This window comes from Streptomyces sp. NPDC031479 (genome assembly GCF_055581065.1).
In genome coordinates this window covers 1-56000 of record NZ_JBVIKC010000021.1, presented here as the reverse complement: position 1 = coordinate 56000, position 56000 = coordinate 1, and the positions used below count along the sequence as shown (strand labels likewise).

General features: G+C 71.1%; 49 protein-coding genes, 1 pseudogene and 1 riboswitch (1 of these 51 running past the window's edge). Of the genes and pseudogenes, 32 read left to right on the top strand and 18 right to left on the bottom strand.

Annotation, left to right across the window (positions count from 1 at the left end):
• On the bottom strand, positions 1 to 2418 hold the 5' portion of the coding sequence (locus tag ACZ5D2_RS23155; RefSeq protein WP_371676317.1) for a DNA gyrase/topoisomerase IV subunit A. 39 nt of this gene lie to the left of the window's left edge; 2418 of the gene's 2457 nt are visible here — the first part of the coding sequence; it begins with the start codon at positions 2416 to 2418; its stop codon lies beyond the left edge, outside the window.
• A 239-nt stretch (positions 2419 to 2657) separates the two neighbouring features.
• Between ACZ5D2_RS23155 and ACZ5D2_RS23150 the strand changes: the two genes are divergently transcribed.
• The 4 genes from ACZ5D2_RS23150 (at position 2658) to ACZ5D2_RS23135 (ending at position 7452) form a co-directional block, all read left to right on the top strand.
• Positions 2658 to 4001 carry a M16 family metallopeptidase gene (locus ACZ5D2_RS23150; protein ID WP_371681135.1) on the top strand — a complete coding sequence of 448 codons (1344 nt, stop codon included), beginning with the start codon at positions 2658 to 2660 and terminating at the stop codon, positions 3999 to 4001.
• A gap of 20 nt (positions 4002 to 4021) precedes the next feature.
• Complete coding sequence (locus ACZ5D2_RS23145; RefSeq protein WP_468931671.1) at positions 4022 to 5389, top strand: M16 family metallopeptidase; 1368 nt, start codon at positions 4022 to 4024, stop codon at positions 5387 to 5389.
• Positions 5390 to 5617: 228 nt separating this feature from the next.
• Positions 5618 to 5776: riboswitch (cyclic di-AMP (ydaO/yuaA leader) on the top strand.
• 12 nt (positions 5777 to 5788) lie between these two features.
• The gene (locus ACZ5D2_RS23140; protein WP_371676315.1) at positions 5789 to 6589 is read left to right on the top strand and encodes a M23 family metallopeptidase; all 801 of its coding nucleotides are present in this window, start codon (positions 5789 to 5791) and stop codon (positions 6587 to 6589) included.
• 197 nt (positions 6590 to 6786) lie between these two features.
• Entirely contained in the window at positions 6787 to 7452 is a 666-nt protein-coding gene (locus ACZ5D2_RS23135) for a GntR family transcriptional regulator (RefSeq protein ID WP_468931592.1), read from the top strand.
• A 299-nt stretch (positions 7453 to 7751) separates the two neighbouring features.
• Here the strand turns inward: ACZ5D2_RS23135 and ACZ5D2_RS23130 are convergent, their stop codons facing one another.
• Positions 7752 to 8033, bottom strand: a complete 282-nt coding sequence (locus ACZ5D2_RS23130) for an HPr family phosphocarrier protein (protein WP_266842887.1) — start codon at positions 8031 to 8033, stop codon at positions 7752 to 7754.
• Positions 8034 to 8243: 210 nt separating this feature from the next.
• On the opposite strand from ACZ5D2_RS23130, the gene ACZ5D2_RS23125 reads away from it, so the two are divergent.
• From ACZ5D2_RS23125 to ACZ5D2_RS23085, 9 genes are all read left to right on the top strand, one after another.
• The gene (locus ACZ5D2_RS23125; RefSeq protein WP_468931589.1) at positions 8244 to 11096 is read left to right on the top strand and encodes a bifunctional acetate--CoA ligase family protein/GNAT family N-acetyltransferase; all 2853 of its coding nucleotides are present in this window, start codon (positions 8244 to 8246) and stop codon (positions 11094 to 11096) included.
• Positions 11097 to 11143: 47 nt separating this feature from the next.
• Complete coding sequence (locus ACZ5D2_RS23120; RefSeq protein ID WP_030235262.1) at positions 11144 to 11743, top strand: DUF5998 family protein; 600 nt, start codon at positions 11144 to 11146, stop codon at positions 11741 to 11743.
• Positions 11743 to 12948, top strand: a complete 1206-nt coding sequence (locus ACZ5D2_RS23115) for an alkaline phosphatase family protein (RefSeq protein ID WP_468931586.1) — start codon at positions 11743 to 11745, stop codon at positions 12946 to 12948. The genes ACZ5D2_RS23120 and ACZ5D2_RS23115 overlap by 1 nt, the downstream gene beginning before the upstream one ends.
• Before the next feature lie 199 nt (positions 12949 to 13147).
• Positions 13148 to 13798, top strand: coding sequence for a thymidine kinase (locus tag ACZ5D2_RS23110; RefSeq protein ID WP_468931583.1), 651 nt, complete (start codon positions 13148 to 13150; stop codon positions 13796 to 13798).
• Positions 13799 to 14149: 351 nt separating this feature from the next.
• A complete protein-coding gene (locus ACZ5D2_RS23105; protein WP_468931580.1) occupies positions 14150 to 16198 on the top strand; it encodes a type I restriction-modification system subunit M in 2049 nt (682 codons plus the stop codon).
• Positions 16195 to 17502: a restriction endonuclease subunit S gene (locus ACZ5D2_RS23100; RefSeq protein WP_468931577.1), complete on the top strand. Its 1308-nt coding sequence runs from the start codon at positions 16195 to 16197 to the stop codon at positions 17500 to 17502. The genes ACZ5D2_RS23105 and ACZ5D2_RS23100 overlap by 4 nt, the downstream gene beginning before the upstream one ends.
• 45 nt (positions 17503 to 17547) lie before the next feature.
• The gene (locus ACZ5D2_RS23095) at positions 17548 to 20781 is read left to right on the top strand and encodes a type I restriction endonuclease subunit R (RefSeq protein WP_468931574.1); all 3234 of its coding nucleotides are present in this window, start codon (positions 17548 to 17550) and stop codon (positions 20779 to 20781) included.
• A gap of 72 nt (positions 20782 to 20853) precedes the next feature.
• Positions 20854 to 22467 (top strand): serine/threonine-protein kinase, encoded by a 1614-nt coding sequence (locus tag ACZ5D2_RS23090; protein ID WP_468931572.1) that lies wholly within the window; start codon positions 20854 to 20856, stop codon positions 22465 to 22467.
• Positions 22468 to 22649: 182 nt separating this feature from the next.
• Positions 22650 to 24710 carry an AIPR family protein gene (locus ACZ5D2_RS23085; protein ID WP_468931569.1) on the top strand — a complete coding sequence of 687 codons (2061 nt, stop codon included), beginning with the start codon at positions 22650 to 22652 and terminating at the stop codon, positions 24708 to 24710.
• A gap of 504 nt (positions 24711 to 25214) precedes the next feature.
• Here ACZ5D2_RS23085 and ACZ5D2_RS23080 read toward each other — a convergent pair.
• The 6 genes from ACZ5D2_RS23080 to ACZ5D2_RS23055 form a co-directional block, all read right to left on the bottom strand.
• Complete coding sequence (locus tag ACZ5D2_RS23080) at positions 25215 to 26510, bottom strand: serine hydrolase domain-containing protein (RefSeq protein ID WP_468931566.1); 1296 nt, start codon at positions 26508 to 26510, stop codon at positions 25215 to 25217.
• A complete protein-coding gene (locus ACZ5D2_RS23075) occupies positions 26507 to 27418 on the bottom strand; it encodes an aKG-HExxH-type peptide beta-hydroxylase (protein ID WP_468931563.1) in 912 nt (303 codons plus the stop codon). Before ACZ5D2_RS23075 ends, ACZ5D2_RS23080 begins: the two co-directional genes overlap by 4 nt.
• A gap of 111 nt (positions 27419 to 27529) precedes the next feature.
• Positions 27530 to 27673 (bottom strand): hypothetical protein, encoded by a 144-nt coding sequence (locus ACZ5D2_RS23070; RefSeq protein ID WP_468931561.1) that lies wholly within the window; start codon positions 27671 to 27673, stop codon positions 27530 to 27532.
• Positions 27674 to 27786: 113 nt separating this feature from the next.
• The gene (locus tag ACZ5D2_RS23065; RefSeq protein WP_468931558.1) at positions 27787 to 28638 is read right to left on the bottom strand and encodes a protein kinase domain-containing protein; all 852 of its coding nucleotides are present in this window, start codon (positions 28636 to 28638) and stop codon (positions 27787 to 27789) included.
• A gap of 11 nt (positions 28639 to 28649) precedes the next feature.
• On the bottom strand, positions 28650 to 29297 hold the full coding sequence (locus tag ACZ5D2_RS23060; RefSeq protein ID WP_468931555.1) for a nucleoside/nucleotide kinase family protein: 648 nt from the start codon (positions 29295 to 29297) through the stop codon (positions 28650 to 28652).
• A 4-nt stretch (positions 29298 to 29301) separates the two neighbouring features.
• Positions 29302 to 29745: a hypothetical protein gene (locus ACZ5D2_RS23055; protein ID WP_468931552.1), complete on the bottom strand. Its 444-nt coding sequence runs from the start codon at positions 29743 to 29745 to the stop codon at positions 29302 to 29304.
• Between the two features lie 82 nt (positions 29746 to 29827).
• Here ACZ5D2_RS23055 and ACZ5D2_RS23050 point away from each other — a divergent pair.
• Both ACZ5D2_RS23050 and ACZ5D2_RS23045 read left to right on the top strand, forming a co-directional pair.
• Positions 29828 to 30199: pseudogene (locus ACZ5D2_RS23050) on the top strand (thymidine kinase); the annotation flags it as partial.
• Between the two features lie 77 nt (positions 30200 to 30276).
• Positions 30277 to 31035 carry a DUF6928 family protein gene (locus ACZ5D2_RS23045; RefSeq protein ID WP_371676308.1) on the top strand — a complete coding sequence of 253 codons (759 nt, stop codon included), beginning with the start codon at positions 30277 to 30279 and terminating at the stop codon, positions 31033 to 31035.
• Between the two features lie 35 nt (positions 31036 to 31070).
• On the opposite strand, the gene ACZ5D2_RS23040 is transcribed toward ACZ5D2_RS23045, so the two are convergent.
• The 4 genes from ACZ5D2_RS23040 to ACZ5D2_RS23025 form a co-directional block, all read right to left on the bottom strand.
• The gene (locus ACZ5D2_RS23040) at positions 31071 to 32375 is read right to left on the bottom strand and encodes a serine hydrolase domain-containing protein (protein WP_468931548.1); all 1305 of its coding nucleotides are present in this window, start codon (positions 32373 to 32375) and stop codon (positions 31071 to 31073) included.
• A gap of 161 nt (positions 32376 to 32536) precedes the next feature.
• A complete protein-coding gene (locus tag ACZ5D2_RS23035) occupies positions 32537 to 32890 on the bottom strand; it encodes a winged helix-turn-helix domain-containing protein (protein ID WP_371676307.1) in 354 nt (117 codons plus the stop codon).
• Entirely contained in the window at positions 32887 to 33303 is a 417-nt protein-coding gene (locus tag ACZ5D2_RS23030) for a hypothetical protein (RefSeq protein WP_371676306.1), read from the bottom strand. Before ACZ5D2_RS23030 ends, ACZ5D2_RS23035 begins: the two co-directional genes overlap by 4 nt.
• Positions 33304 to 33424: 121 nt before the next feature.
• Positions 33425 to 33865, bottom strand: a complete 441-nt coding sequence (locus tag ACZ5D2_RS23025) for a nuclear transport factor 2 family protein (RefSeq protein WP_371676305.1) — start codon at positions 33863 to 33865, stop codon at positions 33425 to 33427.
• A 115-nt stretch (positions 33866 to 33980) separates the two neighbouring features.
• Between ACZ5D2_RS23025 and ACZ5D2_RS23020 the strand changes: the two genes are divergently transcribed.
• Both ACZ5D2_RS23020 and ACZ5D2_RS23015 read left to right on the top strand, forming a co-directional pair.
• Complete coding sequence (locus tag ACZ5D2_RS23020) at positions 33981 to 34550, top strand: PadR family transcriptional regulator (RefSeq protein WP_371676304.1); 570 nt, start codon at positions 33981 to 33983, stop codon at positions 34548 to 34550.
• Positions 34537 to 35322: an SGNH/GDSL hydrolase family protein gene (locus tag ACZ5D2_RS23015; RefSeq protein WP_371676303.1), complete on the top strand. Its 786-nt coding sequence runs from the start codon at positions 34537 to 34539 to the stop codon at positions 35320 to 35322. The genes ACZ5D2_RS23020 and ACZ5D2_RS23015 overlap by 14 nt, the downstream gene beginning before the upstream one ends.
• A 157-nt stretch (positions 35323 to 35479) precedes the next feature.
• Here ACZ5D2_RS23015 and ACZ5D2_RS23010 read toward each other — a convergent pair whose 3' ends face one another.
• Positions 35480 to 36274: a VOC family protein gene (locus ACZ5D2_RS23010; protein WP_371676302.1), complete on the bottom strand. Its 795-nt coding sequence runs from the start codon at positions 36272 to 36274 to the stop codon at positions 35480 to 35482.
• Between the two features lie 175 nt (positions 36275 to 36449).
• On the opposite strand from ACZ5D2_RS23010, the gene ACZ5D2_RS23005 reads away from it, so the two are divergent.
• Entirely contained in the window at positions 36450 to 37283 is an 834-nt protein-coding gene (locus ACZ5D2_RS23005; RefSeq protein WP_468931541.1) for a sulfurtransferase, read from the top strand.
• A 45-nt stretch (positions 37284 to 37328) separates the two neighbouring features.
• Here ACZ5D2_RS23005 and sepH read toward each other — a convergent pair whose 3' ends face one another.
• On the bottom strand, positions 37329 to 38414 hold the full coding sequence (gene sepH / locus ACZ5D2_RS23000) for a septation protein SepH (protein ID WP_468931538.1): 1086 nt from the start codon (positions 38412 to 38414) through the stop codon (positions 37329 to 37331).
• Between the two features lie 532 nt (positions 38415 to 38946).
• On the opposite strand from sepH, the gene ACZ5D2_RS22995 reads away from it, so the two are divergent.
• The gene (locus ACZ5D2_RS22995; protein ID WP_371676299.1) at positions 38947 to 39798 is read left to right on the top strand and encodes a hypothetical protein; all 852 of its coding nucleotides are present in this window, start codon (positions 38947 to 38949) and stop codon (positions 39796 to 39798) included.
• Between the two features lie 20 nt (positions 39799 to 39818).
• Here ACZ5D2_RS22995 and ACZ5D2_RS22990 read toward each other — a convergent pair whose 3' ends face one another.
• Together ACZ5D2_RS22990 and ACZ5D2_RS22985 are read right to left on the bottom strand one after the other, a co-directional pair.
• Complete coding sequence (locus ACZ5D2_RS22990) at positions 39819 to 41147, bottom strand: D-arabinono-1,4-lactone oxidase (protein ID WP_468931535.1); 1329 nt, start codon at positions 41145 to 41147, stop codon at positions 39819 to 39821.
• Positions 41098 to 42354: an MFS transporter gene (locus ACZ5D2_RS22985; RefSeq protein ID WP_468931532.1), complete on the bottom strand. Its 1257-nt coding sequence runs from the start codon at positions 42352 to 42354 to the stop codon at positions 41098 to 41100. Before ACZ5D2_RS22985 ends, ACZ5D2_RS22990 begins: the two co-directional genes overlap by 50 nt.
• Positions 42355 to 42538: 184 nt before the next feature.
• On the opposite strand from ACZ5D2_RS22985, the gene ACZ5D2_RS22980 reads away from it, so the two are divergent.
• A complete protein-coding gene (locus tag ACZ5D2_RS22980; protein ID WP_371676296.1) occupies positions 42539 to 43699 on the top strand; it encodes a ferrochelatase in 1161 nt (386 codons plus the stop codon).
• Between the two features lie 12 nt (positions 43700 to 43711).
• Positions 43712 to 44515 carry an inositol monophosphatase family protein gene (locus ACZ5D2_RS22975; protein ID WP_371676295.1) on the top strand — a complete coding sequence of 268 codons (804 nt, stop codon included), beginning with the start codon at positions 43712 to 43714 and terminating at the stop codon, positions 44513 to 44515.
• Positions 44516 to 44590: 75 nt separating this feature from the next.
• On the opposite strand, the gene ACZ5D2_RS22970 is transcribed toward ACZ5D2_RS22975, so the two are convergent.
• Positions 44591 to 44758 (bottom strand): hypothetical protein, encoded by a 168-nt coding sequence (locus tag ACZ5D2_RS22970; RefSeq protein WP_371676294.1) that lies wholly within the window; start codon positions 44756 to 44758, stop codon positions 44591 to 44593.
• Positions 44759 to 45041: 283 nt separating this feature from the next.
• On the opposite strand from ACZ5D2_RS22970, the gene ACZ5D2_RS22965 reads away from it, so the two are divergent.
• From ACZ5D2_RS22965 to ACZ5D2_RS22950, 4 genes are all read left to right on the top strand, one after another.
• A complete protein-coding gene (locus tag ACZ5D2_RS22965; RefSeq protein WP_030235203.1) occupies positions 45042 to 45695 on the top strand; it encodes a response regulator transcription factor in 654 nt (217 codons plus the stop codon).
• 5 nt (positions 45696 to 45700) lie between these two features.
• Positions 45701 to 46945, top strand: a complete 1245-nt coding sequence (locus tag ACZ5D2_RS22960; protein ID WP_266842925.1) for a sensor histidine kinase — start codon at positions 45701 to 45703, stop codon at positions 46943 to 46945.
• A 384-nt stretch (positions 46946 to 47329) separates the two neighbouring features.
• The gene (locus ACZ5D2_RS22955) at positions 47330 to 47626 is read left to right on the top strand and encodes a DUF4193 domain-containing protein (protein WP_030235196.1); all 297 of its coding nucleotides are present in this window, start codon (positions 47330 to 47332) and stop codon (positions 47624 to 47626) included.
• Positions 47627 to 47635: 9 nt separating this feature from the next.
• Positions 47636 to 48568: a hypothetical protein gene (locus ACZ5D2_RS22950; RefSeq protein WP_371676293.1), complete on the top strand. Its 933-nt coding sequence runs from the start codon at positions 47636 to 47638 to the stop codon at positions 48566 to 48568.
• A gap of 78 nt (positions 48569 to 48646) precedes the next feature.
• On the opposite strand, the gene ACZ5D2_RS22945 is transcribed toward ACZ5D2_RS22950, so the two are convergent.
• Positions 48647 to 49120 carry a DUF3093 domain-containing protein gene (locus ACZ5D2_RS22945; RefSeq protein WP_371676292.1) on the bottom strand — a complete coding sequence of 158 codons (474 nt, stop codon included), beginning with the start codon at positions 49118 to 49120 and terminating at the stop codon, positions 48647 to 48649.
• 58 nt (positions 49121 to 49178) lie between these two features.
• Here ACZ5D2_RS22945 and ACZ5D2_RS22940 point away from each other — a divergent pair, with 58 nt between their 5' ends.
• The 7 genes from ACZ5D2_RS22940 to ACZ5D2_RS22910 all read left to right on the top strand — a co-directional run bounded on the left by ACZ5D2_RS22940 (position 49179) and on the right by ACZ5D2_RS22910 (position 55820).
• On the top strand, positions 49179 to 49763 hold the full coding sequence (locus ACZ5D2_RS22940; RefSeq protein ID WP_371676291.1) for a PaaI family thioesterase: 585 nt from the start codon (positions 49179 to 49181) through the stop codon (positions 49761 to 49763).
• A complete protein-coding gene (gene dut, locus ACZ5D2_RS22935; protein ID WP_371676290.1) occupies positions 49763 to 50308 on the top strand; it encodes a dUTP diphosphatase in 546 nt (181 codons plus the stop codon). The genes ACZ5D2_RS22940 and dut overlap by 1 nt, the downstream gene beginning before the upstream one ends.
• 1 nt (position 50309) lies before the next feature.
• Positions 50310 to 51086, top strand: a complete 777-nt coding sequence (locus ACZ5D2_RS22930) for a DUF3710 domain-containing protein (RefSeq protein ID WP_371676289.1) — start codon at positions 50310 to 50312, stop codon at positions 51084 to 51086.
• Between the two features lie 235 nt (positions 51087 to 51321).
• A complete protein-coding gene (locus ACZ5D2_RS22925; RefSeq protein ID WP_371676288.1) occupies positions 51322 to 53952 on the top strand; it encodes a DUF4118 domain-containing protein in 2631 nt (876 codons plus the stop codon).
• Positions 53949 to 54635, top strand: a complete 687-nt coding sequence (locus ACZ5D2_RS22920) for a response regulator (protein ID WP_371676287.1) — start codon at positions 53949 to 53951, stop codon at positions 54633 to 54635. The genes ACZ5D2_RS22925 and ACZ5D2_RS22920 overlap by 4 nt, the downstream gene beginning before the upstream one ends.
• Before the next feature lie 24 nt (positions 54636 to 54659).
• The gene (locus tag ACZ5D2_RS22915) at positions 54660 to 55079 is read left to right on the top strand and encodes an OB-fold nucleic acid binding domain-containing protein (RefSeq protein WP_078950496.1); all 420 of its coding nucleotides are present in this window, start codon (positions 54660 to 54662) and stop codon (positions 55077 to 55079) included.
• A 3-nt stretch (positions 55080 to 55082) separates the two neighbouring features.
• Positions 55083 to 55820, top strand: coding sequence for a DUF3159 domain-containing protein (locus tag ACZ5D2_RS22910; RefSeq protein ID WP_468931522.1), 738 nt, complete (start codon positions 55083 to 55085; stop codon positions 55818 to 55820).
• The last annotated feature ends 180 nt before the right edge of the window (positions 55821 to 56000 follow it).

Below are 56000 nucleotides of genomic sequence, written 5' to 3'. Positions count from 1 at the left end.
CAGCGCGGCGCCCGAGCCGTCGCGACGCGGGTCCACCGCCGGCAGCGCGGCCGGAGTGCCGTTCGCCGAGGCGGCGCGGACCGGGGCGTTGCCCGCCCAGGCCAGCACCAGCAGGTCCTCGCCCTTCAGGAACCGCTGGCAGCGCACACCACCCGTGGCGCGCCCCTTGCGCGGGTACTGGTCGAACGGGGTGAGCTTGCCGGAGCGCACCGAGTCGTCCAGGGTGCCGTGCGAGCCCGCCACGCTGAACACCACGGCGTCCCGCGCCGGGTCCACCGCCGAGAAGTGGATCACCTTGGCGTTCTCGGAGAGCTTGATGCCCGCCATACCGCCCGCCGGGCGGCCCTGCGGGCGCACCTGACCCGCCGGGTAGCGCAGCAGCTGGGCGTCGTCGGTGATGAAGACCAGGTCCTCCTCGCCGGTGCGCAGTTCGACCGCGCCGACGATCCGGTCGCCGTCCTTGAGGGTGATGACCTCCAGCTCGTCCTTGTTGGCCGGGTAGTCCGGCACGACCCGCTTGACCACGCCCTGCTCGGTGCCCAGGGCCAGGCCCTGCGAGGACTCGTCCAGCGAGGTCAGGCAGATCACCGTCTCGTCGGCCTCCAGCCCGGAGACGAACTCCGCGACCGGGGCGCCGCCCGCCAGGTTCGGCGCGGCGTGGGTGTCCGGGAGCTGCGGCAGGTCGATCACCGACAGCCGCAGCAGGCGCCCGTAGGAGGTCACCACGCCCACGTCGGCCCGCGCGGTGGCGGCCACCTGCGAGACGATCAGGTCGTGCTTGGCGCGGGAGCCGCCCTCCTCCTCGGGCAGCGGGTCGGCGTTGGCGGTACGGGCCAGCAGACCGGTGGACGACAGCAGCACCCGGCAGGGGTCGTCGGCGACCTCCAGCGGGACCGCGGCGACCGCAGTGCCCGCCGACTCCAGCAGCACGGTGCGGCGCTCGGTTCCGAACTTCTTCGCGACGGCGGCGAGTTCACTGGAGACCAGCTTGCGCAGCTCGCTGTCCGAGTCGAGGATCCCGGTCAGTTCGTCGATCTCGCCCGTCAGCCGGTCGCGCTCGGACTCCAGCTCGATCCGGTCGAAGCGGGTGAGGCGGCGCAGCGGGGTGTCGAGGATGTACTGGGTCTGGATCTCGCTCAGGGAGAAGCGCTCCATCAGGCGCTCCTTGGCCTGCGCGGAGTTGTCGCTGTCCCGGATGATCCGGATGACCTCGTCGATGTCGACCAGGGCCACCAGCAGGCCCTCGACCAGGTGCAGGCGGTCGCGCCGCTTGCCGCGGCGGAACTCGCTGCGGCGCCGCACGACCTCGAAGCGGTGGTCGAGGTAGACCTCCAGCAGCTCCTTGAGGCCCAGCGTCAGCGGCTGGCCGTCGACCAGGGCGACGTTGTTGATGCCGAAGGACTCCTCCATCGGCGTCAGCTTGTACAGCTGCTCCAGTACGGCCTCCGGGTGGAAGCCGTTCTTGATCTCGATGACCAGGCGCAGGCCGTGCGAGCGGTCGGTGAGGTCCTTGACGTCGGCGATGCCCTGGAGCTTCTTCGAGCCGACCAGGTCCTTGATCTTCGCGATGACCTTCTCGGGGCCGACCGTGAAGGGCAGTTCGGTGACGACCAGGCCCTTGCGGCGCGGGGTCACGTCCTCCACGGCCACGGTGGCGCGGATCTTGAACGTGCCGCGACCGTTCTCGTAGGCGTCCTTGATCCCGGACAGACCCACGATCCGTCCGCCCGTGGGCAGGTCGGGGCCCGGAACGAAGCGCATCAGCGCCTCCAGGTCGGCCTCCGGGTAGCGGATCAGGTGGCGGGCGGCCGCGATGACCTCGCCCAGGTTGTGCGGGGCCATGTTGGTGGCCATGCCGACGGCGATCCCGGAGGCGCCGTTGACCAGCAGGTTCGGGTAGGCGGCGGGGAGGGCGACGGGCTCGCGCTCCTGGCCGTCGTAGTTGGCGGTGAAGTCGACGGTGTCCTCGTCGATCGACTCCGTCATCAGCGACGTCGCGTCGGCCATCTTGCACTCGGTGTAACGCATCGCGGCCGGCGGGTCGTCGTTGCCGAGCGAGCCGAAGTTGCCGTGGCCGTCGACCAGCGGCAGCCGCATCGAGAAGGGCTGGGCCATGCGCACGAGGGCGTCGTAGATCGAGGCGTCACCGTGCGGGTGCAGCTTGCCCATGACCTCGCCGACGACACGGGCGCACTTCACGTACCCGCGGTCGGGGCGCAGGCCCATCTCGTTCATCTGGTAGACGATGCGCCGGTGCACCGGCTTCATGCCGTCCCGGGCGTCGGGCAGGGCCCGGGAGTAGATCACGGAGTACGCGTACTCAAGGAAGGAGCCCTGCATCTCATCGACGACGTCGATGTCGAGGATCTTCTCCTCGAAGTCCTCCGGCGGCGGGGTCTTCGTGCTGCGGCGGGCCATCGCTGCGCGGCTCCTTAACCAAGGTTCGGGGTGTACGGGTGCCGGACGGGTCCGTCCGGGCGGGTGTCGACGCGGACCATTGTGGCCCGAGGCACCGACAACGCCGACTCCGACCCCGGGGACACCCCGGACGGAGTCCGGGGGCGGGACCCGGGAACTTCTCCGGTGGCCGACGCGCTTGCATACAGTGGCAGGTCTGACAGAAATCTCTGCATCGCGATCGAAGGGACCACATGCCCATGGGTCACACGGCCACAGCTCAGGCCGGCTCCGGCGGCCTGACAGCGACCGAGCACCGGCTGGCCAACGGCCTGCGCGTGGTGCTGTCCGAGGACCACCTCACCCCGGTCGCCGCCGTCTGCCTCTGGTACGACGTCGGCTCGCGCCACGAAGTCAAGGGCCGGACCGGTCTGGCTCACCTCTTCGAGCACCTGATGTTCCAGGGCTCGGCGAGCGTGGCGGGCAACGGGCACTTCGAGCTGGTCCAGGGCGCCGGCGGCTCCCTGAACGGCACCACCAGCTTCGAGCGCACCAACTACTTCGAGACGATGCCGGCCCACCAGCTGGAGCTCGCCCTGTGGCTGGAGGCGGACCGCATGGGTTCGCTGCTGGCCGCCCTGGACGAGGAGTCCATGGAGAACCAGCGCGACGTCGTCAAGAACGAACGCCGCCAGCGCTACGACAACGTGCCGTACGGCACCGCCTTCGAGAAGCTGACCGCCCTCGCCTACCCCGAGGGCCACCCGTACCACCACACCCCGATCGGCTCGATGGCCGACCTGGACGCCGCGTCCCTGGAGGACGCGCGCAACTTCTTCCGTACGTACTACGCGCCCAACAACGCCGTCCTGTCGGTCGTGGGCGACATCGACCCCGAGACGACGCTCGCGTGGGTCGAGAAGTACTTCGGCACCATCCCGGCGCACGACGGCAAGCAGCCGCCGCGCGACGGCTCGCTCCCCGAGGTCATGGGCGGGCAGCTCCGTGAGGAGATCGTCGAGGAGGTCCCGGCCCGCGCGCTGATGGCCGCCTACCGGCTGCCGCACGACGGCACCCGTGAGTGCGACGCCGCCGACGTGGCGCTGACCGTACTGGGCGGCGGCGAGTCCTCCCGCCTGCACAACCGCCTGGTCCGCCGTGACCAGAGCGCCGTGGCGGCCGGTTTCGGCCTGCTGCGCCTGGCCGGCGCGCCCTCACTGGGCTGGCTCGACGTCAAGACCTCCAGCGGCGTCGAGGTGCCCGCCATCGAGGCGGCCGTCGACGAGGAGCTCGCGCGGTTCGCCGCGGAGGGCCCCACGGCCGAGGAGATGGAGCGTGCCCAGGCACAGCTGGAGCGGGAGTGGCTGGACCGGCTGAGCACGGTGGCCGGCCGGGCCGACGAACTGTGCCGCTTCGCGGTGCTGTTCGGCGACCCGCAGCTGGCGCTGACCGCCGTCCGGCGGGTCCTGGACATCACCGCCGAGGAGGTGCAGGCCGTGGCCGCGGCCCGGCTGCGCCCCGACAACCGCGCGGTGCTGGTCTACGAGCCGCTGCCCGGTTCCGACGAGTCCGACGAGAACGAGAACGAGGGGGCGGAGCAGTGAGCGACACCGCAGCCGTCACGATGACCGTCCACCCGCGCCCGCAGGCCGGCGAGGCCAAGCCCTGGGCCTTCCCGGCCCCCGTGCGCGGCACCCTCGCCAACGGCCTGACCCTGCTGCGCTGCCACCGCCCGGGCCAGCAGGTCGTCGCGGTCGAGGTCAACCTCGCCGCCCCGCTGGACGCCGAGCCCCAGGGCCTCGACGGGGTGGCCACCATCATGGCCCGCGCCCTGTCGGAGGGCACCGACAAGCACACCGCGGAGGAGTTCGCCGCCGAGCTGGAGCGCTGCGGCGCCACGCTCGACGCGCACGCCGACCACCCCGGCCTGCGGGTCTCGCTGGAGGTGCCCGCCTCCCGCCTGCACAAGGCCCTCGGCCTGCTCGCCGAGGCGCTGCGCGCGCCCGCCTTCGCCGACAACGAGGTCGACCGCCTGGTGCGCAACCGGCTCGACGAGATCCCGCACGAGCTGGCCAACCCGCAGCGCCGTGCCGCCAAGCAGCTCTCCAAGGAGCTCTTTCCGGCCACGCTGCGCATGTCCCGCCCCCGCCAGGGCACCGAGGAGACCGTCGCGCGGATCGACTCCGCGGCCGTACGCGCCTTCTACGAGGCCCACGTGCGCCCCGCCACCGCCACCGCGGTGGTCGTCGGCGACCTGACCGGCATCGATCTGGACGCCGTGCTGGCCGACACCCTGGGCACCTGGACGGGGAACTCCGCCGAACCGCTGCCGGTTCCGCCCGTGACGGCCGACGACACCGGCCGCGTGGTCATCGTGGACCGGCCCGGAGCGGTCCAGACGCAGCTGCTGATCGGCCGGATCGGTCCCGACCGGCACGACATCGTCTGGGCGCCCCAGGTGCTCGGCACGTACTGCCTCGGCGGCACCCTCACCTCCCGCCTGGACAAGGTGCTGCGCGAGGAGAAGGGCTACACCTACGGGGTGCGCGCCTTCGGCCAGGTGCTGCGCTCCACCGCCGACGGCAAGGGCGCCTCGATGCTCGCCATCAGCGGGTCCGTGGACACCCCCAACACCGGCCCGGCGCTGGAGGACCTCTGGAAGGTGCTGCGCACGCTCGCCGCGGAGGGCCTGACCGACGCCGAACGCGACGTGGCCGTGCAGAACCTGGTGGGCGTGGCCCCGCTGAAGTTCGAGACGGCGGCGTCCGTCGCGGGCACCCTCGCCGACCAGGTGGAGCAGGAGCTGCCGGACGACTACCAGGCGCGGTTGTACGCCCGGCTGGCCGAAACCGGTACGGCGGAGGCCACTTCGGCGGTCGTGAGCGCCTTCCCGGTGGACCGGCTCGTCACGGTCCTGGTGGGTGACGCCGCGCAGATCGAGGAGCCCGTGCGGGCGCTCGGCATCGGCGAGGTCACCGTCGTCACCAACTGACGTCCGTGGCGTCGGTGTTCGGGCTTCGGGGCCGCTCCGGCACCGGGGTGTGACAGGGGTCCCGGCGGTGTCACCGCCGGGACCCCTTTTTGTCCGCTTTCAGCCATGGTTGCGGTTATGCGGTGTGGCGTACGCAACAAAAGCGCTCGTCTGTTTGGCGATCGACTGATGATCCGCCTAGCGTCGCCCTTGCTGTCCGTCAGTTGTGCGCGCCGCACTCGCGGCACCGGACAGCGATCGCCGAGTCCCCGTCAGGCGCGAGCCTGGGGAGCCGGGGACCCACATGTGTCCCTGGGGTGAATCGGGCCACCTCGCAAGAGGGGCCCGTAGGAGACCTTCCTGCTCCGAACCCGTCAGCTAACCCGGTAGGCGAGAGGGAAGGAAAGGACCAGCCCCTTCATGGCGTTTGGCAGTCGTACCGCCGCTCCCGGCAAGCACCGTGGTTCCAGCCGTCTGAGCCGCAAGACCGCCGGCTACGCCGGCATAGCCGCCCTCGCCACCACGGGTGTGGTCGCCGCCGTCGCAGCCCCGGCCTTCGCCGCGGACAACAGCGCGCCTTCCGTCGAGGACACCGGCCAGAACGCGGTCGTCGTCGCCGACGGCCTCCAGGACGACATCGAGGTCCAGGCCGAGTCCCAGCAGGTCGCCGCCGAGGCCGTCGCCGCCCAGGCGCAGGCCGAGGCCGAGGCCAAGCAGCGCGCCTCCGAGGCCAAGCGGGCCGCCGAGGCCAAGGAGAAGTCCGAGCGCGAGGCCGCCGAGCGCGCCGCCCGCGAGGAGGCCCGCAAGCGCCTCAACACCTTCGTGGCTCCCGTCGACGGCTCCTACGTCAGCACCCAGTACGGCGCGGGTGGCGGCATGTGGTCCTCCGGCAGCCACACGGGCATCGACTTCCACGCGGACGAGGGCACCTCGGTCCACGCCGTGGGCGCGGGCACCATCGTCGAGGCGGGCTGGGGCGGCGCGTACGGCAACAACATCGTCATCAAGCACAACGACGGTACGTACACCCAGTACGGGCACCTGCTCTCGCTGAACGTCTCCGTCGGCGAGAGCGTCACCGCGGGCCAGCAGATCGGCCTGTCGGGCTCCACGGGCAACTCCAGCGGCCCGCACCTGCACTTCGAGGCCCGCACCGGCGCCACGTACGGCACGGACATCAACCCGCTGGCGTACCTGCGCCAGCACGGCGTCGGCATCTGACCCGCACGCACCGCGCACCTGCGCAGTACGAAGAAGGCCCCGGCTCTCCGAGCCGGGGCCTTCTTCGCGTCCCCCGCCGCAGTGAAATGTTTCGGATATCGGGCCGTCATCGGAAATTATCGTGTGCTGCAATAGAGTCGCAGCACGGCCAAGAATCCGGCGACGGCGCCGGCGGTGAATCCAGCGGAGGTCCGGCCTTGCGTATTCCTGCGCACGCGGTATGCACAGCGATCCGCGACGACATCGTCTCCGGTTTCTTCGGGCCGGGGGGCCGGCTGACCGAGGAAGTGCTCGCCCGCCGCTACGGCGTCTCCCGGGTCCCCGTCCGCGAGGCGCTGCGCACCCTGGAGTCCGAGGGCTTCGTCACCACCCGGCGCCACGCCGGCGCCTGCGTGGCCGAGCCGACCGCCCAGGAGGCCGCCGATCTCCTGGAGCTGCGGATGCTGCTGGAGCCGCTGGCCGCCTCACGGGCCGCCCGCCGGCGCACCGAGGCCCACCTGAAGGTCCTGCGCGGGCTGGTCAGGCTGGGCCGGGAGCGGGCCCGCAAGGCGCAGGGGGAGGACCTGCGGGCCCTGGGGGGCTGGTTCCACGAAACCCTGGCCCAGGCCTCCGAGAGCCCCGGGCTGATCGCCCTGCTGACCCAGACCCGGCACAAGATCGCCTGGATGTACGTGGTGGAGCCCCCGGCGCGGCCCGTGGACTCCTGGGCGGAGCACGGGGCGATCGTCGACGCGGTGGCGCGCGGGGACGCGGAGCGGGCCGCGGCCCTCACGGCGCTGCACGCGGAACGGGCGGCCGCGGCGCACCGGCCGCGGGTGAGGACTTCGCAACCTGCCGTACACACGGCGAGCGGCCGGCATTAACAAACGCCCCGTATACAAAAGGGTATGCCGGGCGGGCGAATTCGGTGCGCCCGCTCTTCCCGCCGTGCGCAATTCCGCCGGCCGTCGCGCTGTCCGGAAATTCCTCCGCCGCGCCCTGTCGAATTCCTGTGGCCGAATTCCTGCCGGCCGAATTCCTGCGGCCGGAATTCCGGCGATCGGACGCGTGTGATCGGATGCGTGCGGCCGGCCCGGCCTGGGACGGGACGGGACGGGAAACAGTGAAGCCGCAGTCCCCGGGGTGGGGGGACTGCGGCTTCACGGGCACCGGACCCGAAGGGTCAGACGGTCTCCGGGAGCTCCTCGAGGCCCTCGGCGACCAGCTTCGCGAGGCGGTCCAGGGCCGCCTCCGCGCCGTCGGCCTCGGAAGCGAGCACGATCTCCTCGCCGCCCTGGGCGCCCAGGCCCAGGACCGCCAGCATGGAAGCGGCGTTGACGGGGTCGCCGCCCGCCTTCGCGATGGTCACCGGGACGCCGGAAGCGGTCGTCGCGCGGACGAAGATCGAGGCGGGACGAGCGTGCAGGCCCTCGGCCCAGCCGACGTTGACGCGGCGCTCTGCCATGGTGATGCCCTTCAGGTTCTTACGGTTGTCTAGACCAGTCTCTCACGACGCCCGGACTGCTCGGACCGACTTTCGGCCCGGATCCACCGCCGTTCGACCCTCCCCAGCTTGCACTGGTTCGTCCTGGTGCGTCGGATTCGCCGCGCGCATGCGGTCCCACCCGTCGGGCACGCCCGTCCACCGGGGCGCATCGCCCCTTAGGGTGGCCCCATGACCACCGCGTCGGACCCCTCGTACCCGGCCCACTGGGAAGCGGACGTCGTGCTGCGCGACGGCGGCACCGCCCGGATCCGCCCCATCACCACCGAGGACGCGGGCCGGCTGGTCAGCTTCTACGAGCAGGTCTCGGACGAGTCGAAGTACTACCGGTTCTTCGCCCCCCACCCCCGCCTCTCCGACCGCGACGTGCACCGCTTCACGCACCACGACTACGTCGACCGCGTCGGCCTCGCCGCGACCATCGGCGGGGAGTTCATCGCCACCGTCCGCTACGACCGCATCGGCCCCGACGGCCGTCCCGCCTCCGCGCCCGCCGACGAGGCCGAGGTGGCCTTCCTCGTGCAGGACGCCCACCAGGGCCGCGGGGTGGCCTCCGCCCTGCTGGAGCACATCGGCGCCGTGGCCCGCGAACGCGGCATCCGCCGGTTCGCCGCCGAGGTGCTGCCCGCCAACACCAAGATGATCAAGGTCTTCACGGACGTCGGCTACCAGCAGAAGCGCAGCTTCGAGGACGGTTCCGTCCACCTCACCCTCGACCTCGAACCCACCGCCGAGTCCCTCGCCGTCCAGCGGGCCCGCGAGCAGCGGGCCGAGGCCCGTTCCGTCCAGCGCCTGCTGGCCCCCGGCTCCGTCGCGGTGGTCGGCGTCAGCCGCTCCGGATCCGGCGTGGGCTCCGCCGCCCTGCGCAACCTGCGCGACGGCGGCTTCCACGGACACCTCTACGCCGTCAACGAGGCCCGCGCCCCCGGCATGGAGGGGGACCTGCTGGACGGCGTGCGGGCCTACCGCACCGTCTCCGACATCAACGCCCCCGTCGACCTCGCCGTGATCGCCGTCCCCGCGGAGCGGGTCCCCGACGCGGTGGCCGCCTGCGGGGAGCACGGCGTACAGGGACTGGTGGTGCTGTCGGCCGGGTACGGGGAGAGCGGTCCGGACGGGCTGGCCCGCCAGCGAGAACTGGTGCGCCAGGTCCGCTCCTACGGGATGCGCCTGATCGGACCCAACGCCTTCGGGGTGATCAACACCGCCCCCGCCGTGGAACTCAACGCCTCCCTGGCCCCGGCCCCCGCCACCGCCCGCGGACGGATCGGCCTGTTCACCCAGTCCGGAGCCATCGGGATCGCCCTGCTGTCCGGCCTGCTGCGGCGCGGCGAGGGCCTGTCGTCCTTCGTCTCCGCCGGGAACCGGGCGGACGTCTCCGGCAACGACATCCTCCAGTACTGGTACGACGACGAGGCCACCGATGTGGCCCTCATGTACCTGGAGACCCTGGGGAACCCGCGCAAGTTCACCCGCCTCGCCCGCCGCACGGCCGCCGTCAAGCCGGTGGTCGTCGCCCGCGGAGGCCGGCACACCCCCGCCGGACACCTCGTCCCCGGCACCCGGCTCCCCGACACCACCGTCTCCGACCTGCTCCGGCAGGCCGGCGTCATCCGCGTCGACACCGTCACCGAGCTCGTGGACGTCGGCCTGCTGCTGGCCGGACAGCCTCTTCCGGCGGGCCCCCGCGTGGCGATCCTCGGCAACTCCGAGTCCCTCGGCGTGCTCACGTACGACGCCTGCCTGACCGAGGGGCTGCGCCCGCTGGCCCCGCTCGACCTGACCACCGCCGCCTCCCCGGCCGACTTCCGCGCCGCCCTGTCCGCCGCCCTGGCCTCGGACGACTGCGACACCGTCGTCGTCAACGCCATCCCGTGGGTGAGCGAGCGCGCGCTCGCCGACGACCTCGCGGAGGCGCTGCGGCAGGCCGCGGCCGAGGTGCCCGGCAAGCCCGTGGCGGTGGTGCACGTGGAACTGGCCGAGCTGGTCGCGGCCCTGTCCGCCGTCCGGGCCGCGACCCCCGCCCCGCCCGCTCCCGCCGAGCCGGACCCGACGACCGCCTCGGCCCCCGCCCCGCTCGCCACCCCGGCCGCCACCGCCCCGGGGCGGGCGCAGGCCGCCGCGCCCGCCCCGGAGCCCACCGCGGAAGCCGCCCGCCGGATCCCGGCCTACCCCGCCGCGGAGCGGGCCGTGAAGGCCGTCGCCGAGGCCGTCCGGTACGCCGAGTGGCGCCGGGCCAACGCCGAGGCCGGACAGGTTCCCGAGTACGAGGACATCGACGAGAGCGGCGCCGCCGCCCGCCTCGCCACCCTGCTGGCCGGCGTCCCCGGGGGAACCGTCCTGACCCTGGACGAGACCGACGCCCGCGACCTGCTCGGCCGCTACGGGATCCCCGTCAGGCCGGTCCTGCCCGCCCCGAGCCCCGACGCCGCCGTCCGCGCGGCCCGGATCCTCGGCTACCCGGTGGCCCTCAAGACCACCGCCCCGCACCTGCGCCACCGCGCGGACCTGGGAGGCGTACGTCTCGACCTGACCACCGAGACCGAGCTGCGGCGCTCCTACGAGGAGCTCACCGAGGCCCTCGGCAAGCCCGGCGAGCTGCTCCCCGTCGTCCAGGCGATGGCCCCGCGCGGAGTGGACACCGTCGTCCGCGCCGTCGTCGACCCCGCGGCCGGCACCGTCCTCTCCTTCGGGCTCGCCGGGGTCGCCTCCGAGCTCCTCGGCGACACCGCGCACGGCCTGGTACCCGCCACCGACCGCGACGTGGCCGCCCTGATCCGTTCCATCCGCACCGCTCCGCTCCTTTTCGGCTGGCGCGGCAGCGACCCCGTGGACACCCCCGCCCTGGAGGAACTGCTGCTGCGCCTGTCCCGGCTCGTCGACGACCACCCCGAGGTGACCGGGGTCGCCCTGGAGCCGGTCGTCGTCGCCGCGGAAGGCCTCTCCGTGCTCAGTGCCACCGTCCGCGTGGCCCACCCGCCCGCCCGGACCGACCTCGGCCCGCGCACCCTGCCCAGCTACTGAGCGCCGGGCAGGTAGGGGGACGCCGTACGGGCCTTAGGATGGACCTCATGGCGAAATCCGGTACGACGACCCAGGGGCTGCTCCGCGCGGCGATCGAGCGCAGCGGCTACTACCCGGCCCTCGTGGCCGAGGCGGTGGAGGCCGCCGTCGGCGGCGAGCCGATCTCGTCGTACCTGGTCCACCAGGAGACCACCTTCGACTCCAACGAGGTGCGCCGGCACGTCACCGTGCTGGTCCTGACCGGCAACCGCTTCATCGTCAGCCACACCGACGAGCAGGCCGCCGACGCCGGGTCCCCGTCCCCGTACGCGACGACCTCCACCGAGTCGGTCAAGCTGTCCAGCATCTCCTCCGTGGTCCTCAGCCGCGTCGTGGCCAACCCGGAGTCCTACACCCCGGGCCAGCTGCCGCGCGAGGTCGTGCTGACCATCGGCTGGGGCGCGGTCTCGCGCATCGACCTGGAGCCCGCCGCCTGCGGCGACCCGAACTGCGACTCCGACCACGGCTACACCGGCAACTCCACGGCCGACGACCTCAGCCTGCGGGTCAGCGAGGCGGGCGACGGCCCCGAGACGGTCCGCCAGACGCTCGTCTTCGCCCAGGCGCTCTCGGAAGCCACGGCGGCGACCGCCACCCCCGCCCGCTGATGTCGTACTCCGCGCCGCCGAACTGGCAGGACGACCCGGAAATCCTCGACCTCGCCGGCGCCCCGGTCCCGCACTACGGGACCGGCTCGCTCGCCGACCTGCTGCCGACCCTGGCGGCCGGCCAGGGCGTGCCCGGTCTCGCCGCGGGGATCACCGAGCTGGCCCCGGCCGACCGGAACTGCGTGTTCCTGGTCGACGGCATGGGCTGGGAGCAGATCAAGGCCCACCCGGAGTACGCCCCCTTCCTCACCTCCCTCCTCGCGAGCTCGCGCGGCGGCACCGGCCGTCCGATCACCGCCGGCTTCCCGGCGACCACCGCCACCTCGCTGGCCTCCGTCGGCACCGGCCTGCCCCCCGCCCGGCACGGCCTGCCCGGCTACGCCGTGCGCAACCCGGCCTCCGGCGATCTGATGAACCAGCTCCGCTGGCAGCCGTGGACGCAGCCCAAGCCCTGGCAGCCGTACCCGACGGTGTTCCAGCTCGCCGACGCGGCGGGGGTGCACACCGCCCAGGTGTCCGCCCCGAACTTCAAGAGCACCCCGCTCACCCAGATCGCCCTCAGCGGCGGCACCTTCCACGGCCGGATGACCGGCGAGGAGCGGATGGACCTCGCGGCGATCCAGCTCGCCGCCGGGGAACGCTCGCTCGTGTACACGTACTACAGCGAGCTCGACGGGGCCGGCCACCGGCACGGCGTGGACTCGGACGCCTGGCGCGGCCAGCTCATGTACGTCGACCGGCTCGTACAGCGGCTCGCGGAGCAGCTGCCGCCGCGCACCGCCCTGTACGTGACCGCCGACCACGGCATGGTGGACGTCCCCTTCGACGAGGACTCCCGGATCGACTTCGACGAGGACTGGGAGCTCGGCGCGGGCGTGGCCCTGCTCGGCGGTGAGGGCCGGGCCCGGCACGTCTACGCGGTACCGGGTGCCGAGGCCGACGTCCTGACCGTGTGGCGCGAGGTGCTCGGCGACCGCTTCTGGGTCGCGAGCCGCGAAGAGGCCCTGGACCGGGGCTGGTTCGGGGCGCCGGGGGAGTGCGACGAGCGGGTGCTCGGACGGATCGGCGACGTGATCGCCGCGGCCCAGGCCGACGTCGCGATCACCGCGTCCCGCAAGGAGCCCAACGAGTCGGCCCTCGCCGGCATGCACGGCTCCATGACAGCGGCCGAACAGCTGGTCCCGCTGCTCGAAGTCCGCACCTGAGCCGGCCCTCCCCTCCCCTCCGCTTTCCCCTCCCAGACCCGAAAGGTCCCGTACTTCCCATGCCCGAGCTGGTGTTCTTCTCCGGAACGATGGACTGCGGAAAGAGCACCAACTTGCTGGAGAATCCGCCACCTCACGCAGGGGCCGTCTACCACCGCTGCCCCACGGTCTGCCCGCCCCGAAAGGTCACCCTCCTCTGATGTCCGAATTGGTATTTTTCTCCGGCACCATGGATTGCGGGAAGAGTACTTTGGCGCTCCAGATCGGGCACAACCGGTCGGCCCGCGGGCTCCAGGGCGTGATCTTCACGCGCGACGACCGAGCGGGGGAGGGCAAGCTGTCCTCCCGGCTGGGCCTGGTCACGGAGGCGGTCGAGGCGACCGAGGGCATGGACTTGTACGGGTACCTGGTCGCCCAGCTGTCCAAGGGTGGCAGGGCGGACTACGTGATCGTGGACGAGGCGCAGTTCCTCGCACCAGAGCAGATCGACCAGCTTGCGCGCATCGTGGACGACCTCGGCATGGACGTGTTCGCCTTCGGGATCACCACGGACTTCCGCACCAAGCTCTTCCCGGGCTCGCAGCGCCTGATCGAGCTGGCGGACCGGATCGAGCAGCTGCAGGTCGAGGCCCTGTGCTGGTGCGGGGCCCGCGCCACGCACAACGCCCGTACGGTGGGCGGGGAGATGGTGGTCGAGGGCGCCCAGGTCGTGGTCGGTGACGTGAATCGCCCGGCGGAGGAGATCGGCTACGAGGTCCTCTGCCGCCGCCACCACCGCAAGCGCATGACCTCGGCCGCGGCCCACGCCGGCGCCCTCTCCCCGGACGTCCTCCCGGTCAACCATGCCTGACCGTCTCTACGGAGCAGTCGTCTCGGCGCCGACGGTGTGCCGGTTGCCGGGTGCGTCCGCTAGGTCGGCTCGGTGAAGTAGCTGGAGACTTAGGGCTTCGGCCGCAGTGGTTACGACGCCCTGGTCCTCGACATGTCGCTGTCCCGGCCCCTGGCACCCTGCGGGCGCGGTCTCCTCGGTACGGTCCTGGCAGTGTGAACCACGAGGCAGGGTCGTGGCCACGTGATCATTTCTCACGTCGGCGGTATGGGGCGGCTCCGGATTCCGTAGGCTTGACCAGCCCGTCCCGACTGTGCCGATGGGTGCGGCACGGCATCCGCGCAAGACTACGGCGACACGAAAAGGTAGCGAGTGAGCGACAAGAACCAGGAGCTGGCTGACTTCATCTGGTCAGTAGCGGACCTGCTCCGAGGCGACTACAAGCGCTCCGAGTACGGCAAGGTCATCCTGCCGATGACGGTGCTGCGTCGCATGGACTGCGTCATGTCGGACACGCGCAAGGATGTGTGGGCGCGGGCCGAGTCCTACGCAGGAGTCAACCAGGACGCCGTACTGAAGGCTGCCGCCGGCCGGAACTTCTACAACACCTCGGAGCAGACGTTCGCTACCATCGTCGCGGACTCGGACATGCAGAAGGTCGAGAAGAACCTCACGGACTACATTGACGGCTTCTCCGCCGAGGCGACCGAGATCCTCGAAAACTACGCCTTCCATCTCCAGATCGAACGGCTGGCCAGGTCTGGCCTCCTCTACCTCGTCGTCCAGAAGTTCCGTGACATCGACCTCAGCCTGAAGGCCGTGGACAACCACAACATGGGCTTCATCTTCGAGGAGCTCATCCGGAAGTTCGCGGATGCCTCGAATGAGACCGCCGGTGAGCACTTCACGCCCCGTGAGGTCATCGAGCTGATGGTGGAGCTGCTGCTAGCGCCCGACGATGACCGTCTCCACGGTGCCAAGCCTGTCATCGACATCCTCGACCCCGCCTGCGGTACGGGCGGCATGCTCTCCGCAGCCGAACACCACATCTTGGCCCTTAATCCCAGGGCCCGGGTCAACCTGTACGGACAGGAACTGAACGCCGAGTCCTATGCGATCTGCCGCTCGGACATGCTTCTCAAGGGGCAGGACGCCTCGCGCATCCACTTTGGTAACTCCTTCACCCAGGACGGGCACGAGGGCGAGAAGTTCAGCTACATGCTGGCCAACCCGCCTTTCGGTGTCGAGTGGAAGAAGGTGGAGACGCAGATCAAGGACGAGTACGAAGATCAAGGCCACGGCGGACGTTTCGGCGCCGGCCTGCCCCGGATCAATGACGGCTCGTTCCTGTTCCTCCAGCACATGATCGACAAGATGAAGCAGCCGGAGAGGGATGAGGAGGGGCAGGAGACTGGTGGCACCCGCCTTGCCGTCGTCTTCAACGGCTCGCCGCTCTTCACGGGCGGAGCGGGGTCCGGCGAGTCCGAGATCCGACGCTGGATCATCGAGAACGATTACCTGGAGGCGATCGTCGCGCTTCCGGACCAGCTTTTCTTCAACACTGGCATCTCCACGTATTTCTGGATCGTCACCAACCGGAAGCCGAAGAACCTCAAGAATCGGATCATCCTCCTCGACGCACGGGACCAGTGGTCCAAGATGCGGAAGTCGCTGAGCAACAAGCGCAAGGAGATTACCGAAGAGCAGCGGCAGGAGATCTGCCGCTGGTACGGGGAGGCGAGGCTTCTGGCACGCTCTGGGGACGGTGCGCAGCACTCCGTGCCGGGCAAGGTGAAGATCATGAATGCTGATGACTTCGGCTACAAGCGGATTACCATCGACCGGCCACTGAAGCTCCGTTTTGAGGTCACCGAAGACACCCTGGACGCCCTGCAGGTGGCGAAAGTGGTTGTAAGGGAGCTCGGAGCTGGCGGGGTCGAGAAGCTGGTAGGGGTGCTGAAGCCACTGATCGGTTCGGGCTGGGCCACGAAGGCGGAGGCATGGGGCGCCCTGCGGAAGGTTCTGGCCGAGGGTGGGGTCCCGTGGCCCACGGGCAAGCCGTTCGATAGGGCGATGCGCGACGCGGTCGGGGTCCCAGACCCGGAGGGTGAGGTCCAGTACGTGAAGAAGGGGCAGCCGGAGCATGATCCGGACCTGCGCGACTTCGTGAACGTGGCGAGGCGCGGAGACATCGACGCGTACTTCGTGCGTGAGGTGAAGCCGTACGTTGATGACGCATGGATTGCGGAGACCAAGGATCCGAAGACCAAGGAGGTCGTGCGCTACCGGGTCGGGTACGAGATCCCGTTCACGCGGCACTTCTACTTGTACCAGCCGCATCGACCTCTGACTGAGATCGATGCGGAGCTGAAGACCCTGGAAGCCCAGATCCAAGAACTGTTGGATGAGGTGGCGCGGTGACCCGTTCGGCCTTCCACGCCAGCATGCTCCAGCTCCCCGACAACTACGAGCTAGTGCGACTTGGTTACGTCGCCCGTTTGCAGAACGGGCTGACAGTCGACGCGAAGCGAGACATCACCGGCGATACCGTCACTCGCCCGTACCTGAGAGTCGCTAACGTCCAGGCAGGGAGCCTCGACCTCGACTCGGTTACGGAGATCACCGTACCCCGAAGTGTCGCCCGTCGTAGCACGCTTCGGCCAGGTGACGTGCTGATGACCGAAGGGGGAGACCTGGACAAGCTGGGTCGCGGGACGGTCTGGCGAGGCGAATTGGAAGGGTGCCTGCACCAGAACCACATCTTTGCCATTCGGCCTGATCCGCAGCGCCTTAGCGGTGAGTACCTCGCTTATTTGACCCAGTCGCTATACGGACGCTGCTACTTCGAAAGCACGGGAGCCAAGACGACCAACCTGGCTTCCACGAACAGCAGTAAGATTCAGAGTTTTCCGCTGCCGCTGCCGCGGCTGGAGGAACAGCGCCGCATCGTAGAGTTTCTCGACGTCGAGACGGCCCACATTGATGCCTTGATCGCTGCACGTGCCCGCCAGCTAGAGATGATCGCCGTTCGTTCGGCGAGCACCCTGGCTGAGGTAATGGAGCGCCTGGCAGAGAAGCATGGAACGGTGCGTCTTCGGCATGTAATCATGTCGCTGGAGCAGGGATGGTCTCCCCAGTGCGATGACCGCAATGCCGGCCCCGGGGAATGGGGAGTTATCAAGGCGGGATGTGTGAACTCGGGGTTTTTCGATCCGAGCCAACACAAGGCACTCCCCGAGGGCGTCGAGCCGCGCAAGGAGTACCGGCTGAGGAACGGCGACCTGCTGATGTCGCGGGCTAGCGGTTCGCCTGAACTGATCGGTAGCGTTGGGATCGTTGAGAACCTCGACAGGCAACTACTCCTTTGTGACAAGGTTTACAGGCTGCGAGTAGACCACACGCGTGCCCTAGTTCCCTTTGTGGCGCGTGCGCTTCGGTGTCATTCTGCTCGCGAACACATCAAGCTCGGAATCTCGGGCGCTGAAGGCATGGCCAACAACTTGCCGACGTCCGTCGTGATGGGCTGCCTTCTACCTGACGCACCGCTCACGTCACAGAGCAAGGCAGTGACCGAGCTAGTGCGACATGAACAAATGACCGTGCAATTGACGGCTTCCGTCAGGCATGCCGCTGCCCTTCTCACCGAGCGCCGCCAAGCACTTATCACCGCGGCCGTCACCGCCCAGCTCGACGTGGCCACTGCCAGACGGGCCGCCATGGTGTGAACCGATGTCAGCCCATGCCTCTACCTGACCCCCTGAGGAGCCTTGATGACCGCGACACCCGCCCCCGCGCACCAGGCGCACACCGAGCGCGCCTTTGAAGATGCAGTCGAGGCAGCGCTGCTCAGTGATAAGTGGGAGCGGGGGTTGGCCAACACCTACAACCACGAACTCGGGATCGACACGTCCGAGCTCTCCACATTCCTCGGCGCCTCCCAGCCTGCGCAGTGGGACCGGCTCAAGGGCGCCTACGGCGAGGAGGAGGAGCAGGCCATCCAGCGGTTTGCAGCGCTCGTCGCCAAGCAGATCGACGGGCGCGGGCTGCTCGACGTACTGCGGCACGGGGTCGTCGACCGGAACATTAAGCTGCGGCTCGCCTTCTTCCGGCCCGCACACACTCTGGCGGCCGGCGCCCTGGACGAGTACGACTCCAACCGTCTCACCGTCGTCCGACAATTCCACTACTCCGCCACTGACCCGGCCAAGTCCCTTGACCTGGCACTCTTCCTTAATGGCCTCCCCGTCGCTTCTGCCGAGCTGAAGAACCCGCTCACCGGGCAGTCGGCCGAGGACGCCATGGGCCAGTACCGCCGGGATCGCGACCCGAACGAGCTGTTCTTCGCGCGGCGCAGCCTCGTCCACTTCGCCGTCGATCCGGACCTCGCATTCCTGACCACCCGCTTGGCCGGGCCGAAGACCAGGTTCCTGCCGTTCAACATGGGGACGGGCGGTCCCGGCAGCATCGGCGGCGCGGGTAATCCGCCAGCTCCGGTGGGCGCGGCGTACCGTACCTCCTACCTGTGGGAGCAGGTCTGGCAGCGGGACGCCTGGCTGGACCTCCTCCACCGGTACCTGCACGTCGAGGATCCAGCCGCCAAGGCGGGCAAGGCGCCCCGCTATCGTCCCGGGGCGGCGCACAACCATCCGTTGATCTTTCCCCGCTTCCACCAGTGGGACGCGGTCCGGAAGATGACGGCGCACGCCGCCCGGCATGGGGCAGGCGAGCCCTATCTGGTTCAGCACTCCGCAGGCTCCGGCAAGTCCAACACCATCGCCTGGCTCGCTCACCGGCTGGGCTCCCTGCACACGCCGGAGGACCCCGCGCTCATTGATGCGGATGCCGCCGCGGCCAAGGGACTTGAGCCCAACACGCCCGTCTTCGACAAGATCATCGTCATCACCGACCGGCGGGTGCTGGACAAACAGCTCCAGGACACGATCTACCAGTTCGACCACACCCCCGGCGTGGTCCTGCGTATCGACAACGACTCCCAACAGCTGGCCGAGGCGTTGACCGGGTCCACCGCCCGGATCGTGATCACTACGCTCCAGAAGTTCCCGTTTATTCTGGACAAGACCACTGGCCTCGGCCGCGATCGTCGCTACGCCGTCGTCATCGACGAGGCGCACTCCTCCCAGGGCGGCAAGGGCGCGGACGCGCTCAAGAAGGCGCTGGGCAAGCTCGGCTCGGAGTTGGTGGACGAGGACGGCGATCCCCTGACCGCCGCAGCGCTCGCCCGTGGTAAGCAGCCGAACCTCTCCTTCTTCGCGTTCACCGCAACCCCGAAGGAGAAGACCCTTAATCTCTTCGGTACGCCGTCCCCCGAGAGCGGCCGGATGGAGCCCTTCCATATCTACTCGATGCGGCAGGCCATCGAAGAGAGCTTCATCCTCGACGTGCTTGGCACCTACATCACCTACGGCACGTACTTCAAGCTGCAGAAAGCCGCGGCAGATGAGGCCGAGCAGCAGGTCGATCCTCGAAAGGCCCGCTCTCGGCTGGTACGCGCAGCCCTGATGTCCGAGGCGTCGCTGAAATCGCGGGCGAAGATCATGGTTGACCACTTCCGGACCCATTCCGCCGACCGGCTCGGCGGGCGGGCCAGGGCCATGGTCGTCACACCCGGCCGGGAGCAAGCTGTACGGCTGTACCAGGAGATCCGGGCCTACGTCGAGGAGAACGGCTTCCACGACTGCGCGGCGCTGGTGGCGTTCTCCGGCACGGTCACACTGGAGGACAAGGGCATCGAGTACACGGAGGCCAAGCTCAACGGCTTCCCCGAGAGCGAGCTGCCCGACAAGTTTGGCTACACCCGGCTCGACGATCCCCGGCCGCCAGCCATCCCCCGGCCTGAGTACCGCATTCTTGTCGTTGCCGACAAATACCAAACGGGATTTGACCAGCCACTCCTCACCACCATGTACGTCGACAAGCCCTTGGCGGGTCTGGCGGCGGTGCAGACGCTCTCCCGGCTCAACCGGACCCACCGGCTCAAGGCGGCCGAGGACCTGTTCGTGCTGGACTTCGCGAACAAGCCCGAGGTGATCGCGGAGGCGTTCCAGTCCTACTACGAGGCGTCCGTCGCCGAGCCGCCCGAGCCGAACCTGCTCTTCGACCGGCACGACGAGGTGATGGCGTACCGGCTGCTAATCGAGGCGGAGATGGACGCCTTCGTCACGGCCTACTTCGCCGCCTTCAACGAAGGCGCCGCCGACGCCGCCGTGGAGAAGGCGCACTCCAAGCTCCACCGCTACACCAGCCCCGCCGTGGACCGCTTTGCCGCGCTGGCCGCCGAGGAGCCTGACGCCGCTCAGGAGTTCCGTCGCGCCCTGGAGTCGTACGTCAAGGCGTACGGCTGGCTCTCGCATGTCATCGGCTTCGAGAGCGAGGAGCTGGAACGGCTCTACCAGTACGGGCGGTTCTTGCTGCGCCGGCTGCCCCGGCCTCAGGGCAGTGCGAGTGCCGACATAGGCGAGGCCACGCCGAGCCACATGCGAGTACGTAAGACCGGTGTTCCCGAACTCCAGCTGAAGGCCGAGGGTGCCCAGCTTCTGCCCGGCCTGGTACCGCAGGCCGCGAGTACGCCGACCGAGGTACCTCAGCAGTCACTGGCCGAGGTGATCGAGTCCGTCAATGACGAGTACGGCATGGGCCTGTCCACCACCGACCAGATCCTGCTGGGCCAGCTGGTCGTGGCCGTGGCGGAGGACCCCGACCTCAAGGCGATCGGCCTGCACAACGACGAGGAGACGTTCCGGCGGGAGGTGGAACGCGACATGGACCGGGTCGTGATCGAGCAGGCGCAGTCCAATGATGCCTTGCTGGTCCGCTATTACGACGACCCGCTGGTCAACAAGCTCTTCAAGCAGGTTGCCACGCAGCAGGCGTACGGCCTCATCCGGCGTCCAGCGCGCAGGGAGGCCGAGCGACTGGCTACGGCGGAGCGGGCTGCGGCAATCAAATCCGGCCAATCCGGGAACACTCCGCCGCCGCCCTCGTAACCTGGTCACACAGAGATCGATTACGTGTGACGCATGGCGTGCCCCGCACTCCGCGCCGCAGGAGGGACACCCGTGCTGCAGGACGCACTGACCCAGGATGCCGTCCCGTCCCGCGTGCTTGCGGGCCGGTACCGGCTGGATCGCCCGATCGGGGCCGGCGGAATGGGCGAGGTGTGGCACGCCTACGACGAGCGGCTCGACCGGCGGGTCGCAGTGAAGATGATGCTCACCGACGTCCGGGGGTCCGACGGTGTGCCCGGCCCGTGGTTCGAGGACGTGCTCCGGACCCGCCGAGACCGCTTCCTCCGGGAGGTACGCACCACGGCCAGTCTGGAGCACCTTGGGATCCCGGCCGTATACGACGCGGGCGTCGACGGCCCTTCCGGCCGCCTCTACGTCGTCATGCAGCTGCTGAGAGGTCGCGAGCTCCTGGCGTTCATCGACGAGACGGACTACGAGTCGGACCCGCTGCCTGTCTCTTGGGCTGCCGCAGCGGGCGCGCAGATCGCCTCCGTCCTCGACGAGGTGCACCGGCACGATGTGGTCCACCGCGACATCAAACCGGCCAACCTCATGCTGACCGGGGACGGAGTGGTGAAGGTCCTCGACTTCGGCGTCGCCGCCCTCCTCGGCTCCGGGAACAACCCCCGCCTCACGCAGGAGGGGATGACCGTCGGTACACCCGCCTACATGTCGCCGGAGCAGAGTCTGGCGAACGCGGTCGGACCGGCCGCCGATATCTATGCACTGGCCTGTGTCCTGTACGAACTCCTCACTGGTAGGCCGCCGTTTCACGGTGACGGTCAGCGTTCACATGCCTGGCATCACGTACGCACCCCGCCCCCGGCGATCTGCGGGCTCCGGCCCGATGTCCCGGTGGAGCTGGAGAGGCTGCTGCTGGAGATGCTTGAGAAGGAGCCCGAGCGGCGACTCGACGCGGCTCAGGTTTACGAGGCGCTGCTGCCCTGGGTACATGAATCGGACGGCTGGGGGAAGGCAGGGCGGGATCCTGATCCACGGCATCCTTTCCGCCGGCCCTTCGGAGGCCTGCCGGGGAACCGGTTCGGGTACACGCCGACTCTGGTGGTACTCGCCCACGTGCCCGTGGGCGCTGCGCCGGCATCCGCCCGGCTGACGGAGGGCGAGGCGGACGAGGTCTCGGACGCGGCTGCACAACTTGCAGAGGGCGGGCAGTTCACACAGGCCGCTGATCTGCTCGCAGCTGCGGTCGGGCGCGCCGTTGACACTACGCTTCGGGTGGATCTCCTTTTCTCTCTGGCCCAGGTGAAATTCCTCGGAGGGTCGCACAGGCAGGCGGCCGGGCACTTCGAGGAAGCCGGCCAGTCCTATGCGGAGTGCTACGGCGCGGAGGACGAGCAGGCCCGGTTGTGTCGCTATTTTGCCGCCCAGTGTCGAATGGAGCTGGGGGAGTCGACAGCCGCCATCGACGGATTCCGCGCGTATGCCGGGTCGGCTCCTGACCCGGCCGACCCGGGGGCGGTGGACCGCCACCTCGACGCGCTTGCGTCCCTGGCCCGTCTGTATGCCGCCGCCGAGAGGATCCCCGAGGCCCTGTCCGCAGCAGCGGATCTTCGTGAGGCTACGTACCAACTGCGTGGCGCCCATGCGCCGGAACTCGCTGACATCGATGGATATCTGGCTCGCCTCCGTCGTTTCGCAGGCTGAGTCCGCGTAAGAGCAACAGATATTCCCGCTCTACCTGGCCGCCGAGCCCAGTCCGGCGGCGACTGCTCAACTCGACATCAGGGACACGCATGTCTACGTCTGTCAACGCACACCGGGATATCCCGGCCCAGGTCCGTCAAGTCCGCCGGGCTTTCGATGCCACCTACACGGACCTGCTCGACATGAGCGACTTCGCCGGCCACTCGGAGGAGCGGCGCGCCGATGCCCGTCTCTCCCGGGCACTTGCGGCACACGCGGTGCGGATCGTCACAGGGTGGAGTGCACGTGAGGCGGCGCTCACGGTCATCGACGGTGGCGGTGATCAGGGGATCGACGCGATCGCCATAGTGCAGGATCCCGCACACGTCTTCCTCGTCCAGGCAAAGTGGAGCAGCAAGGGGACGGCTCGGGCGAAGACCGAAGCCGTACACAAGCTGCTGGCCGGACTCCGCCTGATCGACAGCGAGGAATTCGCCCAGTTCAATCCCCGGGGCCAGAAGCTCGCGCAGGAGGCCAAGGCCCTTATGGGACAGGGGGCGGTCTCGGTCACCCAGGTGATCGTGTTGATGGGAGCCGATCCTGTGTCGACGGAGGTGGAGCAGGCGTTGCTGAACGGAGAGAGCGAGTTCAACCGGCACGGTGACCTGCTCGGCCACCAGGTGATCCTCGCCTCGGAAGTCTGGGCGAAGGTCAGGGACGACATCGCCGCCAAGCCGGTCGACATGGCGGCAGATCTCTTCCCTTGGTTCGGCGTCAGTTCGCCGTACGAGTCATACCAGGGTGTGGTGACCGCCGAGCAAGTCTCCGCATGGATGCGGGACCACGGCGCGGATCTCTTCAACCTCAACATTCGCAATCCGCTGGGGCTGACCCCCATCAACAACGACCTGGTCGGGACACTGACCCAGGAGCCGGCCCACTTCTGGTACTTCAACAACGGCATCACCATCCTGTGCGACTCCGTGCAGAAGACCCAGCAGTCCATGTTGGCACCGGAACAGCACCCCCTGTCCCTGCAGATTCGCGGGGCCAGCGTCGTCAATGGAGCCCAGACGGTGCGCTCCATCGCCGACGCCATGGCCAAGGAGCGGAGCGACGCCGGATTCGCGAAGATCGGTGTTCGGATCATCGTGACGGGCGGGGCCGAGGACTTCGCGAAGCGTACGACCCAGGCCACGAACCGCCAGAACCGCATCGAGCCGCGTGACTTCATCGCCCTGGACCCCGTCCAGGCCGCGCTGATGGAAGAAATCAAAGCCGAGCTCGGTCTTGACTACAGCGTCCGCCGCGGTGAACTCGAACCGCCGGCCGAGTCGGGTTGCTCAGTGGTGGAGGCCGCGTGCGCACTGGCCTGCGCCCACCCGCACAGCCAGTACGCAGCGCGCATCGCGGGCTCCCTCGACGTGCTGTGGGAGCGAGGCGCACAGGGTGTCTACGACGTACTGTTCCGGCCGCAGCCCAGTGCATATCAGCTATGGAACACCGTGCTTGTCCTGCGGGCCGTCCGGCGGAACCTGCACGACATGCGTGCGCGCTTCGAAGGGCGCGGGGCTGCGGTGGTGGAGCACGGAACGTTCCTGATCGCGCACCTGGTCTTCCGTGAGCTGGGGAGCGAGGGCATGGATGAAGGAGATTCCGCGCTGGCCTGGTCGGAGGAGGCGGTCGCCCGGGTTCCCGAGATTCTGGAACGTGTCGTACCCGCCCTCGTAACGGCGATGGACAGCCTCTACGGAGAGCGTTCGCAGATCAGGTACCTGTGCGCCGACACCCAGCGGTGCAAGGAATTGACCAGCGAGGTGAGGGACCGGCTCTCCAACGGGACCAAGCCGGCCATCGCGGAGAAGTACCGGCGCCAGAAGAAACAGCGCAAGCAACGGCGACCGAACGCGGTCCACGTCATCATCGACCGGCGTGCACTCGACGATGGAGCGGTGCTCACCTTGCACACGTACATTGTCCCCGAACAGGACGCCCTCAAGGACTGGCTCGCCCAGGACGAGCGTCGCTCACGAGCTACCTGGGCGAACCACCGTACACGGCCGATTCTTTGGGCTGCGGACGGCGAGCAGTATTCACCCTCAGGGTTGATTTCTCAGATGTGGGAACTAGCGGGCTGGGAGGGAAGGCCGGTGTCCAACCAGGGCACGACACGGTGGGCGACCGCAGACGGAGACACCCTGGCCGAGCTCGCCTGGCGCCTCCTCGGTGAGCTGGAGGAACCGGATGGCGAGCCGCGAGCATGAGTGCGCTGAACGATGGCGGTCGTTGGTTCTTGTCGGCGGCCGTCCCGGTGCCGGATTCGGGGCTGCCCCTGTTCACGGGCGAAGGAATCTGCTTTGGGACGCTCGGTGGCGGCCTCCGCGAGGTTGGCAGTAATCGGCGCCTTCGCTGCGCTTTGGGTGATAGCCGGGGCCTGCCGGTTGGTCTGTGAGGAGAACCGATCGCCACACCTGTTCGTGGAGTTCGGCGATGCAGGGGCTACACGCGAACATCGGGGCCTGCAGGCCCGCGACGCTCGCTGGCCCTATCCATAAGACGCGTCCCCGGCGTTGGCCGCAGTGCAGCCAGCAGACACCGTCGACCCACGCGTTTCGGTCATCGGTTTGGGCGGGCGCGGGTAGACCCTCGCAAGCGTAGGCCGCGATCCCAGGAATCGGCAGGTGGTCGAGCATCGGGAGTCTCTCCAGTTCGGTTCGCTTCTCTACTGGTACACGTGGTGAAGGCGGCATGCCGCTTGGTGGCGGTGGCTACTGGCGGATGTACGTGAGTCCGGGGGCGCGGTCGAGGTCGAGGGTGAAGCGGTCGATCTGCTGCGTGCTGTCGGACACGGTGAGGATGTAGCCGTTGCCCGTGTACGCCCCCTGGCCGGCGGGGATGAGCTGGTCTCTCGTTCCGCGGCGCCAGAGGTAGAGGGTGCTCGCGCTGCGGGTGAGACGGAGGCATCCGGGGGCCTGGTCGCAGGTGAAGGTGCCGAGCTCTGTGTGCGGGCTCGGTTCGCCCTGCGTGGGCTGAGCTCGTAGGGCGTTGCGGGGTGTTTGTTGGAGGGCGGCTGCTCGGACAAGGGCTTCCCGGGGGTTCAGCGCCGGGTGCGTGCGGAGGTCTTGGAGGACGGCAGCGGCGACGTGCTCGGCTGCGATCCTCGAGTTGTTGGACAGGCAGATAACGCGCAGTCCTGAGGCCTCCAGGTGGGCTGAGGCGGAGAAGCCCTGTTCGTGGCCGTAGTGGAAGACGGCAGTGCGGCCGGGGCGGGCGTCGGCGTAGAGGCCGGGGCCGTAGAGGTAGGGCTCGTGGTCGCTGGGCTCGTAGGCGACAGCTTCCTGCCAGGGGAGTTGGTGGGGGTGATGCCAGTGCTGGTGGAGGTGGGTGAGCCATCGGTCGAGGTCGCCAACGGTGGTCCGTAGGGTGCCGGGTCCGGGCAGGGTGACGGGCGTTTCCGTGTGCTGCCAGCCGTGGTGAGTGGCCTGGTAGGCGGATGCGGCTCCGGGGATGACCTGGTGGGGGTCGCTCTTGAAGTGGGTGGCGTGCATGCCGAGCGGGCCGAAAATGCGGTGCCGGGCGAGGTCGGGCAGCGTGGTGCGGTGGACCGTTTCGAGGATCTCTGCCAGGAGGAGGTAGTTGGTGTTGCTGTAGAGGAAGCGGCCTTCGGGGACGGCGCGCTGGTCCTGCCGGTAAGCGAGGGTTCGCAGGTCGCCGGCCGTGTAGTGGTCGAGGTCCCGGAAGCTGGCGAGGGAGAGCAGGGACTCGGCATCGCGTATGCCCGATCGGTGGGTGACCAGGTCCGCGACGGTGACATCGCTGATCTTGAGTCGGGGCAGCAGGTCCGCGGCCCGCTGGTCCAGGTGCAAGAGGTTGTCACGCGCGGCGAGCAGGATCAGGCAGGCGGTGATCTGCTTCGCGACTGAGCCGACGTTGAAGGTGGTGTCCGGTCCGATGGGCAGTCCGTGTTCGAGGCTGGCCAGACCGGTGTGGAGAAGAGCGGGCTCTTCGCCTGGCCGGTGTACCAGCAGGGACAGGCCGGGCTCCTCGTCGCAGGCCGCGTTCACAGGGCGAGTGCCTGGCGGTGGGCGGCAGCGAGACGGTGCCGGAGACCGTCGTCGCTGATCAGCTCCAGAGCGCGAGCATGGTCGGTCGCGGTGCTGGTGAGGAGGCTTCGCTGCTGGTCGAGGTAGGCGGTCAGGAACCGGTGCAAGTCTCCCGTGGTGCTGTTCAGTGTGTGCGCGGTGAACAGCATGGTGAGCGGGAACGCCCAGCAAGCGTGGAGGAAGCCGAACGCCGGCCGCGTTGTCTGCTTCCACGGGGAGTGGAAGTGCGCGGCGTCACTGACCTTGCATCCCGTTGCCGCGAGGGCGTCGTTCAGGCAGTTGTGCCCGGCCTCGTGGATGAGGTCGCGGGCCAAGACGACCGGGTCGTCGACATGGTCCATGAAGACCGTGCCCGGCAGGCGGCTGATGGTCCAGCTGTCGAGGGTCTCGCCGAGGTTCTTGGTCCGCAGCAGGCACAGGACGACGGCGTGCGCGGCGAGCAGATCGCCGAAGCCCGCTCGCGCGGCGCTGGCGTACGCGTCGGCCGCGACGTTGCACATGTGGGGCTCGGCCGTTTCGGTGCCAGGACCCAGGACGTAGTAGGGGGTCTCGGAGATCGAGGATCGGGGCAGGTCGGCGAGTTCGGGCGCGACGACCACGCGGGCGCCGACCGCTGTGGGGACGGAGTTGGTGGTGGCCCCCGAGTCGGGGTGGGTGACGTACCAGTCGAAGGTTGCGGCATCGCTGGCGCGGGCGGCGGCTTCGGCTCCTTCGAGGGCGTGGTGGGCCAGGCAGTAGTCGGCTGCATTACTGGTGCTGGACTGAGGCGCCTGGGCTCCGGGGCGGATGACCGCGTGGATGCGCTGCGTGCGCTTGTGGTGCAGACGGTCGATCGGCGGGAGGTCGAAGATGTCGGCGAGGGTGTGCATGAGGTGGCTCTCCTGTTCGGTGGTGGGCCCGGGGCCGGGCCGCAGGTGCTGGCGGCCCGGCCCCGGGTGTGTTCACCGGCGGCGCTCAGAGCGCCGGGCAGCTGTGGGTGTTCAGTCGGTGGTGGTCTCCGCCTCGGCCGCCGGCCAGCCCTCGGCCGAGACGCTGGAGGTGTGGGCGGTGGTACGGACGGTCTCGTCCTCGCCGCGCAGGTCCTCGACGTTGGCGAGGAAGTCGGCGATGCGGTCCTGGTTCATGAGGTGTTCCGCCTTTCGGTCTCATTGGCTTCGGCTTGTTCCGCTTGCTGTTCTGTGGTGCCGGAGACGGGGCGGAGATCTCGCCCTGGGCATGAGGGGCTCCCTCGTGTTGGTCAGCGCTGCTGCAGGTCGGCCGTGGTGCGGAGCGCGGTGCGCAGGTCGTTCATGGCGGGCCGGTCGCCCGCGCCGTCGGAGAGCGCGGCGGTCACGACGCCGCGCAGGGGCTCCGGGATGAGGGGCAGTTTCGTGTAGCCGACCAGGCGGGGGATGTCCGCGCACAGGTAGCGGTAGACGAGGACGGCGAGGCTGAACACGTCGGCTGCGGGGGTGGCTTCGTGGTAGCCGGTGAGGTACTCCGGCGGCCAGTGGACCTCGGGGCCGCGCTGTTCGAGTCCGCGCGGGGTGGACAGATGGCGGGCGGCTCCGAGGTCGGTGATCAGGCCCCGGTCCTGGTCGATGAGGATGTTCTCCTGGTAGACGTCGCGATGGATGATTCCGCGCTGGTGCAGGTTGTCCAGGCCGTTGGCGACGTCGGCGAGGATGCTGAGGCCCTTGCCGGTGTCCTTCGACGAGGCCATGAAGGCCCGGAAATTCCCGCCGTCGCAGTGCGGCATGGTGTACCAGTCGAACCGCTCCGAGCAGCCCTGTTCCAGCAGCGGGACGATGTGATCGGTTCCTCCGGCGGCGGCGGTCAGCTCCGCCTCGTGGCGGAAGTCTTCGCGGGTGAGGGCGCGTTCGGTCTCGGTCACTTGTGCGTACCAGTAGAAGCCGTACGCGGCGGGCTTCTCGCTGGGGTCGAGCTCGTCCAGAACGTGGTTGCTGCCGAAGCCTGCCTTCAGTACGACGTCCTCCTGGCCGGGGCGGCTCGCTCTGACCAGGGTGCTGGCCCGCGTGAACGCGAGGAGGTCGTTGATGTGCCAGCCATCCGTGCGGAGTTGATCGAGGACCCAGGCTGCGGGATGCATCGGGTGCAGGTTCATCGGCTCGCTTCTGTGTTCGTGGCCGTGGGGCTGCCGGCCGAGCGGAGGCCCTCCATGCAGGCGTCGACCAGGGCTTCGAGGTCGGCATGGGTCGTGCAGGGGTGCTTCAGTACGGGAAGGCCGGTGGCCTTGGTCCAGGCGTCGGCGGCCTCGTTGTAGAGGTCGGCCAGCAGGGCGGCAGCCTCGGGGTGTTCGGTGAAGCGGCGCTCTGTTGCACGTCGAGTGATGCGGGCGTGGCAGATGTCGGGCTCGGTGGTCAGCAGGACGGTCAGCTGCGGACGGGCCTGGGTTTGCTCGGCGAGGCGCTCGACGTACGCGTCGACGGGCTGCTGGTGGAGCAGGGCGAGCAGGCAGGCGGTGGAGAGGGTGAGCCGGTCGGCGAGGACCGGGCCCTTGGTGAGGGCGACGGCGATGTTGAAGCGGGAGTGCAGGGCCAGGTCCTGGGCGGCGGCCTCGATGGCCTCCTGCTCGTCGCCGCCGCGCCCGGCCCGCAGGCGGATCAGCGTGCGAGTGGCCGCGTGGGAGAGCCAGGAGAACTGGCCGATGTGGCTGAGGGGGATGCCCTGGGCGTGGGCGGTGGCCAGAAGTCGGTCGCGGAGGGTGCTCTTTCCGGCGCCGGCTATGCCTTCCAAGGCCAGGAGCACGCGCTCACCCCGCCGCGGTGGGTTCGGCGATGAGCCAGCTGATGAACTTGGCGACCCGGCCCGCGGTGACCGGGAGGGTTCCGTGCGCGAGCTGGGAGCCGTACAGCAGGGCTGTTCCGGGGGCCGGGGCGACGCTCCAGCGGGTGCGCGGCATCTGCTGGAACCAGGTCGCGGAGTTGTCAGCTCCGTCGTGGGCCAGCCACATGCCCTCCGCGTAGCCGTTCGAGGCGGCATCGGGGACCTTGCTGTTCCAGAGCCGGTCGCTGGAAGCGGTCTCGACGTAGAAGTCGCCTCCGGCGTCGGCCTGGGTGATCACGACGCTGATGCCGGCGATCTGGCGGGGCCAGGCGAGCGGGTCGGGGGCGATGCCGTCGAGGTGGCCGGTGATGTGCTGGCCCACGCCGTACTCGACGTACGTCCACGGACGGCAGAGGGTGATCGAGGGCATGACGCGGGCGAGCGCCGGGCGAGCGCGTTCGAAGGCGTCGCCCAGGAGCTTTTCGGCGGCCGGGGGGGATCGAGGGGATCTCGAGCAGATCGACCAGCTCGCCCGCATCGTCGACGACCTCGGCCTGGACGTCTTCGCCTTCGGCATCACGACGGACTTCCGCACGAAGCTGTTCCCGGGCTCGCAGCGGCTGATCGAGCTGGCCGACCGCCTGGAGCAGCTCCAGGTGGAGGCCCTGTGCTGGTGCGGGGCCCGCGCCACGCACAACGCCCGTACGGTGGGCGGGGAGATGGTGGTCGAGGGCGCCCAGGTGGTGGTCGGCGACGTGAACCGTCCGGCGGAGGAGATCGGCTACGAGGTCCTCTGCCGCCGCCACCACCGCCGCCGCATGACCTCGTCCGCGGCCCGCGCGGGCGCCCTCTCCCCGGACGTCCTCCCGGTCAACCCCGCCTGACCGACCCCGGCCCCACCCGCATTGTCAGCGGCTGCGGCCAACGTCCGCCCAGACGGATTCTAGGCTGGGAGGGGCTCATGGGAGCCAAGACGGGTCTGCTGGTGTACGGGGACGGGGACATCCCGGCCGCCCTGCGGCAGGTGACCACGGCCGGCCTCGCGGAGACGACCGAGCTCGTCGGGCGGCTGCATCCGGGCTGGGACATGGAGGCCGCGGACGGCGAGACCCTGACCGAGGGCACGTACCCGGCTCCCGGACTCACCTACGCCGCGAGCTTCCCGGGAATCGACGTCCTCTGCGACCGGCGCCTGATGATCGAACGTCCGTCGCGGTTGCCCGGGCACCTGATCGCGGCGGGTGACGGACGCAGGATGGTCCTGCACGCGATGCACAGCGTGGTCGACGGGCTGGCCTTCGCGGTCTGGGAGGCCGGCCGGCTGGTCCGCTCGCTGAGCCTGTCGCCTGACAGCGGGGTCATCGAGGACATCGGCGAGCCGTTTCCCTTCGAGGGTCCGTACTGGTCGGGTGACCACCCGGTGGAGCCGGACCCGGGCGGGGAGGGCGGGGCGCCGTATCCGCTGCCCTTCCACCCGCTCGAACTGGGCGAAGGGGCGCTCCGCGCGTTCTTCGGGTTCGTCCTGGAAGGCCGGCCGGCGCCCGACGACATCGATCCGGACGGGCTCCGGCTCCACGGATTCCGTCTCACGGACCCGGCCGGGCCCGACCCCGCGCAGCGGCAGGCCGACCTGGAGCGGGCGGCTCAGCGCATGCGCGGCACGACGTGGCACGTAGGACCGGACGGCGGGCTGCGGTCAACGCGGGTACCCGCCCGTTGACCGCGGCCTGCCGGCCGCATGCCGCCGGCCGCGCGTCACCGCGCGCACAGCGCCGTGTCGAGCAGGGCGTCGGCGCGGTCGAAGGAATCGGGCGCGGAAGGCCTGTTGAGGGTGACCGCGATGGTGGCGGCGCGGCCGTCGTCGGTGGCCCCGGGGAAGGAGTGGTAGCCGGGGACGTTCCCGCCGTGCCCCCACTTGAGGCCCCCGCAGCTCAGCGGCGAGCTCGTCAGGCCGAGTCCGTACCGGGTGCCCGGCTGCCAGCCGGGACCGTCGACCTTGACGGTGGTCCGCATCTGGGCCAGCTGGGCGGGCTCCAGGAGCTTGCCGCCGATCAGGGCGGAGAAGAAGCGGTTCAGGTCGCCGGGAGTGGACACCAGCTGCCCGGCGGACCAGCCCCAGGAGGGGTCGAGCTCCGTGATGTCCTCCAGGGGCGCCCCGGGCTTCGGCACCTGGTAGCCCCGGGGGTGGGCCTCGCGGATGCGCTCCTCGCCCACCGCCGGGAAGTAGGTGTGGCGCAGTCCGATGCGGTCGATGACCCGCTGCGTGACCTGCTCGGCGAACGGCCGGCCGGTGACCTTCTCGATGAGCAGCCCGGCGACGACGTAGTTGGTGTTGCTGTACTCCCAGCCGGCCCCGGGGGCGAAGCGCGCCTTTTTGGCCAGCGCCAGATCGATCAGTTCGCGGGGCTGGTAGTAGGTGTGACGGCCCTTCCCGAACACGGCTTCCACCAACTGGTCGGTGTAGTTGGGCAGACCGCTCGTGTGCTGGAGCAGCTGGCGCACCGTGATGGCGCGGCCGTCGATGCCGTCGCCCCGCAGAAGGTTCGGCAGGTACCGGTCGACGGGTGCGTCGAGCTCCACCCTGCCCTCGCCGACGAGTTGCAGGACGACCGTGGCGGTGAAGGTCTTGGTGTTGCTGCCCACCCGCACCTGACCGTCGGCCGGCACCTTCGCCCCGGTCCGCAGGTCCCCGACCCCGGCCGTGTGGGCACGGGTGCGCCCCTCCCGGTCGAGGGTGGACGCCAGGGCGCCGGGCAGCAGGTCCTCGGCCACCACCCGCTCCAGCGCCTTGCGCAGGCCATCGGGGGAGTGCCGGGCCTCCGCCGTGGACGTTGCGGCGGCCGGGGACGGGGCCGGGGCCGGGGACGCGGAAGCGGATGCGGGCAGCATGCCGGCCACGGCAAGGGCCGCCGCCGCGGCGGCCACCGCGGTGACTCCCCGCCGCCGGCCGGACGGCGCCGGGCCGTGGGCGGTCCGGCGCGGGCGGGGGGAGGGGTGGTGGGTCATGGGGAACTCCTTGGTGCGCGGCGGGGCGGGGGCCGCGGACACGGGGTCGCGCATCGCGCTGATCCGCCGTGTCCGCCTGACCGGAGCCTAGGAAGAGGCCTTGCCCCGGGGCGTCGCCCGCGGGCAGGAGGACCCGGGTACGGTCCAGAGCCCCGTCCGGTACCGCGGTCCCTCCCGGGCATCCCCCTCCGCCCCTGCCCCCCGCATCCCCGCGGTCAGTCCAGGGCGGCGCCGCCGCCGGGGTCCGTGCCCGCGATGGCCGCGAGGGCGGCGAGGTGGCGCCGGTAGCGGGCCAAGCCCTCCTCCGTCAGGGACAGCCAGGTCCGCGGCCGCCGGCCGACCTGCCCCTTCTCCACCGTCACCCAGCCCGCGTCCTCCAGCCGCGAGACCTGCTTCGACAGCGCGGAGTCGGTGATCTCCACCAGGTCCCGTACCCAGCCGAACTCGGCCTTCTGCGCCGGGGCGAGAGCGGCGACGACCGACAGGCGTACGGCCGAGGCCAGCAGCGGGGCGAGCGCGTGGCGCGGGTGCGGAACCCGCTCCCCGCCCGCCGGGGTCGGGTACGTCATGCGGAGCGCGCCTCCCGCCGGGCCGCCGCGGCGGCGGGCAGGGCGCACGCCAGGGCGGCCACGGCCGCGAAGGCGGTGGCGTCGCGGAAGACGGAGTAACCGAGCAGCAGGCTCGTGGCGTAGGCGAGCGCCCAGGCGCCGACCACCCTGAGGTGGCGGGCGCCGTGGCCGCGCGGGACCACGGGCTGCCGCGTGGCGAACAGGGAAAGGCCCACGACGACCGCGGCGTTGCCCACCGTGCCGACGAGGGTGCCGGTCCGCCCGTGCCACAGCAACACGACCGGAACGAGGAAGAGTTGCCACCCGGCGAAGGCCCACAGGTAGGCGGCGTACCAGCCGCTCTTCCCGCGTGTGCGGCCTTCGATCCGCGCGATGCCCCGCAACGACGCGATGGCGTCGGCCTGTTCCCCCATGACGGAGTCCTCCCGCTCGTTCCCGGGCCTCCCCGAAACATGCCGGCCCGGCATCTACTTGCCACATTAGCAAGTAGATGCCGGATCGGCATGGAAGGAGTCGTCCGCGCGTGGCGGTCCGTCAGGCGTCCGCAGTGGCGGTCGGGTCGGGAGCGAGGCCGTCGGCCACGAGTCCCGCGAGGACCGCCTGCCCCAGGGCGTGGACGGCCGACTGGGGGCGGACCATCACCGTGAACTCCTTGATCCGGCCCGCCGCGTCGAACTGCAGCAGGTCGATGCCGTGGATCTGCTTCCCGTCGACCACGGCGCGGAACGGCAGGACCACCGACGGCGCCTCCTCGCCGTCGGCGCTCGTCTCGGCCGCGCCGTCCAGCCGGCCCAGGTAGCGGAGGTCCCCGAAGACGCGCAGCAGCACGCCGAACAGGCCCAGCACCATCGGCCTGCCCTCGAAGGGGGTGAACTTCACCGGGCTGTACAGCCGGACGTCCTCGGTGAACAGGTCGTCCAGCGCGCTGAGATCGCGCTTCTCCACGGCGGCGCGGAAGCGTTCGGCGGTCTCCATGACCCCTCCAGGTGCTCGGAACACACGGGAATGTGGCAGCTACTCAAGAATGTGACTAGTCAGTTTTTTGAGTATGATGCCGGGGCGGACGACCAAAGGGAAGGGGGCCGGTGGGATGGCCTTGAAGCACGCGGTGCTGGCAGCGCTGCTCGACGGCGAGTACAGCGGGTACCAGCTGGCGAAGGCCTTCGACGTGGGCGTCGCGAACTTCTGGCACGCCCTGCCCCAGCAGCTCTACGCCGAACTGGCCAGGCTGGAGCAGGACGGACTGGTCGAGGGCCGGCAGGTGGTCCAGGAGAGCCGGCCCAACAAGCGGCTGTTCCGGGTCACCGACGCGGGCCGGGCCGAGCTGGAGCGGTTCGCCGACGCACCGCCGAAACCCTCCTTCATCCGCGACGACCTGCTGGTCAAGGTGCAGAGCGCCGACCGCATCGGCACCGGACCGGTGATCGAGCAACTTGAAGAGCGGGCCGCCGCCGCGACGGCCAAGATCGAGCTCCTCGACGCGATGCTGCGCACCATGCGCGGCTCCGTGGACGAGGCGGAGTACCTGCTCCGGGGCGAGCGCATCGGCGGGTACCTGACCTGCCTGCGCGGCCTGGCCTTCGAACAGGGCCACCGGGACTGGTGCCTGAGGATCGCGGCCGTACTCAAGGAGAGGCGGGGAGCCCGTGCCGAACGGTGAACCCATCCGCTACGTCGCCCTGGGCGACAGCCAGACCGAAGGGCTGGGGGACGGGGACGACGCGACCGGGCTGCGGGGTTTCGCCGACCGGCTCGCCGGGCACCTCGCGACCGCCCACCCCGGCCTGCTCTACGCCAACCTGGGCGTGCGCGGCCGGCTCGCCGCCCAGGTCCACGCCGAACAGCTGGGTCCCGCCCTCGCCCTGCGCCCCGACGTGGTGACCGTCGTCGCCGGGGTGAACGACCTGCTCAGGCCCCGGTTCGACGCGGCCGCGACGGCCGGGCACCTGGAGGAGATGTTCGCCGCGCTCACGGCGGCCGGAGCCCGCGTGGCGACCGTGACCTTCCCCGACGTGGCACGGATCGCGCCGATGGCCCGGCCCCTGGCCCCCCGCGTCGTCGCGATCAACACCCACATCCGCGCCGCGGCCGCCCGGCACGGGGTCGTCGTGGCCGAAACCGGTCGGGCCGAGGCCGCCAACGACCCGCGGATGTGGAGCACGGACCGGCTCCACGCCAGCCCTCTCGGCCACGCCCGGATCGCCGCCGCCCTGGCCGAAGTCCTCGCCGTGCCCGGATACGGCGACACCTGGACCCACCCGCTGCCGCCCCGCCCGGCCCGGGGTGCCGTGCGGAGCGTGGCGGCCGAACTGGGCTGGATGGCCGGATTCCTCGGCCCGTGGCTGGGCCGCCGCCTGCGCGGCGCGTCCTCCGGCGACGGCCGCACCGCCAAACGCCCCGACCTCCGTGCCCTCGACGCCCCGGCGCCCTGACTCCGGCGCCCTGACTCCGGCGCCCTGACTCCGGCGCCCTGCCCGGGAGCCCTGACCCGTGCGCTCTGACCTCGGCGGGCGGCCCCGGGAACTGCCGCCGGGGGCAGTCCCCGGGGACTGCCCCCGGGCGCCCGGACCGGGCCCCGGCCCCGGGTGGCTAGGCCGCCGGGACGTCCGTGTGGACGAGGGCGAAGACCGCGCCCTCCGGATCCGCGACCGTGGCCACCCGGCCGCGGACGCCGTCGCGGGGCGGTGCGACGACCCGTCCGCCCAGCTCGGTCACCCGGGCGGCGGCCGTGTCGGTGTCCGCCACCTCGAAGTACGTCATCCAGTGCGGCCCCCGGTCGTGCGGCAGCGACCGGCCGACCCCGTGCACCGCGGCCACCGGCCGGCCGCCCAGGAGCAGGGTCAGGTGGTCGAAGTCGGTGGACGAGGAGGGGTGTTCCTCCGCCTCGTGGCCGAAGACGTGCTGGTAGAACTTGCCGACCGTCGAGGTGTCCTGGGTGACCAGCTCGTTCCACACCGGGGCGCCGGGCACCCCCGCCCGGCGCGTGCCCGGATGGGCCCCGGCCTGCCAGATGCCGAAGATCGCACCCAGTGGGTCGGAGCAGATCGCCATCCGGCCGGCCGCCCCGGCGTCCAGCGGTCCGACCGCGACCGTCCCGCCGCAGGAGCGGATCGCCTCGGCGGTGGCGTCCGCGTCGTCGGTGGCGAAGTACGTGGTCCACGCCACCGGAAGGTGTCGGTCCGGCGGCATCTCCCCGACGCCCGCCACCTCCTGTCCGTCGAGGAGGGCCCGTACGTACGGGCCCAGCTGGTTCGGGCCCGGCTCGTACTCCCAGCCGAAGAGGTCCGCGTAGAAGTCCTCGGTGTTCCCGAGTCCGTGCACCATCAGGCTCACCCAGCACGGTGTGCCGGGCGGGCGCTGCGAAACCCCCGCTGCCGCCGTCATGTCAGCCGTCTCCTGCCGTCGTGTCCCTGTTCCCCGCTGATGCTTCCACTCCGTGAGACCCGGCGCGCCCCGACCGGGCCGGGTGGCGACGGCCCGGAGCAGAGTGACCGAATCACGGCTGCCCGTCGATGTCCGGCTTGTTACGCGGGGCCGGGCGGGGGAGGAGGATGACCCCATGACTGCGATTCTCTCGGCCTCCGAACTGATGAGCGAGATGGCCGGTTCCCGGCCGCCGGTGCTCCTGGACATCCGCTGGCAGCTGGGCGGCCCCGACCAGCGCCCCGCCTACGAGGCCGGGCACCTGCCCGGTGCGGTGTACGTCGACCTCGACCGCGAACTGGCAGGTCCGCCCGGGTCGGGCGGCCGTCACCCGCTGCCGGACCCGGAGGCCTTCGGTGCCGTGATGCGCCGGGCCGGGGTCCGCTCGGACGTGCCGGTGGTCGTGTACGACGGCGGGCAGGGCTGGGCCGCCGCACGTGCCTGGTGGCTGCTGGGCTGGACGGGTCACCCCGACGTGCGCGTCCTGGACGGGGGCCTGGCCGCGTGGACGGCCGCGGCCGGTGAGGTAACCGCCGACACGCCCACTCCCGTGGAGGGCGATTTCAAGCCAAACCCAGGGGCTCGGGGGCTGCTGGACGCCGACGCGGCGGCCTCGCTCGCCCGCACGGGACTGCTGCTCGACGCCCGTGCCGGAGAGCGGTACCGCGGTGAGGTGGAGCCCATCGATCCGGTCGGCGGCCACATCCCGGGCGCCGTGTCGGCCCCGACCACGGAGAACGTCGGCCCGGACGGCCTGTTCCTGCCGGCCGAGGCGCTGCGCGCGCGGTTCGCCGGGCTGGGTGCCACCGGGGGCGCCGAGGTGGGCGTGTACTGCGGCTCCGGGGTGTCCGGAGCGCACGAGGTGCTGGCCCTGGAGGTGGCGGGAATCGAGTCGGGCCTCTACGCGGGCAGCTGGTCGCACTGGTCCGCCGACCCGGCGCGGCCGGTGGCCACGGGCCCGAACCCCTGACGGGCACGCCGGGCCGGCGCCCCGCCCGGGGCGCCGGCCCGGCGGCTACTCCTGCTTCTTGCGCCGGGTGCCGAAGACGATCTCGTCCCAGCTGGGCACCGCCGCGCGGCGCCCCGGGCGGACCCCGTCGGCCTCGGCCTGCCGGTCCGTCGTTCCGGTCAGCCGGTCGCGGTGGCCCGCGACCGTACGGGGCATCAGCACGTCGGCGTACGCCGTGCCGGCACCGGCCGACGCGGCGGCCGGGGGCTCCTCGCTCTCGGCCTCCTCGGCGGGGACCTCGGCCCGGTCGGTGTGGTCCGGGACCACCAGGTCGCCCCGGAAACTCGGGACCGCTTCCAGCAGGCTGGTCAGCGTGTCCCGCTCCTCCTCCGGTTCCTGGACGGGCACGGGAGCGGCGCGCCCCTCGACCCGTTCGAGCTGCCGGTCGAGGGCTCGGTCCATGGGCCGGTCGAGAGCGCGGTCCAGCGGCCGGTCGAGGGTACGGTCCAGCGGCCGGTCCCGCGGCAGCCGGGCGATCCTCGGCACGAAGGGGAAGGTCGGCTCCGGGGTCGAGGGCAGGTCGTCCGCCTCGCCGATCAGGGAGCGCGCCTCGTCGTCCACGGCCACGACCAGCCGGCGCGGCGGGTCGTACGTCCAGCTCGCGGAGTGCGGTTCGGTGGCCACCCGGTAGACCAGCAGTACTTCCCAGGTGCCGTCGTCGCGGCGCCAGGAGTCCCACTGGACGGAGTCCTTGTCGGCCCCCCGCAGGGTGAGCCGTTCCTGCACGGCCTCGCCGAGCTGCGGCCCGGTGTTCTCGCCGGGGCGGCGCACGGGGGTCTTGCGGGCCCGCTCCGCCATGAAGGCGCGCTCGGCCAGGACGGGGCCCTCGAAGCGGCGGACCCGGTCGACCGGGATGCCGGCGAGCTGCGCGACCTCCTCCGCGGAGGCACCGGCCCGTATGCGGGCCTGGATGTCCCGGGGGCGGAGGTGGCTCTCCACCTCGATCTCGATCTGGTTCAGGCGCGCGCGGTCATTGCGCACGGCAGCCCGCAGCCGCTCGTCGATCGGAAGCGTGTACTCCGTGCTGTCCGCAGCCTTGAGCACCAGTCGTGTGCCGTCATTTGAGACGGCCACGACACGCAGTTCGGGCATGGGGACCTCCCGGGTGGTGCCTGCCGACGTCACGTGCGTCGCTGCTTCCGCTAGTCGAGTGTGGCCTGCCCGGGTGCAGCCTGCCACAACCTTGCCGAGTTAAACCGGCGTGTCGGGCATGCGCCCTTGATCGACGTTATGGCACGGTTACCTGTTGGGCACGCACAGTGACCGAATGGTTACTGTGCGCAGCAGGAGCCCGTGCGATACCGCGGCATCACCGGTCTTGAGTGCCGTTTCTCCATCTGTCGGCCCCCTCTCCCGAGTCCGGACATCCGTAAGGAAGGACGGCCCCAGGGCTCGCCACAGTACTCCATTCGGGCCACCTGGGTGGACCGCCGCGCCGCCGAAGTTGTCCGGGGTGGCGGGAGTTGGGCTGCCCGAAATCGGGTCCGCGAGGGGGCCCACCTGCAAGCCGGTCCGTTTTGGGGTGTCTTGCTTCACAGAATCCCCAGAAGCGGAACTATCCCTTTCGCCCAGGTGTCAGTAACTGCTGGAAGAGGAGAAGCGCGAGAGGCAGGACACACCCGGGATGGCGATGGGTCAGAAGGCGGCAGGGGAAACCGAACCGGAGGAGTCCGGAGGCCGGAAGCTCGATCTGAGCGTCACCCAGATCGCGGGCTCCTCCCTGGCGACGGTCGCGGCGGCCCTGCTCGCCTCGAAAATGGGCGTCTACGGGACCATCCTGGGCGCCGGCGTCGTGAGCGTGGTCGCCACCGCGGGCGGCCCGGTCATCCAGCACGTCTTCCGGCGCACCGGCGACCAACTGCGCGGGAGCGCCCGCGCCGGGGCCGCTCGGGTGCAGTCCTCCGCCGCCGGGCCGGCGCCCGGCCCCGGCGACATCACGGAGGAGTTCGGCGAGGCCACCGTGTACGGCACCCGCGTACGGGGCTGGAAGCGGACGGCGGTGGCCTCCGGGGCGGCGTTCGTCCTCGCCATCGGCGGCCTCGGGACCTACGAGGCCGTCGCCGGCACCTCGATCAGCAGCGACGGCGCCACCCTGCTGTCGGGCGGCACCCGCAAGGCCCCCGACCACCGGCCCGGGGACGGGCGGGACGGCGGCGGCGCCGACGAGCGCGGGGGGAAGGACGGGAAGACCCCCGGGTCCGGCCCCTCCCCGGACCCCTCCGCCTCCCGCGGTTCCGGCGGGCGGAGCCCCGGCCCGGGAGGGACGCCCTCCGCGACGCCCTCGGCCCCGTCGGCCTCCCCGGCCGTCACGCCCTCGAAGTCCGCCGCCCCGCCCGGTCCGACGCCCGGCACCGGCGGCACCGGAACGGGCTCCGGCACCGGCACCGGAACGGGCTCCGGCACCGGAGGCGTTACGGACTCCGGAACCGGACAGGGCGCCGACGGCGCGGAGCGGCCGGGCGGGGGCACCCCCTGAGCGGGGGCGCCCCCCGGGGTTCACTCGCCGAGCACGCGCCGCAGGTAGTCGTTGCCGAACACCCGGTCCGGGTCGAGCCGGTCGCGCAGCGCGGTGAACTCCCCGAAGCGCGGGTAGACCCCGGCGAGGTACTCGGCGTCCCGGGTGTGCACCTTGCCCCAGTGCGGCCGTCCGCCGTGCGCGGTGAAGATGCGCTCCGCGGCCGTGAAGTAGGCCTGGTACGGGGTGCCCTTGTACATGTGCACCGCGATGTACGCGCTCTCCCGGCCCGAGGCCGTGGACAGGGTGATGTCGTCGGCAGGGGCCGTGCGCACCTCCACGGGGAAGCTGATCCGCAGCGGGGAGCGGTCGACCATCGCCTTGAGCTCCCGCAGCGCCTCGACCAGCCGCTCGCGCGGAAGGGCGTACTCCATCTCCACGAAGCGCACCCGGCGCGGGCTGGTGAACACCTTGTACGGGATGTCCGTGTAGGTGCGCGCCGACAGGGCGCGGCTGGCCACCCGGGCGATCGTGGGGACGGCCGCCGGGACGGCGCGGCCCAGCGAGTTGACGGCCTGGAAGACGCCGTTGGAGAGCAGTTCGTCCTCCACCCAGGCGCTGACGGCGCCGGGCGGGGCGGCCGGGCCCTGGCTGCGGTTGTTCCGCTTGGTGTTGCAGTTGCCGGTGTGCGGGAACCAGTAGAACTCGAAGTGCTCGTTCTCCGCGGCGTGCTGGTCGAACTCGGCGGTCACCCGGTCGAAGCCCATGGGCTCCTCACGGGCGGTCAGGAAGAAGAGCGGCTCGACCGCGAAGGTGATCGCGGTGACGATGCCCAGGGCGCCGATGCCGAGCCGGGCGGCGGCGAAGACCTCCGGGTTCTCCTTCTCCGAGCAGGCCAGGACCCGGCCGTCCGCGGTGACCAGCTCCAGGCCGCGGATCTGGGCGGCGATCGAGGCCGAGTCGCGGCCGGTGCCGTGGGTGCCGGTGCTGGTGGCGCCCGACACGGTCTGTTCCATGATGTCGCCCATGTTCGTGAGCGACAGTCCCTGGGCGGCCAGGGCCAGGTTGAGGTCCTTGAGGACCGTGCCGGCCGCCACCGTGACCGTCCCGGCGGCCCGGTCGACGGACAGGATCCCGGCCAGGGCCTGAGGCCGTACGAGCACGCCGTCGGTCGCCGCCGCCGCGGTGAAGGAATGGCCGGTGCCGACCGCCTTCACCCGCAGCCCCTCCTCGGCGGCCCTGCGGACCGCCTCCTGGAGCTCCCCGACCGAGGCCGGGCTCACCACCCGCGCGGGCGTGGCGGCGATGTTGCCCGCCCAGTTATGCCACGTGGTCCGCCGGTGCTTCTGCGCTGTTGTCCCCGTCGCCATCGGTGGAAGGCTCCTCCCCTTGCGCCGGCCTCGTCAGCCGGCGGTAACCCGCGAACGCCACCGCCGCCGCGGCCGTCCCCGCCGCGATCGAGACGACGTACCCGCGCTGGGCGCCGGCCGCGTCGATGACGAGGCCGGTCACGGAGGAGCCGACCGCGACCCCGACCGCCAGGCCGGTGCTGATCCAGGTCATGCCCTCGGTGAGCTTCGCGCGTGGTACGTGCGCTTCGATCAGGGCCATCGTGGTGATCATCGTGGGAGCGATGGCGAGGCCCGAGACGAAGAGCGCCACGGCCAGAAACGGAAGGTTCCCGGCCAGTAGGAGGGGGATCATACTCACGGCCATCGCACAGATGCCCAGTACCCACCTGCGTTCTGTCCGGCCCTTGAGATGGAGCAGCCCGAAGACGATGCCGGCCAGGCAGGATCCGGCCGCCCAGATGGCCAGAATGAAGCTGGCGGCGGACTTGTGGCCCTGCTCCTCGGCGAAGGCCAGGGTGGACACGTCGATGGAGCCGAAGATCGCACCGGTGGCCACGAAGGTGGCCGTCAGCACCTGCAGACCGGGGGAGCGCAGGGCCGACGTGTGCTTCGCCTCCGCCCCGCGCGGGTGCGGGGCGGGCTCGGTGGAGCGCTGCGCGGTGAGCAGCCAGACGCCGACGAGCAGGCAGACGGCCGCGATCAGCGGTCCGGCCTCGGGGAACCAGGTGGTGGAGAGTCCGATGGCGAGGATCGGGCCGAAGATGAAGCAGACCTCGTCGACGACGGACTCGAAGGAGTACGCGGTGTGCAGCTCGCGGGGGGAGTCCCGGTAGAGCGTGGTCCAGCGGGCGCGGACCATCGAGCCGACGCTCGGTACGCAGCCCGCGATCGCGGCGAAGACGAAGAGGGTCCAGTCGGGGAGGCCGTTCGCGGCGGCCAGCAGCAGTCCGGTGACCGCGGCGACGGAGACCAGCGTGGCGGGGCGCAGGACCCGGCGCTGTCCGTACTGGTCGACCAGCCGGGAGACCTGGGGGCCGATCACCGCGGCGGCGAGGGCCAGGGTGCCGGTCAGGGCGCTGGCCATCGCGTAGCGCCCGGTGATCTCGGAGATCATCGTCAGGATACCGACGCCCACCATGGAGATCGGCAGCCGGCCTATGAGGCCGGCGGCACTGAACCCCTTGGTGCCGGGGGCCGCGAAGATCGCGCGATAGGGACTGGGCAAGGTGTCTCCGTAAGGGACGTCGTCGGCCCATACAGGTTACGGCCGCCGTCACGGGACCCGCACGGGGACCGGACGCGGGAGTCCCGTCCGGCCAAGTGAACTTAGGGTCACCTTACCTGCGACGCGTCCGCGATGCGGACCGGGCGGTTCTCCCCGGCGAAGCCCGGGTGGCAGGATTCGAGGCATGTCAGACCAGCTCCGTGCCCCCGAAGCGCCCGTGGCCGAAGGCCTCGCCGCTCCCTACGACGCCCTCCTGCTGCTGTCCTTCGGCGGCCCCGAGGGACCCGACGACGTCGTGCCGTTCCTGGAGAACGTCACCCGCGGGCGCGGGATCCCGCGCGAGCGGCTCAAGGAGGTCGGGCAGCACTACTTCGGCTTCGGCGGCGTCAGCCCCATCAACGGGCAGAACCGCGAGCTGCTGGACGCGCTGCGCAAGGACTTCGCCGGGCACGGGCTGGACCTGCCCGTGTACTGGGGCAACCGGAACTGGGCCCCGTACCTGACCGACGTGCTGCGCGAGATGGCCGCCGACGGGCGCCGCCGCATCGCCGTCCTGGCCACCAGCGCCTACGCCTCGTACTCGGGCTGCCGCCAGTACCGCGAGAACCTCGCGGACGCCCTGGCGGCCCTCGCCGAGGAGGGCGTGGCCGAACTGCCCCGGGTCGACAAGCTGCGGCACTACTTCAACCACCCCGGCTTCGTGCAGCCCATGATCGACGGCGTGCTCGCCTCGCTGGCCGGGCTGCCGGACGCGGTCCGCGACGGCGCGCACCTGGTCTTCACCACCCACTCCATCCCGACCGCGGCCGCCGACGCCTCGGGCCCCGTGGAGGAGCACGGTGAGGGCGGCGCCTACGTCAGGCAGCACCTGGACGTGGCAGGGGTGATCGCCGACGCGGTCCGGGCGGAGACGGGAACCGAACGGCCCTGGGAACTCGTTTACCAGTCGCGCAGCGGCGCCCCGCACATCCCGTGGCTGGAGCCCGACATCTGCGACCACCTGGAGGCCCTGCACGGGGCGGGCGCTCCGGCGGCGGTGATGGTGCCGATCGGCTTCGTCTCCGACCACATGGAGGTCCTCTACGACCTCGACACCGAGGCCACGGCGAAGGCCGCCGAACTGGGCCTGCCCGTCGCCCGGTCGGCGACGGTCGGCGCGGACCCGCGGTTCGCGGCGGCCGTGCGCGAGCTCCTGCTGGAGCGGGCCGCGGCGGAGCGGGGCGAGGACGTGGAGCGCTGCGCGCTGGGCCTGCTGGGCCCGAGTCATGATCTGTGTGCCGTGGGCTGCTGCCCGGCGAGGGGGCCCCGGCCCGCCGCCGCGGGCGCGGACAGCCCGTACGCGTGAGGGAGAGGGAACGTGATCCCCGAAGAGTTGAAGGCCGAACTGCTGGAAGTGGCCCGGGAGGCCGCCCGGCAGGCGGGTGAGCTGCTGCGCGACGGGCGCCCCGCCGACCTGGCGGTGGCGGCGACGAAGAGCAGCCCGATCGACGTGGTGACCGAGATGGACATCGCGGCCGAGAAGCTCATCACGGGCCTGCTCGCGGAGCGCCGGCCCGAGGACGGCCTGCTCGGCGAGGAGGGTTCCGACACCCCGGGCACGAGCGGGGTCCGCTGGGTCATCGACCCGCTGGACGGCACGGTGAACTACCTCTACGGGCTGCCGAGCTGGGGCGTCTCCATCGCCGCCGAGTACCACGGCGAGACCGTGGTCGGCGTCGTCGCGGCGCCGATGCGCGGCGAGACGTACCACGCCGTGCTCGGGGGCGGCGCGTGGAAGGGCGGCGAGCGGCTGGCCTGCCGCACCGACGCGCCGCTGGACCAGGCGCTGCTGAGCACCGGCTTCGCGTACGTCCAGACGCGGCGGGCCCACCAGGCGGACGTCGCACAGCGGATCATCCCGCTGGTCCGGGACATCCGGCGGGGCGGCTCGGCGGCGCTGGACCTGTGTGACGTGGCCGCGGGACGCCTCGACGGGCATTACGAGCGCGGGCTCAATCCGTGGGACCTGGCCGCGGGCGAGCTCATCGCCCGGGAGGCCGGCGCGCTGACGGGCGGCCGGCCCGGGGAGCGCGCCTCCTTCGAGCTGACGCTCGCGGCCTCCCCGGCGGTGTTCGCCTCGCTCCAGCCGCTGCTGGAGGAAGCCGGGGCCTGGCACGACTGACGGCACGGAAAGGGCCCCGGCCGCCGAGGACGGCGGCCGGGGCCCGGGTCGAGCCGGTGTTCCGAAGCCGACGGGTCAGGCGGCGGACACGGCGACGCCGTGTTCCGCCGCGAGCCGCTGGAGATCTTCCAGCTCGGCCTGCTCCACATCCGCGAGGTAGTCGTCGCCCGTCTCACGGGCCTTGCTGAGGTCCGTCTGCGTGGCTTTGATGCGCTGCAGAAGACCCGCGGTGAATGCGTCCATGGTGGGTGCGCCCCCTCTTCGTGGGTCGGCGGCGGACGAGCACGGGGCAGTCCGCCGTCAGGGAGTGGTTGGGGTGTGCTGACGTCCTCCCCGGCGCCCAGGTCCCAGAAACCTCGTAAGACGAGGGAATCCTCACCTCCACCCCATCCACACCCCTCATCCACCCCGCACACCCCTCCCCGGACGGGCCTCAGGGGCGCCTTACAGCCGGTTTACGGCCGAAACCGGCAGGATGGAGGCGCAATACACGTGTGCCCTTCTGGGCTCGAAGGAAGGAAACGACGTGCGCGTACTCGTCGTCGAGGACGAGCAGCTGCTCGCCGATGCGGTGGCCACCGGCCTGCGCCGGGAGGCCATGGCCGTGGACGTCGTGTACGACGGCGCCGCGGCCTTGGAGCGCGTCGGGGTGAACGACTACGACGTGGTCGTGCTCGACCGGGACCTTCCCCTGGTGCACGGCGACGACGTCTGCCGCCGGATCATCGAACTCGGCATGCCCACCCGGGTGCTCATGCTCACCGCCTCCGGCGACGTGAGCGACCGGGTCGAGGGCCTGGAGCTGGGGGCGGACGACTACCTGCCCAAGCCCTTCGCCTTCACCGAGCTGACCGCCCGCGTCCGGGCGCTGGGCCGGCGGACGACCGTGGCGCTGCCGCCGGTGCTGGAACGGGCCGGGATCAAGCTGGACCCCAACCGGCGCGAGGTGTTCCGGGAGGGCAAGGAGGTCCAGCTGGCGCCGAAGGAGTTCGCGGTGCTGGAGGTGCTCATGCGCAGCGAGGGGACCGTGGTCTCCGCCGAGCAGCTGCTGGAGAAGGCCTGGGACGAGAACACCGACCCGTTCACCAACGTGGTCCGGGTGACCGTCATGACCCTGCGCCGCAAACTCGGCGAGCCGCCCGTCATCGTGACGGTGCCCGGCTCCGGATATCGGATCTGAGCCGGATGGCCGCGACCCCCGCGCCGCCGGCGGCGCCACCGAAACCGACCTGGGACCCCGGCCAGCCCGAGGGTCCCTTCCCTTGGCTGAGACCGACCATCCGGATACGGCTCACGCTGCTGTACGGCGGCATGTTCCTGATCGCCGGGATCCTGCTGCTGTCGATCATCTACCTGCTGGCCGCCCAGGCGCTGCGGGAGGGCAACGCGCTCCCGTTCAAGATCGTGGGCGGTCAGAAGGTCGAGGTCTCCAGCACCACCTGTTCCGGGGTGGGCATCGACCAGTCGATCGACCAGTTCAACGCCGCCATCGGGCAGTGCATCCTCGACCAGCGCAAGCACGCCCTCGACGACCTGCTGCGCCGGTCGCTGATGGCCCTCCTGGGCCTCAGCATCATCGCCTTCGCCTTCGGCTACGCGATGGCCGGCCGGGTGCTCTCGCCGCTGGGCAAGATCACCCGCACCGCCCGCCGCGTGGTCGGTTCCGACCTGACCCGGCGGATCGAGCTGGACGGGCCGGACGACGAACTGAAGGAGCTGGCCGACACCTTCGACGAGATGCTGGACCGGCTGGAGCGGGCCTTCACGGCCCAGCAACGGTTCGTGGCCAATGCCTCGCACGAGCTGAGGACCCCGCTGGCGATCAACCGGACGCTGCTGGAGGTCCACCTCTCGGATCCCGGAGCCCCGGTGGAGCTCCAGCAGCTGGGCAAGACCCTGCTGGCCACCAACGAGCGCAGCGAGCAGCTGGTCGAGGGCCTGCTGCTGCTGGCCCGCAGCGAGAACCAGATCGTCGAGCGCAAACCGGTCGACCTGGCGGAGGTCGCCTCGCGCGCCATCGACCAGGCGCGCGGGGAGGCCGCCGCCAAGGGTGTGGAGATCCGCGGCGAGCGGGCGCTGGCCGTGGTCCAGGGCAACGGCGTGCTGCTGGAGCGGATCGCCCTCAACCTGGTGCAGAACGCCGTCCGGTACAACGTGCCGGAGGGCGGCTGGGTGGAGGTCACGACCGAGGTCCAGCACGGCCAGGCGGTGCTCCTCGTCTCGAACACGGGTCCGGTGGTTCCCGCGTACGAGGTGGACAACCTCTTCGAGCCCTTCAGGCGGCTGCGTACGGAGCGCACGGGCAGCGACAAGGGTGTCGGGCTCGGTCTGTCGATCGCGCGCTCCGTGGCGCGCGCACACGGCGGCCGCATCCTCGCGACGCCGCGCGAGGGCGGTGGCCTCGTGATGCGTGTCACGTTGCCCCTTTGATCCACCCGGAACCGTGTTCGCTGTCAGCGGAATGGCGGGGTGGGACGATGGATGGTAGTTGTGTGATCGATCACATTGCCGAGTGTCCGGTCATGTGCGTTCAGTGATGCCGGTGAGGCCGGAAAGCCCGGGAAGTCCGGGTTTCCGGCCCCCCTGGTGGCGGGAAATACACGGGGTGGCGTTTGTGCAAGACGGCCCCCGGACCGTGTACGGTCCCGGTCGTCATCCCAGCCACAAGCTCCTTCGGGCGTGCGGCTGGGTGTCGATTGAGTAACAGACCTTGATGTGAGGCAAAATCTCCGCCTCAGGTCGGGCACAAGTCCGGCCTCTCGCGCGTTACGTGCGCTGAGACACCGCTAAATCCCAGAGGGGGAGAGCGAAAAAATGGCAACGGACTACGACACCCCACGCAAGACCGACGATGACGTCGACAACGACAGCATCGAAGAGCTGAAGGCCCGGCGCAGCGAGAAGTCGTCCTCGAACGTCGACGTCGAGGACTTCGACGGCGCCGAGAGCCTGGAGCTTCCCGGTGCGGACCTTTCCAACGAGGAACTGGCCGTCCGGGTCCTCCCGAAGCAGGCGGACGAGTTCACCTGCATGAGCTGCTTCCTGGTGCACCACCGCAGCCAGCTGGCACGGGAGAAGAACGGCCAGCCGATCTGCCGCGACTGCGACTGAGGCTCGGCGGTGACCGGCTCGACGCCCTTTCGGAAGCGACGCTTCCGGAAATCCGGCGGTCCGGCGGAGACGAGCGTGGTGGCCACGGGCCCGGAAACGGGCCCCGGCACCCCCGCCGCCCCGCCCCTCGACACGACCGTCGTGCCCTTCGGCACCGCCCAGGCGGTGCCGCCGGCCACAGCGGCCGACGAGGGGTCCCGGGAGCGCAAGCCCGGGGCCGGCCGGATGCAAGCCGTCAAGAACGGTGTGCGCAAGGGCGGCGAAAGCGCGAAGGCCGCCGCCCTGTACATCGCCGACCGCATCATCGAGAACGCACCGCGCGTTCCGGTCCGGGACCTCGCGACCCTGCGCGCGCAGTTCCCGGGTCTCGACCCCGATCAACTGGCCGACAAGCTGATCGCCGGGGCCGCCCATGCCACCTCGACGGTCGGCGCGGGCATCGGCGCCGCGGCGATGCTGCCGGTTCCGCCCGCCATGCCGGCGGAGCTGGCCGCGGAGATCACCGCCGTCGCCGCGATCGAACTCAAGCTCGTCGCCGAGCTCCACGAGGTCTACGGGCAGCGGCCGCCCGGCGCCCTGAAGGACCGCACCTCCGCCTACCTGACGGCATGGACCGAGGAGCGCGGGATCGACCTGACCAAGCCGACGACGCTGAACGCGGCGCTCGGCGGGCAGATGAAGCGCGAACTGCGCCAGCAGATCATGAAGCGGATGTTCCGCAACCTGCCCAACCTGATGCCGTTCATGGTCGGCGCTGCCGTCGGCGCGGTCATGAACCGCCGGGACACCCGGAAACTCGCCGACAAGGTGCGTACGGACCTGCGCAGACGGGCCGTGCCCTGGGAGTACCTCCCGCAGTCCCCGCCCCTTGACGGCCCCTCCCAGCCCCTTCCCGGGGCACGTAGGCCCGCACTGGAGGGCCCGGAGCGCGAGCGGCACTGAAAGCCCGCCGCCGTAACGCGGTCCCGGACCGCGGACCTGACCCCGGACCGTGACCCCGCCGGGGGACCGGGGCCGCCCTCAGGCGCCGGTGGCCGGGACGTCCTGCGCCGCGCGGATGGCCGCCGCCAGGGCCCGGGGCTCGCGGGTGGACACGTACACGTAGGGCGTCGGGTCCGCCGGGTCGGTGACCTCGACGCGGACCGCCGTGGGCACGTAGCTGCGCATCAGCATGAAGGCGCGGACGTCGGCCTTGTACGTGCGCCAGGCGCGGGCCTCCTCCGCCTCCAGGACCTCCGGTTCGCCGAGCGCCGTCACCGGGATCCGCGCCTCGCCCGCCGCCAGCGAGCCGTTCACCACGCGCACGCGCGCGGAACCGTACGAACTGACCAGCAGCGCCGCCAGTGCCGTTCCGCCGACCAGCCCTGCCAGCAGCGGCAGGGTGCCCAGCGGGAGCAGCGTCAGCGCGCACGCCAGCCCGGTCAGGGCGGCGACGCCCCACCAGGAGCGGGGGGCGGACAGTCGTTCGTCGTGGTGCGCGGGGGAGAGCTGCATACACCCAAGCCTCCCACGAGGCGACCGGCGGGTAGCCGCGCGGGTAAGGTCAGCGGCTGTGAGTGGACGAAACACAGCGTTGACGCCCCCGGCCGATGCCGCCGCGCCGGTCCGGCATCCCGACGCACCGGCACCCGGCGAGCTCCTCGGCGCGCACTACGAACACTGCTTCGGGTGCGGCGGGGGGCAGCCGCACGGGCTCCATCTGGAGGCCCGCGCGGGCGAGGGCGTGCGCATCACCGCCGAGTTCACCGTCAGGCCCGCTCACCAGGGCGCGCCCGGACTCGCCCACGGCGGGGTCCTGGCGACCGCGCTCGACGAGACGCTCGGCTCCCTGAACTGGCTGCTGCGCGTGATCGCGGTGACCGGCCGGCTGGAGACGGACTTCGTGCGGCCCGTGCCCGTGGGCACCGTGCTGTACCTGGAGGCCGAGGTCACCGCCGTCGCCGGACGGAAGATCTACTCCACGGCGGTGGGCCGGATAGGCGGCCCGGACGGCCCGGTCGCCGTCCGCGCGGACGCGCTCTTCATCGAGGTGAAGGTCGACCACTTCATCGACAACGGTCGGCCCGAGGAGATCCGGGCGGCGATGGCCGACCCGGACCAGGTCAGGCGCACCCGCGCCTTCGAGGTGAACCCCTGATGCCCCAGAACAACCACGCACCCCGTCATGACGTCGACGTGCTGATCCGCCGAGTCGACCCCGAGGTGCCCCTCCCGTCCTACGGTCACCCCGGCGACGCCGGCTGCGACCTGGTGACCACGGTCGCCGCCGAGCTGGAACCCGGGGAGCGGGCCGTGCTGCCCACCGGCGTCTCCATCGCGCTGCCCGACGGGTACGCCGCCTTCGTGCACCCGCGCTCGGGCCTGGCCGCCCGCTGCGGGCTCGCGCTCGTGAATGCCCCGGGGACGGTGGATGCCGGGTACCGTGGGGAAATCAAGGTGATCGTGGTCAATCTCGACCCTCGCGAGAGCGTCAGGTTCGAGCGTTTCGACCGCATTGCCCAGCTGGTTGTCCAGCGGGTCGAGAAGGTGCGCTTCCACGAGGTGGAGGAGCTTCCCGGCTCGGCCCGGGCCGACGGGGGGTTCGGCTCCACCGGCGGTCATGCGGCCGTGGCCGGATCCGGCGCTGGTCAGCAGGGTGGGAATGGCTACGCTTCGGTCGTAACCGACCGGGAAGGACAGTGACGTGTTCGGACGTCGCAAGAAGAACGACTCCGTCAAGGACGGCGGCGCGGCCGAGCAGGTCGACGGCGTGCGCGCCGATGAGCCGGCCGATGGACTCGACTCCGCCAAGCCGCGCAGGCTGAACCTGCCTCCGGCCCCGCGTCCCGACGGCCCGTGGGACGTTTCCGAGGTGCCCGGCAACCCGGCCGAGGGCCGGGTCGACCTGGGCGGCATCCTCGTACCCGGTGTCGAGGGCATGGAACTGCGCGTCGAGGTCGCCGGGGACGCGATCGTGGCCGCGACCGTGGTCCTCGGCGACAGCGCGGTGCAGCTCCAGGCCTTCGCCGCGCCCAAGAAGGAGGGCATCTGGGGCGAGGTCCGCGAGGAGATCGCCTCGGGGATCACCCAGCAGGGCGGCATCATCGACGAGGTCGAGGGCCCGCTGGGCTGGGAGCTGCGCGCGCAGGTCCCCGTTCCGCTGCCCGACGGCCAGACGGGCGCCCAGCTGGTGCGCTTCGTCGGCGTCGACGGCCCCCGCTGGTTCCTGCGCGGTGTCATCTCCGGCCAGGGCGCGGTGCGCCCGGAGTCGGCCGGCGTGCTGGAGAACATCTTCCGGGAGACCGTCGTCCTGCGCGGCGAGGGCCCGATGGCCCCGCGCGACCCCATCGTCCTGAAGCTGCCGAACGACGCCCAGATGGTGCCGGACGGTGTGCAGACGGCCGAGGACCAGGAGGGCTCCCGCTTCTCCGGCGGCATGGGCCAGCTGGAGCGCGGCCCGGAGATCACCGAGGTCCGCTGACCGCCGGGGACCCCGGGGGACCGTGAGGTCCCCGGGGCTCCGCTCGTGGCCGGCGGGCCCCGCACTCCACGGTGCGGGGCCCGCCGGCCTTCGTGTTCCCCGGTGCCGGCCCGCCGGCCTTCGTGCCCCACCGGCCCCGCGTGCCGGGCATCCGGCGCGTCAGGGATGCGTCAGGGATGGGTCCGGGGCGACCGATCGGTGCGTGAACTGCGGTGATGTCCCGGAGAATGAGCGCATGGGACGCGGCAGGCTAAGGATCTATCTCGGCGCGGCACCCGGTGTGGGCAAGACGTACGCCATGCTCTCGGAGGGCCACCGCCGGGTGGAGCGGGGCGGCGACTGCGTCGTCGGCTTCGTCGAGCACCACGGGCGGGCGCGCACCGAGGTGGTGCTGCACGGACTCGAACAGGTGCCGCGCAGAGAGCTCGCGTACCGCGGTGCCTCCTTCACCGAGATGGACGTGGACGCGGTGCTGGCGCGGCGGCCGGCCGTCGCTCTGGTGGACGAGCTCGCCCACACCAACGTCCCCGGCTCGCGCAACGTCAAGCGCTGGCAGGACGTCGAGGAACTGCTCCGGGCCGGGATCGACGTGGTGTCCACCGTCAACATCCAGCACCTGGAGTCGCTCGGCGACGTGGTCGAGTCGATCACCGGGGTGCGCCAGCGCGAGACCGTCCCGGACGAGGTGGTCCGGCGGGCGGACCAGATCGAGCTCGTCGACATGTCCCCGCAGGCCCTGCGCCGCCGGATGGCCCACGGCAACATCTACCGGCCCGACAAGGTCGACGCGGCCCTGTCGAACTACTTCCGGCCCGGGAACCTCACCGCGTTGCGCGAGCTGGCGCTGCTGTGGGTGGCCGACCGGGTGGACGAGTACCTCCAGGAGTACCGGGGCGAGCACGGCATCCGCTCGACCTGGCAGGCCCGTGAGCGGATCGTCGTCGGGCTCACCGGCGGTCCGGAGGGGCGCACGCTGATCCGGCGGGCCTCCCGGATGGCCGCCAAGGCCTCCGGCAGCGAGGTCCTCGCCGTCTACATCGCCCGCAGCGACGGGCTCACCTCGGCCTCGCCGAAGGAGCTCGCGGTCCAGCGGACCCTGGTCGAAGACCTTGGCGGAACGTTTCACCATGTGATCGGCGACAACATCCCCGAATCCCTCCTGGAATTCGCCCGCGGGGTCAACGCCACCCAGGTCGTGCTGGGCTCCAGCCGCCGCAAGGCCTGGCAGTACGTGCTCGGGCCGGGCGTGGGCGCCACCGTGGCCCGCGACTCGGGTCCCGACCTCGACGTGCACATCGTCACCCACGAGGAGGTGGCCAGGGGCCGCGGGCTGCCGGTGGCCCGCTCGACCGCCCGGCTCGGACGGTCCAGGGTCGTGGCCGGCTGGCTGGTCGGGGTGGTCCTCCCGGCGCTGCTGTGCGTCCTGCTCACGCACATCAACGCGAACCCGGGCCTGGCCAACGAGATGCTCCTCTTCCTGGCCCTGACGGTGGCGGCCGCGCTGGTGGGCGGACTCTGGCCGGCCCTGGCCTCGGCCGCCCTCGGCTCGCTGCTGCTGAACTACTTCTTCGCCCCTCCGGTACACCGGTTCACGATCTCCGACCCGCGCAACATCATGGCCATCGTCGTGTTCTTCGGGGTCGCGGTCTCGGTCGCGTCCGTGGTGGACCTGGCGGCCCGGCGCACGCACCAGGCGGCCCGGCTGCGCGCGGAGTCCGAGATCCTCTCCTTCCTGGCCGGGAGCGTGCTGCGCGGCGAGACCGCCCTGGACGCGCTGCTGGAGCGGGTGCGCGAGACCTTCGCGATGGAGTCCGTGGCCCTGCTGGAGCGGGCCGGGGACGTCGAGCCCTGGACCCGGGCCTGCAGCGTGGGCCCGAACCCGGCCGCCCGGCCCGAGGACGCCGACGTGGACATGCCGATCGGCGACCACATGGCCCTGGCCCTGTCCGGCCGGGTGCTGCCCGCCGAGGACCGCCGGGTGCTCGGCGCGTTCGCCGCCCAGGCCGCCGTGGTGCTGGACCGCCAGCGGCTCGTCGGGGAGGCCGAGGAGGCCCGTCGGCTGGCCGAGGGCAACCGGATCCGGACGGCCCTGCTGGCCGCCGTCAGCCACGACCTGCGGACGCCCCTGGCCTCCATCAAGGCGTCGGTGTCGTCCTTGCGCTCCGATGACGTGGAGTGGTCCGAGGAGGACCGGGCCGAGCTGCTCGAAGGGATCGAGGACGGCGCCGACCGGCTGGACCACCTCGTGGGCAACCTGCTGGACATGTCCCGCCTCCAGACCGGCACCGTGACCCCGCTGATCCGGGAGATCGACCTCGACGAGGTGGTCCCGATGGCGCTGGGCGGCGTACCGGACGACAGCGTGCTGCTGGACGTCCCGGAATCCCTGCCGATGGTGGCCGTGGACCCGGGGCTGCTGGAGCGCAGCGTGGCCAACGTCGTGGAGAACGCCGTCAAGTACAGCCCCCGGGGGCAACCCGTGCTCGTCGCGGCCAGCTTCCTCGGCGACCGGGTCGAGGTCCGGGTCGTGGACCGCGGGCCCGGGGTGCCGGACGAGGCCAAGGACAGGATCTTCGCCCCCTTCCAGCGGTACGGGGACGCCCCGCGCGGCACCGGGGTGGGCCTCGGGCTGGCCGTGGCCCGGGGCTTCGCCGAGGCGATGGACGGCACCCTCGCCGCCGAGGACACGCCCGGGGGCGGCCTGACAATGGTGCTCACCCTGCGCGCGGCGACCCGGGACGCCCCGGCCGCGGACGGGGCGGAGGCCGTGGGGGCGGCCTCCGCGGCACGCGCGGGACAGACACCGGCCCCGGCTCCGAAGGGAGCCGGGGACCACTCCGAACGACAGAAAGCAGGACCCCAATGACCCGGGTGCTCGTGGTGGACGACGAGCCGCAGATCGTCCGAGCCCTCGTGATCAACCTGAAGGCGCGCCGGTACGAGGTCGACGCCGCGGCCGACGGGGCCCAGGCCCTGGAACTCGCGGCGGCCCGCCACCCCGACGTGGTCGTCCTCGACCTCGGCCTGCCCGACATGGACGGGGTCGAGGTGATCAGGGGGCTGCGGGGCTGGACCAGGGTGCCGATCCTGGTGCTCTCCGCCCGGCACAGCTCCGACGAGAAGGTCGAGGCCCTCGACGCGGGCGCCGACGACTACGTCACCAAGCCCTTCGGCATGGACGAGCTGCTGGCCCGCCTGCGCGCGGCCGTGCGCCGGGCCGAGCCGGCGGCCGGGGCGGCCGAGGACGAGGTGGTGGTCGAGACCGAGGGGTTCACGGTGGACCTCGCCGCCAAGAAGGCGGTGCGCGAGGGACGCGACGTACGCCTCACCCCCACCGAGTGGCACCTGCTGGAGGTGCTGGTCCGCAACGGCGGGAAGCTCGTCAGCCAGAAGCAGCTGCTCCAGGAGGTCTGGGGGCCCTCGTACGGGACGGAGAGCAACTACCTGCGGGTCTACATGGCGCAACTGCGCCGCAAGCTGGAGGCCGACCCCTCGCATCCCCGCCACTTCATCACCGAACCGGGCATGGGATACCGCTTCGAGAGGTAGCGGGGGCGCCGGTAGGCTTCCGGTATGAGTGCTGAACCGCGTCCCGAGAAGCCCGCGAAGCCGGCCCGGCCGGCGGGCCGGTTCCGCCGGATGATCGAACGGCTGTCCACCTCCCAGGAGGAGCTGCATTCGGCGGAGCTGCAGGAGGACGCAGAAGCCGCGGGGTGCACGCGGATCTGCGACTGCCACGACCGCCAGATAGTCAAGGTGACCGGAACCCTGCGTACGGTCACCCTGCGTCCGAGGGCGGGCGTCCCCGCCCTGGAGGCGGAGCTGTTCGACGGCTCGGCCCCGCTCGACGTGGTGTGGCTCGGACGTCGCTCGATCGTGGGAATCGAACCCGGGCGGCGCATGATCGCCTCCGGGCGGATCTCGATGAGTCATGGGCGCCGGGTCCTCTTCAACCCGAAGTACGAACTCCGACCGCTCGGACAGGAGCACTGACCGGTGACGTCATTCGACCGCTCGTCCCCCCCGCCGAATCCGCAGGACCCCGCGGCCGACCAGAAGGCCGTGACGCAGGCGGCCCTCTTCGACGCGTTCGGCGGCATCCGGGGCACCGTGGAGACGATGCTCCCCGGCCTGCTCTTCGTGATGATCTACACGATCAACAAGGACGTGAGGTCCTCGGCCATCGCGGCGGGCGCGGTGGCCGTCCTGCTGGTGATCGTCCGGCTGCTGCGCAAGGACACCGTCAAACACGCCTTCAGCGGTGTGTTCGGCGTGGGCGTGGGCGTGGCCTTCGCCCTGTTCACGGGCAGCGCCAAGGGCTTCTACCTGCCGGGCATGATCTACGGTGCCGGCCTGGGCGTGGCCTTCACGCTGTCGGCGCTCGTGGGCTTCCCGCTGCTGGGCGTGATCCTCGGACCGGTCTTCAAGGAGAACCTGTCCTGGCGCACCCGCAACCCGGGGCGCAAGAAGGCCTACACCAAGGCCAGCCTGGCCTGGGGCATCATCTTCCTCGCCAAGTACGCGATCCTCTTCCCGCTGTACTGGTGGGGTGACGCCACGCAGCTGGGCTGGGTGCTGATCGCGCTGAAGCTGCCGCCGATGGTGCTGGCCGTGTACTTCACCTGGGTCTTCCTCGCCAAGGCGCCGCCGCCGATCGACGTCATCGCCGAGTACGAGGCCGACGAGGCCGCGGAGAAGGCGGCCAAGGCCGCCGCGCGCGAGCGGGGCGTCTGACACCGTCCGCGCCCGGCGCCCGGCGCTTGGCCACGGCCACGGACACGGCGAAGGGGGGGGGGGGGGGGGGGGTTCCCCCCCCCCCCCCCCCCCCCGGCTCCCCCCCCCCCCGCCCTGAGGGGGGTCCCCACACTCTCCCCCCGCGGCCTGGCGGACCACAAGAGGGAACCCTTCCCAGGT

What these genes read in the sequence shown, in the direction of transcription:
- ACZ5D2_RS23150 (WP_371681135.1), top strand. Translation starts at nt 2,658, where the DNA reads ATGGGTCACACGGCCACAGCTCAGGCCGGCTCCGGCGGCCTGACAGCG.
- ACZ5D2_RS23145 (WP_468931671.1), top strand. Translation starts at nt 4,022, where the DNA reads ATGACCGTCCACCCGCGCCCGCAGGCCGGCGAGGCCAAGCCCTGGGCC.
- ACZ5D2_RS23140 (WP_371676315.1), top strand. Translation starts at nt 5,789, where the DNA reads ATGGCGTTTGGCAGTCGTACCGCCGCTCCCGGCAAGCACCGTGGTTCC.
- ACZ5D2_RS23130 (WP_266842887.1), bottom strand. Translation starts at nt 8,033, where the DNA reads ATGGCAGAGCGCCGCGTCAACGTCGGCTGGGCCGAGGGCCTGCACGCT.
- ACZ5D2_RS23125 (WP_468931589.1), top strand. Translation starts at nt 8,244, where the DNA reads ATGACCACCGCGTCGGACCCCTCGTACCCGGCCCACTGGGAAGCGGAC.
- ACZ5D2_RS23120 (WP_030235262.1), top strand. Translation starts at nt 11,144, where the DNA reads ATGGCGAAATCCGGTACGACGACCCAGGGGCTGCTCCGCGCGGCGATC.
- ACZ5D2_RS23115 (WP_468931586.1), top strand. Translation starts at nt 11,743, where the DNA reads ATGTCGTACTCCGCGCCGCCGAACTGGCAGGACGACCCGGAAATCCTC.
- ACZ5D2_RS23110 (WP_468931583.1), top strand. Translation starts at nt 13,148, where the DNA reads ATGTCCGAATTGGTATTTTTCTCCGGCACCATGGATTGCGGGAAGAGT.
- ACZ5D2_RS23095 (WP_468931574.1), top strand. Translation starts at nt 17,548, where the DNA reads ATGACCGCGACACCCGCCCCCGCGCACCAGGCGCACACCGAGCGCGCC.
- ACZ5D2_RS23085 (WP_468931569.1), top strand. Translation starts at nt 22,650, where the DNA reads ATGAGCGACTTCGCCGGCCACTCGGAGGAGCGGCGCGCCGATGCCCGT.
- ACZ5D2_RS23075 (WP_468931563.1), bottom strand. Translation starts at nt 27,418, where the DNA reads ATGCACACCCTCGCCGACATCTTCGACCTCCCGCCGATCGACCGTCTG.
- ACZ5D2_RS23070 (WP_468931561.1), bottom strand. Translation starts at nt 27,673, where the DNA reads ATGAACCAGGACCGCATCGCCGACTTCCTCGCCAACGTCGAGGACCTG.
- ACZ5D2_RS23065 (WP_468931558.1), bottom strand. Translation starts at nt 28,638, where the DNA reads ATGCATCCCGCAGCCTGGGTCCTCGATCAACTCCGCACGGATGGCTGG.
- ACZ5D2_RS23055 (WP_468931552.1), bottom strand. Translation starts at nt 29,745, where the DNA reads ATGCCCTCGATCACCCTCTGCCGTCCGTGGACGTACGTCGAGTACGGC.
- ACZ5D2_RS23045 (WP_371676308.1), top strand. Translation starts at nt 30,277, where the DNA reads ATGGGAGCCAAGACGGGTCTGCTGGTGTACGGGGACGGGGACATCCCG.
- ACZ5D2_RS23040 (WP_468931548.1), bottom strand. Translation starts at nt 32,375, where the DNA reads ATGCGCGACCCCGTGTCCGCGGCCCCCGCCCCGCCGCGCACCAAGGAG.
- ACZ5D2_RS23035 (WP_371676307.1), bottom strand. Translation starts at nt 32,890, where the DNA reads ATGACGTACCCGACCCCGGCGGGCGGGGAGCGGGTTCCGCACCCGCGC.
- ACZ5D2_RS23030 (WP_371676306.1), bottom strand. Translation starts at nt 33,303, where the DNA reads ATGGGGGAACAGGCCGACGCCATCGCGTCGTTGCGGGGCATCGCGCGG.
- ACZ5D2_RS23025 (WP_371676305.1), bottom strand. Translation starts at nt 33,865, where the DNA reads ATGGAGACCGCCGAACGCTTCCGCGCCGCCGTGGAGAAGCGCGATCTC.
- ACZ5D2_RS23020 (WP_371676304.1), top strand. Translation starts at nt 33,981, where the DNA reads ATGGCCTTGAAGCACGCGGTGCTGGCAGCGCTGCTCGACGGCGAGTAC.
- ACZ5D2_RS23010 (WP_371676302.1), bottom strand. Translation starts at nt 36,274, where the DNA reads ATGACGGCGGCAGCGGGGGTTTCGCAGCGCCCGCCCGGCACACCGTGC.
- ACZ5D2_RS23005 (WP_468931541.1), top strand. Translation starts at nt 36,450, where the DNA reads ATGACTGCGATTCTCTCGGCCTCCGAACTGATGAGCGAGATGGCCGGT.
- sepH (WP_468931538.1), bottom strand. Translation starts at nt 38,414, where the DNA reads ATGCCCGAACTGCGTGTCGTGGCCGTCTCAAATGACGGCACACGACTG.
- ACZ5D2_RS22995 (WP_371676299.1), top strand. Translation starts at nt 38,947, where the DNA reads ATGGCGATGGGTCAGAAGGCGGCAGGGGAAACCGAACCGGAGGAGTCC.
- ACZ5D2_RS22990 (WP_468931535.1), bottom strand. Translation starts at nt 41,147, where the DNA reads ATGGCGACGGGGACAACAGCGCAGAAGCACCGGCGGACCACGTGGCAT.
- ACZ5D2_RS22980 (WP_371676296.1), top strand. Translation starts at nt 42,539, where the DNA reads ATGTCAGACCAGCTCCGTGCCCCCGAAGCGCCCGTGGCCGAAGGCCTC.
- ACZ5D2_RS22970 (WP_371676294.1), bottom strand. Translation starts at nt 44,758, where the DNA reads ATGGACGCATTCACCGCGGGTCTTCTGCAGCGCATCAAAGCCACGCAG.
- ACZ5D2_RS22960 (WP_266842925.1), top strand. Translation starts at nt 45,701, where the DNA reads ATGGCCGCGACCCCCGCGCCGCCGGCGGCGCCACCGAAACCGACCTGG.
- ACZ5D2_RS22955 (WP_030235196.1), top strand. Translation starts at nt 47,330, where the DNA reads ATGGCAACGGACTACGACACCCCACGCAAGACCGACGATGACGTCGAC.
- ACZ5D2_RS22945 (WP_371676292.1), bottom strand. Translation starts at nt 49,120, where the DNA reads ATGCAGCTCTCCCCCGCGCACCACGACGAACGACTGTCCGCCCCCCGC.
- dut (WP_371676290.1), top strand. Translation starts at nt 49,763, where the DNA reads ATGCCCCAGAACAACCACGCACCCCGTCATGACGTCGACGTGCTGATC.
- ACZ5D2_RS22925 (WP_371676288.1), top strand. Translation starts at nt 51,322, where the DNA reads ATGGGACGCGGCAGGCTAAGGATCTATCTCGGCGCGGCACCCGGTGTG.
- ACZ5D2_RS22920 (WP_371676287.1), top strand. Translation starts at nt 53,949, where the DNA reads ATGACCCGGGTGCTCGTGGTGGACGACGAGCCGCAGATCGTCCGAGCC.
- ACZ5D2_RS22915 (WP_078950496.1), top strand. Translation starts at nt 54,660, where the DNA reads ATGAGTGCTGAACCGCGTCCCGAGAAGCCCGCGAAGCCGGCCCGGCCG.